Source organism: Nocardioides sp. NPDC051685, from assembly GCF_044453405.1.
Lineage (GTDB): Bacteria > Actinomycetota > Actinomycetes > Propionibacteriales > Nocardioidaceae > Nocardioides.
The window spans coordinates 21,734-78,559 of record NZ_JBITCR010000005.1 but is presented as its reverse complement, the minus strand read 5'-3'; the positions used below and the strand labels follow the sequence as shown (position 1 = coordinate 78,559).

General features: G+C 69.4%; 53 protein-coding genes (1 of these 53 running past the window's edge). 21 read left to right on the top strand and 32 right to left on the bottom strand.

Annotated elements, in window-relative coordinates; all coding sequences use genetic code 11:
• The 12 genes from ACIA03_RS15790 to ACIA03_RS15735 form a co-directional block, all read right to left on the bottom strand.
• On the bottom strand, window positions 1-593 hold the start of the coding sequence (locus tag ACIA03_RS15790) for a phosphoglycerate kinase (protein ID WP_396984043.1). Its footprint begins 631 nt before the window's first position; the window shows 593 of its 1,224 coding nt (coding positions 1-593); the start codon lies at window positions 591-593; the stop codon falls past the left edge of the window.
• A gap of 38 nt (window positions 594-631) precedes the next feature.
• Window positions 632-1,630 (bottom strand): type I glyceraldehyde-3-phosphate dehydrogenase, encoded by a 999-nt coding sequence (gap, locus tag ACIA03_RS15785; RefSeq protein ID WP_396984040.1) that lies wholly within the window; start codon window positions 1,628-1,630, stop codon window positions 632-634.
• Window positions 1,631-1,816: 186 nt separating this feature from the next.
• Window positions 1,817-2,803, bottom strand: coding sequence for a DNA-binding protein WhiA (gene whiA, locus ACIA03_RS15780; RefSeq protein WP_045547796.1), 987 nt, complete (start codon window positions 2,801-2,803; stop codon window positions 1,817-1,819).
• A gap of 60 nt (window positions 2,804-2,863) precedes the next feature.
• Entirely contained in the window at window positions 2,864-3,844 is a 981-nt protein-coding gene (gene yvcK / locus ACIA03_RS15775) for a uridine diphosphate-N-acetylglucosamine-binding protein YvcK (RefSeq protein WP_396984037.1), read from the bottom strand.
• Window positions 3,845-3,846: 2 nt separating this feature from the next.
• Window positions 3,847-4,713 carry an RNase adapter RapZ gene (gene rapZ / locus ACIA03_RS15770; protein WP_141792971.1) on the bottom strand — a complete coding sequence of 289 codons (867 nt, stop codon included), beginning with the start codon at window positions 4,711-4,713 and terminating at the stop codon, window positions 3,847-3,849.
• A 3-nt stretch (window positions 4,714-4,716) separates the two neighbouring features.
• Window positions 4,717-6,693, bottom strand: coding sequence for an excinuclease ABC subunit UvrC (uvrC, locus tag ACIA03_RS15765; RefSeq protein WP_396984034.1), 1,977 nt, complete (start codon window positions 6,691-6,693; stop codon window positions 4,717-4,719).
• Between the two features lie 79 nt (window positions 6,694-6,772).
• Complete coding sequence (locus ACIA03_RS15760; RefSeq protein ID WP_396984032.1) at window positions 6,773-7,747, bottom strand: BMP family protein; 975 nt, start codon at window positions 7,745-7,747, stop codon at window positions 6,773-6,775.
• Between the two features lie 26 nt (window positions 7,748-7,773).
• Window positions 7,774-8,946, bottom strand: a complete 1,173-nt coding sequence (locus ACIA03_RS15755; RefSeq protein ID WP_396984029.1) for an amidohydrolase — start codon at window positions 8,944-8,946, stop codon at window positions 7,774-7,776.
• Window positions 8,943-9,914, bottom strand: a complete 972-nt coding sequence (locus ACIA03_RS15750; RefSeq protein ID WP_396984027.1) for an ornithine cyclodeaminase family protein — start codon at window positions 9,912-9,914, stop codon at window positions 8,943-8,945. Before ACIA03_RS15750 ends, ACIA03_RS15755 begins: the two co-directional genes overlap by 4 nt.
• Complete coding sequence (locus tag ACIA03_RS15745; RefSeq protein WP_396984025.1) at window positions 9,914-10,834, bottom strand: ABC transporter permease; 921 nt, start codon at window positions 10,832-10,834, stop codon at window positions 9,914-9,916. Before ACIA03_RS15745 ends, ACIA03_RS15750 begins: the two co-directional genes overlap by 1 nt.
• The gene (locus ACIA03_RS15740; protein ID WP_396984023.1) at window positions 10,831-11,865 is read right to left on the bottom strand and encodes an ABC transporter permease; all 1,035 of its coding nucleotides are present in this window, start codon (window positions 11,863-11,865) and stop codon (window positions 10,831-10,833) included. The genes ACIA03_RS15745 and ACIA03_RS15740 overlap by 4 nt, the downstream gene beginning before the upstream one ends.
• 8 nt (window positions 11,866-11,873) lie before the next feature.
• Window positions 11,874-13,439: an ABC transporter ATP-binding protein gene (locus ACIA03_RS15735; protein ID WP_396984021.1), complete on the bottom strand. Its 1,566-nt coding sequence runs from the start codon at window positions 13,437-13,439 to the stop codon at window positions 11,874-11,876.
• Window positions 13,440-13,570: 131 nt separating this feature from the next.
• On the opposite strand from ACIA03_RS15735, the gene ACIA03_RS15730 reads away from it, so the two are divergent.
• Window positions 13,571-14,278 carry a GntR family transcriptional regulator gene (locus ACIA03_RS15730; RefSeq protein WP_396984018.1) on the top strand — a complete coding sequence of 236 codons (708 nt, stop codon included), beginning with the start codon at window positions 13,571-13,573 and terminating at the stop codon, window positions 14,276-14,278.
• A 107-nt stretch (window positions 14,279-14,385) separates the two neighbouring features.
• Here ACIA03_RS15730 and ACIA03_RS15725 read toward each other — a convergent pair whose 3' ends face one another.
• Window positions 14,386-18,312, bottom strand: coding sequence for a GH92 family glycosyl hydrolase (locus ACIA03_RS15725; RefSeq protein WP_396984016.1), 3,927 nt, complete (start codon window positions 18,310-18,312; stop codon window positions 14,386-14,388).
• Between the two features lie 237 nt (window positions 18,313-18,549).
• Between ACIA03_RS15725 and ACIA03_RS15720 the strand changes: the two genes are divergently transcribed.
• The 3 genes from ACIA03_RS15720 to ACIA03_RS15710 all read left to right on the top strand — a co-directional run bounded on the left by ACIA03_RS15720 (window position 18,550) and on the right by ACIA03_RS15710 (window position 22,093).
• On the top strand, window positions 18,550-19,602 hold the full coding sequence (locus ACIA03_RS15720) for a LacI family DNA-binding transcriptional regulator (protein WP_396984014.1): 1,053 nt from the start codon (window positions 18,550-18,552) through the stop codon (window positions 19,600-19,602).
• Between the two features lie 111 nt (window positions 19,603-19,713).
• Window positions 19,714-20,739, top strand: coding sequence for a hypothetical protein (locus ACIA03_RS15715; RefSeq protein WP_396984012.1), 1,026 nt, complete (start codon window positions 19,714-19,716; stop codon window positions 20,737-20,739).
• Window positions 20,740-20,809: 70 nt separating this feature from the next.
• Window positions 20,810-22,093, top strand: coding sequence for a pyridine nucleotide-disulfide oxidoreductase (locus ACIA03_RS15710; protein ID WP_396984010.1), 1,284 nt, complete (start codon window positions 20,810-20,812; stop codon window positions 22,091-22,093).
• A gap of 4 nt (window positions 22,094-22,097) precedes the next feature.
• Here ACIA03_RS15710 and ACIA03_RS15705 read toward each other — a convergent pair whose 3' ends face one another.
• Both ACIA03_RS15705 and uvrA read right to left on the bottom strand, forming a co-directional pair.
• On the bottom strand, window positions 22,098-22,538 hold the full coding sequence (locus ACIA03_RS15705) for a Rieske (2Fe-2S) protein (protein ID WP_396984008.1): 441 nt from the start codon (window positions 22,536-22,538) through the stop codon (window positions 22,098-22,100).
• Between the two features lie 74 nt (window positions 22,539-22,612).
• Window positions 22,613-25,567 (bottom strand): excinuclease ABC subunit UvrA, encoded by a 2,955-nt coding sequence (gene uvrA / locus ACIA03_RS15700; RefSeq protein ID WP_396984006.1) that lies wholly within the window; start codon window positions 25,565-25,567, stop codon window positions 22,613-22,615.
• Window positions 25,568-25,716: 149 nt separating this feature from the next.
• On the opposite strand from uvrA, the gene ACIA03_RS15695 reads away from it, so the two are divergent.
• Entirely contained in the window at window positions 25,717-26,400 is a 684-nt protein-coding gene (locus ACIA03_RS15695) for an MBL fold metallo-hydrolase (protein WP_396984004.1), read from the top strand.
• 24 nt (window positions 26,401-26,424) lie between these two features.
• On the opposite strand, the gene ACIA03_RS15690 is transcribed toward ACIA03_RS15695, so the two are convergent.
• Window positions 26,425-26,901, bottom strand: coding sequence for a hypothetical protein (locus ACIA03_RS15690; protein ID WP_396984002.1), 477 nt, complete (start codon window positions 26,899-26,901; stop codon window positions 26,425-26,427).
• 115 nt (window positions 26,902-27,016) lie between these two features.
• Here ACIA03_RS15690 and ACIA03_RS15685 point away from each other — a divergent pair, with 115 nt between their 5' ends.
• Window positions 27,017-27,415: a hypothetical protein gene (locus ACIA03_RS15685; protein ID WP_396984000.1), complete on the top strand. Its 399-nt coding sequence runs from the start codon at window positions 27,017-27,019 to the stop codon at window positions 27,413-27,415.
• Window positions 27,416-27,743: 328 nt separating this feature from the next.
• Window positions 27,744-28,064 (top strand): helix-turn-helix domain-containing protein, encoded by a 321-nt coding sequence (locus ACIA03_RS15680; RefSeq protein WP_396983998.1) that lies wholly within the window; start codon window positions 27,744-27,746, stop codon window positions 28,062-28,064.
• 3 nt (window positions 28,065-28,067) lie between these two features.
• On the opposite strand, the gene ACIA03_RS15675 is transcribed toward ACIA03_RS15680, so the two are convergent.
• Together ACIA03_RS15675 and ACIA03_RS15670 are read right to left on the bottom strand one after the other, a co-directional pair.
• On the bottom strand, window positions 28,068-28,673 hold the full coding sequence (locus ACIA03_RS15675) for a ClpP family protease (RefSeq protein ID WP_396983996.1): 606 nt from the start codon (window positions 28,671-28,673) through the stop codon (window positions 28,068-28,070).
• Window positions 28,670-29,350 carry a ClpP family protease gene (locus tag ACIA03_RS15670; RefSeq protein ID WP_396984899.1) on the bottom strand — a complete coding sequence of 227 codons (681 nt, stop codon included), beginning with the start codon at window positions 29,348-29,350 and terminating at the stop codon, window positions 28,670-28,672. Before ACIA03_RS15670 ends, ACIA03_RS15675 begins: the two co-directional genes overlap by 4 nt.
• Window positions 29,351-29,397: 47 nt before the next feature.
• Between ACIA03_RS15670 and ACIA03_RS15665 the strand changes: the two genes are divergently transcribed.
• Both ACIA03_RS15665 and ACIA03_RS15660 read left to right on the top strand, forming a co-directional pair.
• A complete protein-coding gene (locus ACIA03_RS15665) occupies window positions 29,398-30,348 on the top strand; it encodes a D-2-hydroxyacid dehydrogenase family protein (protein ID WP_396983993.1) in 951 nt (316 codons plus the stop codon).
• Entirely contained in the window at window positions 30,341-31,063 is a 723-nt protein-coding gene (locus ACIA03_RS15660; protein WP_396983991.1) for a transporter substrate-binding domain-containing protein, read from the top strand. Before ACIA03_RS15665 ends, ACIA03_RS15660 begins: the two co-directional genes overlap by 8 nt.
• Before the next feature lie 12 nt (window positions 31,064-31,075).
• Here ACIA03_RS15660 and ACIA03_RS15655 read toward each other — a convergent pair whose 3' ends face one another.
• Window positions 31,076-31,846, bottom strand: a complete 771-nt coding sequence (locus ACIA03_RS15655; protein ID WP_396983989.1) for a GNAT family N-acetyltransferase — start codon at window positions 31,844-31,846, stop codon at window positions 31,076-31,078.
• Between the two features lie 114 nt (window positions 31,847-31,960).
• Here ACIA03_RS15655 and ACIA03_RS15650 point away from each other — a divergent pair, with 114 nt between their 5' ends.
• From ACIA03_RS15650 to map, 3 genes are read left to right on the top strand one after another with little or no spacing between them, the layout of a single operon-like run.
• A complete protein-coding gene (locus ACIA03_RS15650; RefSeq protein ID WP_396983987.1) occupies window positions 31,961-32,404 on the top strand; it encodes a YciI family protein in 444 nt (147 codons plus the stop codon).
• Complete coding sequence (locus ACIA03_RS15645) at window positions 32,401-33,651, top strand: RNA polymerase sigma factor (protein WP_396983985.1); 1,251 nt, start codon at window positions 32,401-32,403, stop codon at window positions 33,649-33,651. The genes ACIA03_RS15650 and ACIA03_RS15645 overlap by 4 nt, the downstream gene beginning before the upstream one ends.
• Before the next feature lie 48 nt (window positions 33,652-33,699).
• Entirely contained in the window at window positions 33,700-34,473 is a 774-nt protein-coding gene (gene map, locus ACIA03_RS15640; protein WP_396984897.1) for a type I methionyl aminopeptidase, read from the top strand.
• A gap of 60 nt (window positions 34,474-34,533) precedes the next feature.
• Here the strand turns inward: map and ACIA03_RS15635 are convergent, their stop codons facing one another.
• The 6 genes from ACIA03_RS15635 to ACIA03_RS15610 all read right to left on the bottom strand — a co-directional run bounded on the left by ACIA03_RS15635 (window position 34,534) and on the right by ACIA03_RS15610 (window position 42,064).
• The gene (locus tag ACIA03_RS15635; RefSeq protein ID WP_396983983.1) at window positions 34,534-36,870 is read right to left on the bottom strand and encodes a M4 family metallopeptidase; all 2,337 of its coding nucleotides are present in this window, start codon (window positions 36,868-36,870) and stop codon (window positions 34,534-34,536) included.
• Between the two features lie 374 nt (window positions 36,871-37,244).
• Entirely contained in the window at window positions 37,245-37,529 is a 285-nt protein-coding gene (locus ACIA03_RS15630) for a DUF3263 domain-containing protein (RefSeq protein WP_045550855.1), read from the bottom strand.
• Window positions 37,530-37,744: 215 nt separating this feature from the next.
• Window positions 37,745-38,839 carry a potassium channel family protein gene (locus ACIA03_RS15625; RefSeq protein ID WP_396983980.1) on the bottom strand — a complete coding sequence of 365 codons (1,095 nt, stop codon included), beginning with the start codon at window positions 38,837-38,839 and terminating at the stop codon, window positions 37,745-37,747.
• A gap of 92 nt (window positions 38,840-38,931) precedes the next feature.
• Window positions 38,932-39,771 (bottom strand): carbohydrate ABC transporter permease, encoded by an 840-nt coding sequence (locus tag ACIA03_RS15620; protein ID WP_396983978.1) that lies wholly within the window; start codon window positions 39,769-39,771, stop codon window positions 38,932-38,934.
• Entirely contained in the window at window positions 39,771-40,766 is a 996-nt protein-coding gene (locus ACIA03_RS15615) for a carbohydrate ABC transporter permease (RefSeq protein ID WP_396983976.1), read from the bottom strand. Before ACIA03_RS15615 ends, ACIA03_RS15620 begins: the two co-directional genes overlap by 1 nt.
• The gene (locus ACIA03_RS15610) at window positions 40,763-42,064 is read right to left on the bottom strand and encodes an ABC transporter substrate-binding protein (RefSeq protein ID WP_396983974.1); all 1,302 of its coding nucleotides are present in this window, start codon (window positions 42,062-42,064) and stop codon (window positions 40,763-40,765) included. Before ACIA03_RS15610 ends, ACIA03_RS15615 begins: the two co-directional genes overlap by 4 nt.
• A 258-nt stretch (window positions 42,065-42,322) precedes the next feature.
• Here ACIA03_RS15610 and ACIA03_RS15605 point away from each other — a divergent pair, with 258 nt between their 5' ends.
• Window positions 42,323-42,631 (top strand): hypothetical protein, encoded by a 309-nt coding sequence (locus ACIA03_RS15605; RefSeq protein WP_396983972.1) that lies wholly within the window; start codon window positions 42,323-42,325, stop codon window positions 42,629-42,631.
• A gap of 57 nt (window positions 42,632-42,688) precedes the next feature.
• Here ACIA03_RS15605 and ACIA03_RS15600 read toward each other — a convergent pair whose 3' ends face one another.
• Complete coding sequence (locus ACIA03_RS15600; RefSeq protein WP_396983970.1) at window positions 42,689-44,041, bottom strand: cation:dicarboxylate symporter family transporter; 1,353 nt, start codon at window positions 44,039-44,041, stop codon at window positions 42,689-42,691.
• Window positions 44,042-44,183: 142 nt separating this feature from the next.
• On the opposite strand from ACIA03_RS15600, the gene ACIA03_RS15595 reads away from it, so the two are divergent.
• Both ACIA03_RS15595 and ACIA03_RS15590 read left to right on the top strand, forming a co-directional pair.
• A complete protein-coding gene (locus tag ACIA03_RS15595; protein ID WP_396983968.1) occupies window positions 44,184-45,788 on the top strand; it encodes an ATP-binding protein in 1,605 nt (534 codons plus the stop codon).
• A gap of 76 nt (window positions 45,789-45,864) precedes the next feature.
• Entirely contained in the window at window positions 45,865-46,557 is a 693-nt protein-coding gene (locus ACIA03_RS15590; protein WP_396983966.1) for a response regulator, read from the top strand.
• On the opposite strand, the gene ACIA03_RS15585 is transcribed toward ACIA03_RS15590, so the two are convergent.
• Window positions 46,554-47,912, bottom strand: coding sequence for a cation:dicarboxylate symporter family transporter (locus ACIA03_RS15585; protein WP_396983964.1), 1,359 nt, complete (start codon window positions 47,910-47,912; stop codon window positions 46,554-46,556). The two genes, ACIA03_RS15590 and ACIA03_RS15585, sit on opposite strands and share 4 nt — an antisense overlap.
• Before the next feature lie 157 nt (window positions 47,913-48,069).
• Here ACIA03_RS15585 and ACIA03_RS15580 point away from each other — a divergent pair, with 157 nt between their 5' ends.
• The gene (locus ACIA03_RS15580; protein ID WP_396983962.1) at window positions 48,070-48,810 is read left to right on the top strand and encodes a class I SAM-dependent DNA methyltransferase; all 741 of its coding nucleotides are present in this window, start codon (window positions 48,070-48,072) and stop codon (window positions 48,808-48,810) included.
• 85 nt (window positions 48,811-48,895) lie between these two features.
• The gene (locus tag ACIA03_RS15575) at window positions 48,896-49,438 is read left to right on the top strand and encodes a Uma2 family endonuclease (RefSeq protein WP_396983960.1); all 543 of its coding nucleotides are present in this window, start codon (window positions 48,896-48,898) and stop codon (window positions 49,436-49,438) included.
• 5 nt (window positions 49,439-49,443) lie between these two features.
• Here the strand turns inward: ACIA03_RS15575 and ACIA03_RS15570 are convergent, their stop codons facing one another.
• From ACIA03_RS15570 to ACIA03_RS15550, 5 genes are read right to left on the bottom strand one after another with little or no spacing between them, the layout of a single operon-like run.
• On the bottom strand, window positions 49,444-49,713 hold the full coding sequence (locus ACIA03_RS15570; RefSeq protein WP_396983958.1) for a hypothetical protein: 270 nt from the start codon (window positions 49,711-49,713) through the stop codon (window positions 49,444-49,446).
• Window positions 49,714-49,726: 13 nt separating this feature from the next.
• Complete coding sequence (locus tag ACIA03_RS15565) at window positions 49,727-50,026, bottom strand: hypothetical protein (protein ID WP_396983956.1); 300 nt, start codon at window positions 50,024-50,026, stop codon at window positions 49,727-49,729.
• Between the two features lie 10 nt (window positions 50,027-50,036).
• On the bottom strand, window positions 50,037-50,810 hold the full coding sequence (locus ACIA03_RS15560; protein ID WP_396983954.1) for a hypothetical protein: 774 nt from the start codon (window positions 50,808-50,810) through the stop codon (window positions 50,037-50,039).
• A 5-nt stretch (window positions 50,811-50,815) separates the two neighbouring features.
• Window positions 50,816-51,352 (bottom strand): GNAT family N-acetyltransferase, encoded by a 537-nt coding sequence (locus ACIA03_RS15555; protein WP_396983952.1) that lies wholly within the window; start codon window positions 51,350-51,352, stop codon window positions 50,816-50,818.
• 4 nt (window positions 51,353-51,356) lie between these two features.
• On the bottom strand, window positions 51,357-52,799 hold the full coding sequence (locus tag ACIA03_RS15550; protein WP_396983950.1) for a glycine hydroxymethyltransferase: 1,443 nt from the start codon (window positions 52,797-52,799) through the stop codon (window positions 51,357-51,359).
• Between the two features lie 465 nt (window positions 52,800-53,264).
• Between ACIA03_RS15550 and ACIA03_RS15545 the strand changes: the two genes are divergently transcribed.
• Genes ACIA03_RS15545 through ACIA03_RS15530 form a run of 4 tightly spaced genes read left to right on the top strand, consistent with a single transcriptional unit; the run spans window position 53,265 to window position 56,704 of the window.
• Window positions 53,265-54,989: a nitrite/sulfite reductase gene (locus ACIA03_RS15545; RefSeq protein WP_396983948.1), complete on the top strand. Its 1,725-nt coding sequence runs from the start codon at window positions 53,265-53,267 to the stop codon at window positions 54,987-54,989.
• Window positions 54,986-55,171: a hypothetical protein gene (locus tag ACIA03_RS15540; protein WP_141792940.1), complete on the top strand. Its 186-nt coding sequence runs from the start codon at window positions 54,986-54,988 to the stop codon at window positions 55,169-55,171. Before ACIA03_RS15545 ends, ACIA03_RS15540 begins: the two co-directional genes overlap by 4 nt.
• Window positions 55,168-55,911, top strand: coding sequence for a phosphoadenylyl-sulfate reductase (locus ACIA03_RS15535; protein WP_008357240.1), 744 nt, complete (start codon window positions 55,168-55,170; stop codon window positions 55,909-55,911). Before ACIA03_RS15540 ends, ACIA03_RS15535 begins: the two co-directional genes overlap by 4 nt.
• Window positions 55,912-55,960: 49 nt before the next feature.
• Window positions 55,961-56,704, top strand: coding sequence for a sirohydrochlorin chelatase (locus ACIA03_RS15530; RefSeq protein WP_396983945.1), 744 nt, complete (start codon window positions 55,961-55,963; stop codon window positions 56,702-56,704).
• Window positions 56,705-56,826 lie beyond the last annotated feature (122 nt).

Here is a 56,826-nt window from a genome sequence, read left to right as displayed (position 1 = left end):
ACGACCACGTAGGGACGCTCGGGGGTCTCGGTGAGCCGCTTGAGCACGTCGATCTCGGTGGCCACCAGGTCGCCCTGGGCGCTGGGGAGCAGCTTGGCGACGTCGTAGACCGAGGCCTGCTTGCGGTGGACCACGCCGAAGCCGTCGGAGACGAAGGCATCGGCCAGGGCGGCGAGCTCGGCGGCGAAGGCCGCCCGCTCGATGTCGTCCTTGCTGGTCTCACCGGCGTTGAAGCGTACGTTCTCCAGCAGGGCGACCTGGCCGTCGGCGAGTCCGCCGACGACCGAGCTGGCGGAGTCGCCGACGGTGTCGGTTGCGAAAGCGACCTCGGCACCGAGCAGCTCGCCGAGGCGGACCGCTACAGGCGCCAGCGAGTAGGCCGGGTCCGGCTCCCCCTTCGGCCGACCGAGGTGGGCGACCACCACGACCTTGGCGCCGGCGTCGGCCAGCGCCTTGATCGTGGGCACCGAGGCACGGATGCGACCGTCGTCGGTGATCGTGGTGCCTTCCAACGGGACATTGAGGTCGGAGCGCACGAGAACTCGCTTGCCCGCGACTCCCTGCTCGATGAGCTGCGTGAGATTCAGAGACATAACGGGCTAGACCCTAACCTGTGAGGCAGGTCGCTGGGTCACAGGCTCGCGCCAACGTACGCCACCAGGTCACCGAGCCGGTTGGAGTAGCCCCACTCGTTGTCGTACCACGCGGCGACCTTGACCTGGTTGCCGATCACCTTGGTCAGCGGAGCGTCGAAGATCGAGGACGCCGGGTTGGTGACGATGTCGGAGGAGACGATCGGGTCGGTCGAGTAGACGAGGTACTTCCCGTCGGCGGCCTTCTCCATGATCGAGTTGATCTCCTCGACCGAGGTCTCGCGCGAGGCCTCGAAGGAGAGGTCGACGATCGAGCCGGTCGGCACCGGCACCCGCAGGGCGTAGCCGTCGAGCTTGCCCTTCAGCTCCGGCAGCACCAGACCGATCGCCTTGGCGGCGCCGGTCGAGGTGGGCACCACGTTGAGGGCGGCCGCACGGGCGCGGCGCATGTCCTTGTGGATGTTGTCCTGGAGGTTCTGGTCGGCGGTGTAGGCGTGGACGGTCGTCATCAGGCCCTGGTTGATGCCGACGCCGTCGTTGAGCGCCTTCGCCAGCGGCGCCAGGCAGTTGGTCGTGCACGAGGCGTTGGAAATGACCGTGTGGGCCTCGGGGTCGTAGACCGACTCGTTGACGCCCATCACGATGGTGGCGTCCTCGTTCTTCGCCGGCGCGGAGATGATCACCTTCTTCGCCCCGCCGGAGTCGATGTGGGCGCGCGCCTTGGTGGCGTCGGTGAAGAACCCGGTCGACTCGATCACGACGTCGACGTCGAGTTCCTTCCACGGGATGTTGGCCGGGTCACGCTCGGCGTACGCCTTGATCTCCTTGCCGTCGACGACGATCGCGTCCTCGGTGGCCGACACCTCGGCGCCGAGCGGGCCGAGGATCGAGTCGAACTTCAGCAGCGTCGCGAGGGTGGCGTTGTCGCTGAGGTCGTTGACACCGACGATCTCGATGTCGAGGTCGGAGGCGCGCACCGCGCGGAAGAAGTTGCGGCCGATCCGGCCGAACCCGTTGATGCCTACTCGAACTGTCACGTGGACTCCTGGTTCGCGTCGAGAACTCTGTGTGCGGGATCACCCGCTGACGCCGACACTACCCAGCGCCTCTGAACCGTGGGAGAGTGGGTTGGATCGTTCCAAAAGACGGACGAGTAGCAAACGGCCCGGGCCCCTCGATCAGTCGAGGGGCCCGGGCCGGATTTCAGGTTGTGGATGCTGCTCTCAGGCGTCCTCGGCGAGCATCTCCGCGGTCAGCGACGCCTCCGTGTCGGGGATGCCGAGCTCCTCGGCCCGCTTGTCGGCCATGGCCAGCAGGCGGCGGATGCGGCCGGCGATCGCGTCCTTGGTCAGCACCGGGTCGTGGAGCTGTCCGAGCTCCTCGAGCGAGGCCTGCTTGTGCTCGAGACGGAGCTTGCCGGCCTGGCGCAGATGGTCGGGGATGTCCTCGCCGAGGATCTCCAAGGCGCGCTCGACGCGGGCGCCGGCGGCGACCGCGGCACGGGCCGAGCGGCGCAGGTTGGCGTCGTCGAAGTTGGCGAGCCGGTTGGCGGTGGCGCGGACCTCGCGGCGCATCCGGCGCTCCTCCCAGGCCATCAGCGACTCGTGGGCGCCCAGACGGGTCAGCAGCTGGCCGATCGCGTCGCCGTCACGGATGACGACACGGTCCACGCCGCGGACCTCGCGGGGCTTGGCGGAGATGCCGATCCGACGGGCGACACCGACGAGGGCGAGGGCCGACTCCGAGCCCGGGCAGGTCACCTCCATCGAGGAGGAGCGGCCCGGCTCGGTGAGCGAGCCGTGGGCCAGGAAGGCACCGCGCCAGGCGGCCACCGCGTCGCAGGCTCCGCCCGAGACGACGGCAGGCGGAAGACCCCGCACCGGCCGGCCACGCTGGTCGAGAAGGCCGGTCTGACGCGCCAGCGCCTCACCGTCCTTGACCACGCGCACGATGTAGCGGCTGCCCTTACGAAGCCCGCTCGCCTGGATGAGAGCCACCTCTGCCTCGTGACCGAAGACGTCGGCGATGTCTCGCTTCAATCTCCTGGCGGCCAGACCGGTGTCGAGCTCAGCCTCGACCACGATCCTGCCGGCCACGATGTGGATCCCCCCAGCGAACCTCAACGTCGAGGCAACCTCTGCCTTCCGGCAGCATGTCTTGGTGATCTGAGTGGAGGCCAGCTCGGCCTTCACCTGTCCCGTCATCGCCATGCCGGAGAGTCTTTCATTGATGTCAACGACCCTCTAATCGGTTCCACGCCGGGGCCCCGCTCACCCCGCGCCGATCACCCTCGCGTACGCAGCGGCCAGCCGCTCCGGGTCGTGGCGCGGGGTCCCGTCGCCGACGGCGACGTCGGCCACCTCGACCTGCGCACCGCACTTCTCGGCCACCCGCGACAGCTCGTCGAGGCCGTCGAGGGAGGAGTCGACGAGGACGGTGTGGATGCGGAGGTCGGGGGCGTGCTCGAGGAGGACCGAAAGATGCTCGGCGGGGCCGAAGCCGGTCGTCTCCCCCGGCTGCTCGCCGAGGTTGAGCACGACGACGATCTTCGCGGAGGTGGCGACCAGGGCCTCGCGCAGCGCGCGGACCATCAGGTGCGGCAGGACGGAGGTGAACCAGGAGCCGGGCCCCAGGAACACCCACTCCGCCTCGCGGATCGCCTCGACCGCGTCCGGCGCGGCCGGCGGGTTGTCGGGGATGAGCCGGATCGACTCGATCTTGCCCTCGGTGCTGGCGACCTCGACCTGGCCCTGCACCGAGGTGAGGGTTGCGGGAGACCCGGGCACCAGGCCGCGTACGTCGGCGACGATGTCCATCGGCACCAGCGCCATCGGCAGGACCCGGCCCTTGGCGCCCAACAGCCGGCCGACCCAGTCGAGCGCCTCGACGTGGTCACCGAGCTGCTCCCACAGGCCCACGATCAGCAGGTTGCCGAGGTTGTGGCCGCGCATCTCGCCCTCGCCGGCGAAGCGGTGCTGCAGCACCTGCGCCCAGGTGTCGTCCCAGCGGTCCGCGCCGCACAGGGCGGCCAGCGCCATCCGCAGGTCGCCGGGAGGCAGCACGCCGAACTCGCGGCGGAGCCGGCCGCTCGAGCCGCCGTTGTCGGCGACCGTCACGATCGCCGTGAGCTTGTCGACGGTCAAGTCGTCGACCAGCAGCCGCAGCGCGCTCAGCGACGCATGCAGTCCGTGCCCTCCCCCCAGGGCGACGACGGCCTGGGCATCTGCCCCGGGTCGGTCGGCCCCGGCCACTCTCACTCCCGCCCGAGGTCTCGGTGAATCGCCTTCGCGTCCAGGCCGGCATCTCGCAGCCGCCTGGAGATCTCCTCCGCCATCGCCACGCTGCGGTGCTTGCCACCCGTGCAACCGATCGCCACGCGCATGAACCTCTTTCCTTCGTGGAGGTAGCCCTTGGTCACTCCGATGAGCACCGGAACATACCCGCTCAGGAACTCCTCCGCACCAGGACGCGAGTAGACGTAGGCCGCGACGTCGGGGTTGTCACGTCCGTTGCCGTCCTTCAGCTCCGGCACCCAGTGAGGATTCGGCAGGAAGCGCATGTCGGCCATGAAGTCGGCGTCGACCGGGATCCCGTACTTGAACCCGAAGCTCACCACCGACACCTTCAGCGTCGTCCGCTCCGGGGTGCCGAACGCCTCGGCGATCCGCGCGGTGAGCTGGTGCACGTTGAGCTGGGTCGTGTCGATGACCAGGTCGGCGGCGCCGCGCAGGCTGGCCAGCACCACCCGCTCGCGCTCGAGGGCGTCCAGCAGCCGCTCGTTGCCGCGCTGCATCGGGTGGGGCCGCCGCGCGGCCTCCTGACGGCGCACCAATGTGTCGTCGGCGGCGTCGAGGAAGACCAGGGTCGTACGCCGCCCGGTGGCTCCCTTGGCCACGATCTCCTCGAGCTCGGCGAAGAACGACCCGGAACGTACGTCGGTCACGACCGCCACCGGCTGCTCCGGGCCCCGGGCCGCGTCGACCCGCTCGACCACCTGCGGGAGCAGGCTCGGCGGCAGGTTGTCGACGACGTAGTAGCCGAGGTCCTCCAGCTCCTTGGCGGCGGTGCTCCGCCCGGCACCGGTCATCCCGGTGATGACGACGACCTCCCCCTTGTGCATGACCTACTCCTCGATGATCTCGCCGGTGGTGACGTTGATGGCGCCAACCTTGCCATTCTTCGCCGTCTGCTCCACAGCGGTCTTGATCGCTGTCGCGGTGGCGGGGCCGATGCCGGGCACCTGGGCGATCTCCTCGACGGTCGCCGCGCGGAGCTTCTTGAGCGAGCCGAAATGCTTTATCAGGGTCTTGCGGCGCACCTCGCCCAGGCCGGGTACGTCATCGAGCAGGCTCTCCACCATGGACTTGCTGCGCCGGCCGCGGTGGTGGGTGATCGCGAACCGGTGCGCCTCGTCGCGGACCCGCTGCAGCAGGTAGAGCCCCTCGGAGCTGCGCGGCAGGATCACCGGGTCCTCCTCGTCGGGGACCCAGACCTCCTCCAGGCGCTTGGCCAGGCCGACGACCGGGATGTCGTCGATGCCGAGCTCGGCCAGGGCGCGCTGGGCGGCGGCCACCTGGGGCGCGCCGCCGTCGACGACGACCAGGCCCGGGGCGTAGGCGAACTTGCGGGGCCGGCCGGTCACCGGGTCGACCAGCATCGGACCGCTGGCCCCCTCGACCTCGGTCGAGACGATCGACGTCGACTGCTCGTCGAGAAGCCGCTTGAACCGCCGGGTGATCACCTCGTGCATCGCCTTGACGTCGTCGGAGCCGTCCTGGCCCTTGATGATGAACCGGCGGTATTCCGACTTGCGGGCCAGGCCGTCCTCGAAGACCACCATGCTGGCCACGATCTCGGTGCCCTGCAGATGGGAGATGTCGTAGCACTCGATCCGCAGCGGCACCTCGTCGAGCTCGAGCGCCTCCTGGATCTCCTCCAGCGCCCGGTTGCGGGTGGTCAGGTCGCTGGCCCGCTTGGTCTTGTGGAGCGCCAGGGCCTGCTTGGCGTTGTTGGCCACGGTCTCCTGGAGGGTCTTCTTGTCGCCACGCTGCGGGACCCGGATCCGCACCTTCGCCTTCCGCGCATCGGAGAGCAGCTCCTCGAAGGTCTCGTGGTCGGGCGGCAACGCCGGGACCAGGATCTCGCGCGGGATGGCCTCGGCGTCCTCGCCGGCGTAGAGCTGGAGCAGGAAGTGCTCGACCAGACCGGCGGTGTCGGCGTCGTCCATCCGGTCCGCGACCCAGCCGCGCTGACCCTTGATCCGGCCGCCGCGTACGTAGAAGATCTGCACGCCGACCTCGAGCGGATCCTCGGCGAGGGCGATCACGTCGGCGTCGGCGCCGTCGCCGAGCACCACCGCCTGCTTCTCCAGGGCGCGCTGCATCGCGGCGAGGTCGTCACGCAGCCGGGCGGCCTTCTCGAAGTCGAGCGCCTCGGAGGCGGCGTACATCTCCTTCTCGATCCGCTTCGTGAAGGTCGTGGTGTGGCCGGCCATGAAGTCGCAGAAGTCATCGACGATCTCCCGGTGCTCCTCGGCGGAGATGTTGCCGACGCAGGGGGCGGTGCACTTGTCGATGTAGCCGAGCAGGCAGGGGCGGCCGATCTGCTGGGAGCGCTTGAAGACGCCGTTGCTGCACGAGCGCATCGGGAAGACGCGCAGCAGGATGTCGACGGTCTCGCGGATCGCCCAGGCGTGGCCGTAGGGGCCGAAGTAGCGGGTGCCCTTGCGCTTGGCGCCGCGGCCGACCATGACCCGCGGGAACTCCTCGCCGACGGTGACCGCGAGCCACGGGTAGGACTTGTCGTCGCGGTACTTGACGTTGAACCGCGGGTCGAACTCCTTGATCCAGGTGTATTCGAGCTGGAGCGCCTCGATGTCGTTGTTGACCGTCGTCCACTCGACGCTGGCGGCGGTGGTGACCATCGTCGCCGTACGCGGGTGGAGGCTCGGGATCGGCTGGAAGTAGTTCGCGAGCCGTTGACGCAGGTTGATCGCCTTGCCGACATAGATCACCCGCCCCTTGGGATCGCGGAACCGGTAGACCCCGGGCTGGGTGGGGATGTCTCCAGCTCTGGGGCGATAGCTCTGCGGATCGGGCACGTTCCAACCCTAGTGGTGACCACGGACAGAACCGGTCGGACCGGGCGCCCGCGGTCACGGGCGCCCGAAGCCTGCCGGGTCAGGGCTGGATCGCACCAGAGGCGACATCGGCCTTGATCTTGTCGATCGCGGACACGACGGTGGCGGCGTCGGTGCAGACGACGATGTCGGTGGCGGCCTCGTCCTTGACACCGAAGGGCACCTGAGCAGCCTCGAAGGTGTCGTTCAGCATGGCATCGACGGCGTACTCGAGGGCGTAGCCGGTGTCCTCCTTGACGTAGCCGATGACCCCTTCCTCGCTGCCGCACTCCTTGGGCAGCGGGCCACCGACGATGCTGGCGCCTCTCTCGGCAGCGGCCTGCGCGAGGCCCTGGTGGCCGAGGTTGAGCTGCTGCCCGAGTACGTCGGCGCCGGCGGCGAAGTCGGCCAGGCCGGCCTGCTTGGCCTTCGCGACATCATTGAAGTCGCCGACGTACTGGGGCTCGAGCACCTCGATCGAGGGGACGGCCCTCGTGGCGCCGGCCTCGAACGCCTCCGCGGTCTGGACGATCGCGGGCAGCTCCAGACCGCCGACGAAGGCGACCTTCCCGGTCTTGCTGGACAGGGCGGCCAGCGCCCCGGCCAGGTAGCCGCCTTCGGCCTGCCGTGGGTCGTAGTAGGCGAGGTTGTCGAGCGGCTCCGCGTCGGCGGGGCCACCGATCTCGACGAACTTCACGTCGGGGAAGGTCGGTGCGACCTGACGTACGACGGCATCGGTCTGGCCACCGTAGGAGACGACGAGGTCGGAGCTGCTGGCCAGGCGGGTGAGGACCTGCTGGTAGTCGGTCTCAGGGACCTGCTCGGCCTTGCTCAGCTCGACCTGGTCGCCGAGCTCCTTCTCGATGCGCTGGTAGCCGCCGTACCCGGACTGCATGAACCCGTCGTCGGCGAGGTTGCCGGGGAACATGACCCCGACACGGAGCGCGTCGGTGGTGCCTGCCTGGCTCGAGCTGCAGGCGGTGGTGCTGATGGCGAGTCCGGCTGCGAGCAGCGCGGAGACGAGGACGGTACGCATGAGGGTTCTCCTTGGTGAAGGTGTGGTCAGAGGTCGGAGGTGAGGACGCCGTCGCGCGCCACGAGCACGCCACGCTTGAACACGAGGTGTCGGGAGGCGCGGGTGACGACCGCCTCCGCCTCGGAACGTGAGTCGAGTACGACGAGGTCGGCCACGTCGCCGACCTCGGTTCCGTGGTCGTCCACGCCCAGCACGGCCGCGCCGCCGGCGGTGGCGAGGAAGAGCGCGTGGGCGATGTCCGGGTCCGAGTCGAAGGCGTTGCGGTACGCCAGCTGGTGAGCGCGCTCGAGCAGGTCGCCGTTGCCCCATGGCGACCACAGGTCACGGATGCCGTCGCTGCCCAACCCGAGACGTACACCTGCCGACGCCAGCGCCCGTACGGGAGCGAGCGGGTCGTTGTGAGCGGCGCAGGTGGTCAAGGCGATGTCGGCGCTCGCCAGGCGGGCGATCTGCTCGATCTGCTCAGCGCCCGTGGCCTCGGCCAGGGCGTAGCAGTGGCTGACCGTGACTCGTCCCTGCAGCCCGGCCTGCAGCGTGCGCTCGATGATCATGTCGAGCTCGCGGCGGCCGAGCTCGTCGTGGTCGTGGAGATGGATGTCGACCGGCACGCCGTGGCGGACCGCCAGCTCGAAGACGGTCTCGAGGTGCCGGTCCGCGTCGCCGTCGACACCGACCGGGTCGATCCCGCCGACCACCTGCGCCAGCCCCTCGGAGAGCGCGATGTCGACGAGGGCGACGGTGCCCGGGTTCGAGAGCAGGCCGTACTGCGGGAACGCGACCTGCTCGACGTCGACCAGCCCGCCGAGCGAGGCGGTCGCCTCGGCGACGGCCTCGAACCCGTCGAGGCCGAACTCCGGCGAGACATCGGTGTGGGTGCGCACCCGGGTGGTGCCGGCGGCCACCATCGTCCGGAGCAGCTCGGTGATCCGAGGCGCCGACGGGACGCCCCAGCGGGAACGGCCCTCGCGGGTGTAGGCGATCTTCTCCGCGAGGTCGCTCCCGGCGGTGTTGGGAACCCACGGTCCCGACCAGAGGGTCTTGTCGAGATGACAGTGGGCATCGACGAAGCCGGGTACGACGACGCGACCGTCGAGGTCGATCTCGGCCCGGCACGGATGGGCCTCGACGATCCGGCCGCCCGCGAGGTGCAGATCGCGCAGCTCACCGGCGATCCGGGCGTTGCGAAGACGGATGCTCATCGGCCGAGCTCCACCTCGAGACCGATCCCCTCCGCGCGTGCCCGGTCGATGAGCAGGCGTACTCCGGCGAGGTCCTGCAGGCCCACCCCGACGGAGTTGAAGAGGGTGATCTCGTCGTCGCTGCTGCGTCCGGGCGTCGTCCCGGCGAGCACGGAGCCCAGCTCGTCAGCGACATGGGCGCGGTCGACCGCGCTCTCGGCGAGCGGGATCATCACGTCGCCGGAGTCGTGCCAGGAGGTGGCGCGGGTGTCGACCACGACCCGTGCCCGTCGGATCCCGGCGGTGTCGATCTCGCGGTGGTCGGGTCGTGGCGGGGCGCCGACGGCGTTGATGTGCTGGCCCGGGCGGAACCAGTCACCGCGGATGTAGGCCTCGCGCGCCGGCGTGAGGGTGCACACCACGTCGGCCGCGGCAACGACCGCCTCCGCGGTCGGCATCACCTCGGCGTCGTAGGCCGCGGCCAGCGATCGGGCCCTCGCGCCGGTTCGGCTCCACACGACGATCCGGTCGAAGTCGTGGACGTGGCGCAGTGCCTCGACATGGGCGCGGGCGAGCTCACCGGCACCGACCAGACCGAGCACCCGACCGTCAGGGCGGGCCAGGGCGGCGGTGGCGACCGCGGACGCGGCGGCGGTGCGTACCCGGGTCAGGACCGCGCCGTCGACCAGCGCCTCGGGGGTGCCGTCGTCGGCCGAGACCGCGAGCACGACCGAACGCTGGGTGGGCAGGTTCCGGGCACGGTTGCCGGGCAGGTCGGCGAGGAGCTTGACGGTCGCGAGCCGGTCCGGCTCCGAGACTGCGGCCATACCGATGAAGGCGCCGTCGCCGCCCGGCCGCCGCATCGACGGCGCCACCGGGACGACCGCACGCTCGCTCGCCAGGGCGATGTGCGCGCTGCGTACGGCTTCGATGATCGAGGGGTGGTCGATCAGCTTCTCGACGTCGCTGCGGGTGAGGATGAGCGTCATCAGGCACGCGCCTCTCGGGTGAAGGGGGTGGCCAGGGAGGCTGGTGACCGGCTGGTCCCGGCCAGACCGCTGACGGCGAGCAGCGCAAGCAGGTACGGGAGCATGAAGAGCACGGCGGTCGGGAGGTGGATGCCGAGGGCCGGTGCCGCGAACTGGAGCGCCTGGGCGATCCCGAAGAAGAGGCAGGCCAGTGCCGTGGGCCAGGCTCGCCACCGGCCCGCGATCACCGCGACGACCGCCAGGTAGCCGGCGCCGGCCGTGATGTTGTCGGTGAAGGCGTGGATGTCGGCCAGGACCAGCTGAGCGCCGGCGAGCCCGGACATGAAGCCGGTCAGGATGACGGCTCCGAAGCGGGTCGCCCTGACGCCGAGTCCCGCGCGGTCGGCCGAGACGGCGTCCTCACCGATCGCCATGAGCGCGAGGCCGAGCCCGGTTCGGCGCCCGAACAGATAGGCCAGTACGCCCGCGAGCAGGAGTCCGGCAAAGGCGAGTCCACTCTGCTCGAAGAGCGCCGGACCGAGGACCGGGATGCTGCTCAACCCGGGAACTGCGACCTCGCCGAAGCCCGGGACACCGCGACCCTGTGAGAACACCAGCCGCGCCGCGTACGTGGTCAGGCCGAGAGCGAGCGCGTTGATCGCGATGCCGGTGACGAGCTGGTCCGCTCGCAGGTTCACGCTCAGGACGCCCTGCAGGACGGCGACCAGCACGGCGGCCACCAGGGCGCAGACGACCCCGACCACCGGATCGCCGCTCTGGGCGGCGCCGACGGCGCCGGCGAACGCACCGGTGAGCATCATCCCTTCGACGCTGAGGTTGAGGACGCCGGCTCGCTGGCTGATCAGCTCCCCCGTCGAGGCGACCAGGAGCGGGACCGCCAGCCGGACACCGCCGTCGAGGAGCTCGGGAAAGGCACTCATGCTGTCGCTCGCTTCCGCAGGATCGCCGCACCCGCGACGACGAGGATCAGGACGCTCTGGAAGATCTGGACCGACGACGCCGGGACTCCGGCGGCGACCTGGAGGTTGATCCCTCCCGAGGCGAGGAACCCGAAGGCGATCGCGACGGCGGCCACGGCGACGACCGATCGGCCTGCCAGCAGGCCCACCACGAGCCCGGCGAACCCGAAGCCCGCGGTGAAGCCCTCCTTGAGCACGAACGGCACCGTGCCGACCAGGGTGGCGCCGGCCAGTCCGGCAAGTCCGCCGGCGACGCACAGGCTGCTGATCTGCAGCCTCACCACAGGGACGCCGAGGCGGTGCGAGGCGGGTGTGGACTCGCCTACGGCGATGAGCCGCGTCCCGGTCGGCGTCATGCTGAGCACGACCCATGTCACTGCCAGGACGAGTGCGGCGATGAGGATCGCGGCGGTGGCCTGGGCTTCGACCGGCCCGACCAGGGGCAGCCGCGCCGAGGTCGCCAGCGGCGAGGACTGCGGGAGCGTGTCGGCCGAGGTGACCGGCTGCCGCAGCAATGCCTCTTCGTGGACGCAGAGCGTGACCAGGCCGAGTCCGACGAAGTTCATCAACAGGGTGGTGATCACCTCGTTGGTGCCACGTACCGCTCGCAACCAGGCGGGCATCAGCGCCCAGAGCGCACCGCCGGCGAACCCGGCAACGAGTGCGAGACCGACGCCGAGCACCGCAGGAAGGTTCTCCGGGACAGTCGTTCCGACGACGGTGGCCGAGATCCCGCCTGCTGCCAGCTGCCCTTCGCCGCCGACGTTGACCAGCCCTGCCCGGTACGCGACGGTGAACCCGGCCGCGACCAGCATCAGCACCGCCGCGATGTTCAACGCGTTGCCGATGGCGTACGGGGAGCCGACCATGCCGTCCCACAGCACGGCCGTCCCGTCCAGCACGGGCGTGCCGCTGCCGGCGATCAGGGCCGCGGCGACCGCTCCCGCGGCTGTGGCCGCGAGCAGCCAGGCGAGGGCCGGCGATGTGGTCAACCGGGCGATCATGCGGCTGCTCCGACCATCAGGTTGCCGATGTCGGTGCGTGCCGTGGGCGAGGCCGGGTGTACGGGGCCGACCAAACGGCCTCGGAACGCGACGAGGATCCGGTCGCACAGGGCGAGCAGCTCGGGAAGCTCGCTGGAGACGACCAGCACCGCGGCGCCGTTCGCCGCGGCTTCTCTGATCTGGCCCAGCACCGCGTCGACGGCTCCCACGTCGAGACCGCGGGTCGGTTGGGCGGCCACCAGGAACCGCAGCGGATCGAGCCCGAGCTCACGCGCCAGCACGACCTTCTGCTGGTTGCCTCCCGACAGCGTGCTCATCGCTGCCTCAGGACCGGCGGCACGGATCCCGTGCGCGGCGATCACATCACTCGCCGCGCGGTGCTGCGCGGCGCGGCGGAGCAGGCCTCGTGCGGTGAAGTCACCCAGCCGACCGAGAAAGAGGTTCTCCGCCACCGACATCGCCGGGATGCATCCCTCGAGATGGCGGTCCTCGGGGATCACCCCGACGCCGGCCGCCGTACGAGCCGCGGGCGGCTGGTCGAGCAGATCCACCCCGCCGACCGTGAAGCGACCGGTCGCAGATCGCGCTCCGCTCAGGGCTGCGACGAGCTCGCTCTGCCCGTTGCCCTCGACTCCGGCGATCCCGACGATCTCCCCGGCGTTCAGGTCGAGATCCACTCCCTCGACGACGGTCGCGCCGACACCGGCCGGGACGTGGAGGTTCTCGATTCTCACGCTCGGCTCTTGACGGAGGGCTCGCACCTGCTCGACACGGGCGACCGGATCGGGCTCGTCCGCCCTGGCCGGCACGTCCAGGGCCGCGCCGGCCAGGGTGCCGAGATCTGCGATCGGGCGACCGATCATCATCGAGACCAACCGTTCGCGGCCGAGCTCTGCGATCGCCCCGGAACCGGCGACACTGCCGCCGCGCAGCACGGTGGCGTTGTCGCCGACCGCCTCGATCTCGGCGAGCTTGTGTGTCACCAGGACGACCGCGCGGTCGTCCGCCGCGATCCGGCGGACGGTGGACAGCAGCGCCTGGAGCTCGTCGGGGCCCAGCACGGCTGTCGGCTCGTCGAGGATCACCAGCCGCGGTTCGCGCAGCAGCGCCTTGACGATCTCCACCGCCTGTCGCTCGCCGACGGTGAGATCCGAAGGGAGCGCATCGAGGTCGACGGCCAGGCCGTAGTCGGCCTCGATCCGGGCGACCCCGGCCGCCAGCTCACGGTGCGGCAGGCGCAGACGCCGTCCCGCACCAAGAAGAAGGTTCTCGGCAACCGTGAGTGTGGGGACGAGGCTGAAGTGCTGGTGGACCATCGCCACTCCCGCTCGCAGCGCGTCGGAGGGTCGTCGGGGGTCGTAGCTCTCGCCGAACAGCCGCATCTCTCCACGGTCGGCACGGGTCGAGCCGTAGACCAGGTTGCAGAGGGTGGACTTCCCCGCCCCGTTCTCTCCGAGGATGCAGTGCACCTCACCGGCCTGCACGGCCACGTCGACATCGACGAGCGCGTGGAGGGATCCGAAGCGCTTCGCGATGCCTTTGAGCTCAAGGGCTGGGGTCATGTCTCCTCCGTTTTCGGTATACCACTAACCCAACCGCGCTCACATTTCCGTTTCATGCCAGCGAAGTATCAGTGTCGAAAACGGGGTCGCGCGATCGCCCTCGGGCGGCCGTCCTGGAGTAGGCTTCAGGCGTGAGCAAAGGCGAATCACTGCGCGACTACGCCCGAAATGCCATCCGCGAGCGGATCATGACCGTCGATCTCAAGCCTGGCCAGCGCCTGGTCGAGCGCGAGCTTGCAGCCGAGCTCGCCGTTTCGCGTATACCACTAAGGGAAGCGCTCCGGATGCTCGCGGCCGAAGGACTGGTCCTCCTGATCCCCGGCAAGGGAGCCCTCGTGGCCCCGTTCGGTCCCGAGGACGTCACCCACCTCTTCGACGTACGCGAGGTGCTCGAGTCCCTCGCCGCCCAGCTCGCCGCCAGCCGCGCCACTGCGGAGAGCATCAAACCGCTCAACGACTGCCTCGACCAGTCGCGCGCAGCGATCGCCGCCGGAGACACCCAGGGCATCGCCGCCGCCAACGCCGGCTTCCACGCCGAGGTCGTCGCCCTGGCCGGCAACCCGCTGCTCAGCTCGATCATGGGGCCGCTCGCTTCGCGCGTCGAGTGGCTCTTCCGGCTCACCGCATCCCGCGACCCACACGTCCAGTGCGCTGAGCACGAGGCGATCTTCAACCTGATCGCCTCCGGCAACGCATCCGCTGCCGCTGCCAGCGCCTTCGCCCACATCTCCTCCGGCCGCTCCGAGTCCGTCGCCCTCGCCGCCGAGTGGTCCCACGAGTCCGTCGATCCCGAGAAGGTCGCCCGCAGCCGCCGAAGGCGCCGCACCGCAACCGAGTGACATCCCTTGCCGGCGAGCCGGGGAAGGCGCGCCCGCGCACGAACGGCGCCCGGCCGGGGACAGAAGACCCCGGCCGGGCGCCGTCGCTGCGTAGACCTCGACCGAGGTCAGCCGAGCAGCTCCACCTCCGAGAGCGTGATCGGCTCGCCGGAGGTCCCGGTGAACTCGATCCGGATCCGGCTGAACCTCGACGCCGACTCGAGCTTGAACGGGCGGGTGGCCTGCTGCCAGTCGAACCTTTCACCCGAGCGCCGGTCGAGGACCTTCCAGTCGGTGCCGTCGTTGGATCCCTTGACGACCCAGCCGCTCGGGGAGCGGCCGTCGGCGCCGTTGGTGAGGGTGTAGAAGGAGATCGGCACCTTGGACCCGGAGAACCGGTACTCCACCCAGCCGTCGCCGGCCACGGTCGTCTGCGTCCCGGAGTCGTTGTCGACCAGCGTCTCGCCGTCGCTGCCGCTGACCGAGACCGTGCCCTTGCCGGCTCCGGACCTGTCGGCGATCGGCGTCGCCGGCTCCGAGCCGGTGGTCAGCGACGGCGGGACGGCGCTCGGCGAGGTGCCCCAGCGCGAGGGCCGCGAGCCCATGTCGAACTCGATGGTGCCGCCGTCGGCGAGCTCCTTGTGGGAGACGTACGTCTTGTCCCAGGTCCTGCCGTCGATGGTGACGCCCTGGACGTAGATGTTCTCGGTGCTGTTCTTCGGCGCCTTGATCACCAGGTCCTTGCCGCCCTCGAGGTGGAGGGTTGCCTTGGTGAACAGCGGCGAGCCGAGCACGAGGTTCTCGCTGCCCATCTGGAGCGGGTAGAGGCCGAGAGAGGCGAAGAGATACCAGGCCGAGGTCTCACCGTTGTCCTCGTCGCCGGCATAGCCCTGCCCGATCTCCGAGCCGGTGTACATCCGGCGCAGGGTCTCGCGGACGACCTCCTGGGTCTTCCACGGCTGGCCGGTGTAGCTGTACATCCACGGGATGTGGTGGCTGACCTGGTTGGAGAAGCCCCACTGCCCCATGCGTACGTCCCGGGCCTCGCGCATCTCGTGGATGATGCCGCCGTAGGAGCCGGGGTGTTCGGCCGTCTCCGGCGTGGAGAAGAAGGTGTCCAGCTTCTTCGCGAGCTCGCCGCGACCGCCGTAGAGGTTGGCCAGGCCCTGGCCGTCCTGCGGGGTGTGGAAGGCGAAGTTCCAGCCGTTGGTCTCGGTGTAGTCGTGGTCGCTGCCCCACACCAGCGGGTTGTAGTCCGCGGGTGACTTCTTGAAGGTGCCGTCGGCGTTGCGGCCCTGGAAGAAGCCGACCTTCGTGTCGAAGGTGTTGACGTAGTTGCGCGCCCGGTTGAGGAAGTACTCCGACTCCTCCCGCAGCCGCTTCCGCTCGGCCGGCGAGATCCCGTCGCGCGCGGCGAGCTTCGCGGCCATGTTCCCGATGCCGTAGTCGTTGATGTAGCCCTCCAGCGCCCAGGAGACGCCCTCCCCCACGGTCGACGGCGTGTAGCCGAGGAACACCGACGTCTGCATGCCCTTGCGCCCGACGTTGGAGTTGGTCGCGGTGCCCGGCGGGCGGACGGTGGCGTTCTTCACGGCGGCCGCGTAGGCGACCTCGGCGTCGATGCCCTTGACCCCCTTGACGTACGCGTCGGCGAAGGAGACGTCCGAGCTGGTCCCGGTCATCAGGTTGGCATAGCCCGGCGAGGACCAGCGCGAGATCCAGCCGTTGTCCTTGTACTGCTGCACGAAGCCGTTGACCATCTCGGCCGCCTGGCTCGGCTCGAACAGGGAGTAGGCGGCCCAGGTGGTGCGGTAGGTGTCCCAGAAGCCGTTGTTCACATAGACCTTGCCGTCGACGACGTCCGCCCCGGTGTGGGTCGGCGTGGTGCCCGGCGGGTTGGCGTCGTCGGAGGTCGACTGCACGGCGTGCTTCCAGACCGGCTCGTCCGCGGTGCCGGTGTTCTCGTGGCCCGAGTTGGGGTAGAGGAACAGCCGGGCGAGGTTGGAGTAGACGGTGGTCTTCTGGTCCTTGGTCGCGCCCTGGATGTCGAGGACGTCGAGCTTGTCCTGCCACAGCGCCTTGGCCTTCTCCTTGACGGTCTCGAAGTCGGCGTCGGCGACCTCGAGCTCCAGGTTGCGCTTCGCCTGGTCGATGCCGATCAGGCTCGTGGCGATGCGCATCGTCACGGTCCGGTCCGCACCGGCGTCGAACTCGAGATGGCCCTGTACGTTCGGGCGCTCGCCGGTGGCGTACTTGCCGCCGCCGGTGACCGGCTGGTCGAAGGTCGCGTAGACGTACATCCGGGTGGCGCCGTTGGACAGGCCGCTGCGGGTGTCGGTGAAGCCCTGCAGGGTTCCCGCGGCCGGGTCGAGGCTCAGGCCGCCGTCGTTGTTGACGTTGTCGAAGACCAGGCTCGCATCGTCCCCGGGATAGGTGAACCGGAACACGGCCGCGTGGTCGGTCGGTGCGATCTCGGCGCTCTGGCCGTTGTCGAAGCCGACCTTGTAGTAGTAGGGCCGGGCGACCTCGTTGGCGTGCTCGAAGGTGAGCTCGCGCGCGTTGCGGCCCGGGTCCGGGACGCCCTCGGCCGCCGACGGCATCACCTGGAAGGTCTGCCGGTCACCCATCCACGGGCTGGTCTCGTGGCTCAGCGTCAGCGCCTGCAGGCTGGTCCGGTTCTGGGCGTCGTTGTCCTGGTGGTAGCGGTAGAACCACGACAGCGAGCCGGCGTTGGTCATCGGCGCCCAGAAGTTGAACCCGTGCGGGACCGCGGTGGCCGGGATGTTGTTGCCCCGCGAGAAGCTGCCGCTGGACTGGGTGCCACGGGTGGTGACGGCGTAGTCGACGCGGCTGGTGAGCTGCGGTTCCTCCGGGGAGGCGGTGATCGCGATGTCGTCGTACCAGCCACGGAACTTCGTCGGTCCGCTCGGCGCATCGACGGCTACCAGGATGCGGTCGATCGTCCTGCCCGCCGCGACCTCGCCGATGACGGAGGTCTTCTTGTTCCACTGGTTGGTGTAGAGCGACTTCGACTCACCCTGACCCTTCGGCGACAGTATGTAGCCCTGCGCGTCCAGCGCGCCCAGCTCGGAGAGCAGCGTGCCGTCGGTGAAGGCCAGGTCGACGGCGGTGTAGGTGCTCGGGTAGCTCAGGTCGCCCTCGATGAACTCAGGGAAGACCAGGTAGGACAGCTCGGTCTCCTTGCCGACCGGGATGTCGACGTCGAAGACGCGGTTGTAGGAATGACCCTTGTCGCCGGTGATCTTGCCCGCGTACTCGAAGGCGTGGGTTCCGGTGAAGCCGACCTTCGACTTCGCGGCGTACGCCGAGGCGGGGCCGTCGTCGGGATGGCTGGTCATGTTCTCCAGCGGCGGCGGGGGCTCGGAGCCGTCGGAGAGCTGCCACTCGGCGAGCTGGATGATGCCGCCGCTCTGGTTGGCGGAGATGTCGATGCGGTAGTGGGAGTAGGCCTGCGGCGAGGTGATCTCGAACTCGCGGGTCTGGAAGCGCTCCTCCCAGGACTGGCCGGTGCGGGTGTCGACGGTCGTCCAGCTCTGGCCGTCGGTGGAGCCCTGGATCACCCAGTCCTTCGGGTCACGCTCGGCGGCATCGTTGGCCGAGGTGAGGGCGTACCTGACGACGCTGATGGGCTGGTCGAGCTGGATCTGCACCCAGCCGGTGGTGTCGAAGGTGAGCCACTTGGTGTTGATGTCGCCGTCGACGAGCTCAGCCGCGCCCTCACCTGAGCCGGCGTTCTCCCCGCTGGCGGTCACTCCGGTGATGTGCCCGGAGATGTCGCCGGGGATGCCGAAGTGGTCGGGCCCGGTGACGCCGGCGGAGCGAGGCTCGCCGTTCTCATCGGTGTCGACGAGGTCCGCCCAGCTGGGCTGGGGGTCGTCCTCCTCGAAGGAGGTTGCCCAGTCTCCGCCTTCCGCGGCCCGCTGCGGGTCTGCGGTGTCGGACTTCGGAGCCGACGGCTCGGGGGCGTCCGGGTCGGCGAGCGCGGGTGCCGTGCCGCTCATCGTGACGATCAGGGTCGCCGTCGCGGCGATCATCGTGGCCAGGCGGGCCCGGCCTCTCGTTCTGTGTAGTGCGTCCCAACGGTGCATCGGTGTGATCTCCTTCACATGGGGGCCATCCCAGATGGAACCGTGAGATGACAACGTTGTCAACGAGGTTTGGGGAGGATTTACGCTTGGCACGCCCGGGACGTCGGATGTTCTTGGGGGTCACCGGGAAACTCGTGAGACATCGTTGTCGCGCTCGGTTCACCTTCTGTCTACGCTGAGCACGTGGCCTCACCCCCGTCCGACCAGACCCGCCAGCCGCGCCGCCCGACCATGAAGGACGTCGCGGCGTCGGCCGGGGTGAGCCTGAAGACCGTGTCGCGGGTGGTCAACGGCGAATCGAACGTCAACGACGAGCTGCGCTCGGCGGTGCTGGAGTCGATCGCCGAGCTCGGGTTCCGGCGCAACGCCAGTGCTCGTGACCTGCGGCAGGGACGGTCCGGCACCGTCGGGCTGCTGCTCGAGGACGTCGCCGACCCGTTCTACTCGATCCTGTCCCGCGCGGTCGAGGAGGTCGCCAGGGAGCACGGCACGATGGTCTTCGCCGGCTCCTCGGCCGAGGACCCGGACCGGGAGCGCGACCTCGCCCTCGCGTTCTGCGAGCGACGCGTCGACGGCCTGATCGTCGTGCCGGCCGGAGCCAGTCACTCCTATCTCCTCCCGGAGATGCGGGCCGGCATCCCGGTCGTCTTCGTCGACCGCCCGCCCGGCGACATCGAGGCCGACATGATCCTCACCGACAACCGCGGCGGCAGCCGGCGCGGGGTGGAGCATCTGCTCTCCCACGGTCATCGCCGCATCGGCTTCATCGGCGACGCGCCGGAGATCTACACCGCCGGCGAGCGCCTACGCGGCTATCGCGAGGCGCTGGAGTCCGCCCAGATCCCCTTCTCCGACGACCTCGTCACGCAAGCACGGCCGTCACCCGCGTCGACCGCCGCCGCACTGGACCTTCTTCTCGACGGACCGTCCCCGGCGACCGCACTGCTGTGCGGCAACAGCCGCACCACCGTCAGTGTGCTCCGCGAGCTCGCCCGGCGCTCGACGCGACTGGCGCTCGTCGGCTTCGACGACGTCGAGCTCGGCGACCTCCTCCAACCGGGGCTCACCGTCGTCGCCCAGGATCCCGGCGCGATGGGCGCGGCCGCCGCGCGGCTGCTCTTCCAGCGCATCGCCGGCGACAACGCCGGCCCGACCCAGACGGTCACCATCGGCACCAGGCTGATCCCCCGCGGCTCCGGTGAGCTGCGCCCGACGGAGAACCCGTCGACGGGCTGAATTGGCCTTGACGCCGAAAACTCGGCGCTCATAGGTTCTCGATGAACACCGACCCTTGCCCGGGTTGTCCGACGTTCGCGCTTGTCCTGGTCTCGATGAGGAGTGGCACCGATGAACATGGTCTCGGGAAGGCACCGGCTGCTGGTGGTCGTCGCCTTTGTCGCAACATTCGCAGGTTCCCTGATCCTGGTGGCGCCCGCCGCCGAAGCCGTCACGTTCGCGCCCCGGGTGATCACCGGGATCCCAGCGGCTCCCAAGGAAGGGGAGACGGTCTACCAGAAGGTGGTCAAGCTGGAGACCGTCACCGCCCAGGTGACCGCAGGCAGGACCGCCTACCTCTACTCCAGGCTGGATGCGTACGACTCCGCACACGTCAACCTGGTGGACAACGAGGTCATCTGCTCGGGCGCGGGCTCCGGCAGCGCCGTGATGGGCGAGAACATCGACCCTCCGACGGGGCGCGAGGACCGGCAGTCCATCTCGATCGTCACCCGGCTGCTGGTCGAGGCGACCACCAGCGGCACGATGACCTGCAGCATCTATCTGAGGACCATCTCGCTGACGTACAACGTGTCCTCGATGACGGTGGGTGGCGAGCTGAGGTTCGCCGGGACGGACATCAAGGAGGATGTGTCCGGCCAGCCGATCCAGGTCGCTCAACCGGCCGGGTCGCCGACGACACTGGAGGCCGGGAAGCCGCTCTACATCTCCACCCTGGACCGTACGCTGCCGACCGACTACACCGAGGTCGCTGTCATCGCCGACACGGAGTTCCAGTCGTGCTGGCCTGACGACGCGGACGGCGACGGTAACGCCGACTGCGGTTCCTCGGACACCTCGACGGCCCGGTTCACCCTGTATGTACGCCTGATGAACGGGAGCACCACCTGTGCGTCGGCCCCGGTAGCGCGGACCGATGTGACGGTGAACGACCAGACGCACCACAAGGCCATCCCGCTCTACACCAAGGTGAGCCGGGTGCCGGGGTGCGACCGGTTGTACGCCTACGTCAAGGCCGAGTATCTGTCCGGCCACACCGGCGGCATCCAGGGGACGGCGACCAACCTCACCGACGAGACGCCGCCCGACCCCAAGCACAGCTCGTGGATGACCCATGCCTTCGCGGTGCCCAGCTGAGATCCACAGTCTGGGTGAAATCGAGCCGCGTCGGCCTGGGTTTTAAAGTCTAGTGGTCTAGTATGGTTATGTGCCGTGTCGTGACCGCTATGGATACTCGCTGACCACCAGCGACGAGGCTGCCCTGGCCTACTCCCAGGGGCTGCTCGACGTGCTTCGTCTGCGCGACGGCGCGCTCGCATCGTTCGCGGCCTCGATCGTCCTCGACCCGACGTTCGCGCTCGGGCATGCCGCACTGGCGCTGCTCGGCCACGAGATGTGTGCTCCCGTCGATGTCGCCGCACGCCTTCAGCAGGCCCAGCTGCACGCCCGGCGCGCGACCGAGCGGGAGCGTAGCCACGTCCACGCAGTCGCGGCCCACGTCGGTGGCAACCCGCGGCCGCTGATCGACCACCTGGCGGCGTTCCCACGGGACGCGCTGCTGCTCTCGACCGCGGTGCCGACCATCGCCTTCGCCGGGGCCACCGAGGTGCCCGAGGAGGCGTGGGCGATCGTGGAGCGCGCGGCTCCCGCCTACGGTGACGACTGGTGGTTCGCGGGCCTGCTCGCCTTCGTACGCCAGGAGCAGCGCCGCTTCGACGACGCGATGTCGCTCTCCTGTGCCTCGCTGGCGGTGGAGCCCGGGGCCGGCCACTCCGCCCACGCCCGCGCACACGCGCACTACGAGACCGGCGACCACGAGGCCGGCCTCGCGTGGATGTCGTCGTGGGTGCTCGGCGACGGCGCCCAGATCGACTCGCTCTCCCACTTCTCCTGGCACGCCGCGCTCCACGAGCTCTCCTTGGGCGACCTGGAGGCCGTACGCCGCCGCTACGAGACCCAGCTCCAGCCCGGCCACGCGCTGGGCTGCCGGGCGCTTGTCGACTCCGGCTCGCTGCTGTTCCGCTGGGCGCTCACGCCGGGCGCACGGGACGTCCCCGACATCTCCGAGGTCGTACGCGTCACCGGCCGCGAGACGATGACCCGGCCCGCCACCCCGTTCCTGGCCATGCACACCGCGGTCACGCACCTGGCCACCGGCGATGCCGGCGCGCTCGACGAGCTGAGGTCGTGGGCCGCCGGGCACGCGCACCCGACCATGGCCACCGTCGTCTCTCCGCTCGCCGAGGCGCTGGGCCAGATGGCTCGCAACGAGAACTCGGCCGCCGCCGACCGGCTCGCCGTGCTCGCGCCGTCGATCCGCCGCTTGGGCGGTTCCGACGCACAACGGGAGATCATCGAGGAAGCCCGCATCGCCGCGCTGCTCCGCGCCGACCGCTGGGACGAGGCCCGGGTGCTGCTCGATGCCCGCCTCGGCCGTCGTCGCTCACCGCGCGACGAGCTGTGGCGCGCACAGGCACTCGCGCGGACCTGAGCCCTCAGCTGGGGACGATCTCGTCGCCGGTCACCTTGAAGGCGACCTCCTTGAGCGGCTTCTGGGCGGGACCCTGGGAGACCGAGCCGTCCTCGATCGAGAAGCGGCTGCCGTGACAGGGGCAGTCGATGGTGCCGTTGGCGACCTTCGCGACCGTGCAACCCTGATGGGTGCAGACTGCGGAGAAGACCTTGAAGGTGCCCTCGGTCGGCTGGGTGGCGACCAGGTTGCGATCGGCGACGATCACTCCCCCGCCGACCGGGACGTCGCTGGTCGCGACCAACGCGCCACCGCCGCCCGAGCCCGACCCGGCGTCGCCCGACCCGTCACCGGAGCTGTCCGTGCCGGTGTCGCCGCCGCCACAGGCGGTCAGAAGGGGCAGACCGACCGCGGTCACCGCGGTGCCGGTGACGACGTTGCGCCGGGTGATGCGAGATTCGCTCATGGCGCCCAGAATAGGCACGTCAACAAGGCAAGTAACTCGCCGAGCGTAAACTTCAGGCAAATCTCGATCTCGAGTCAGGACGCGCTGACCTTCTTCCGCATTGCCGGCTTCTTCTTGGCCGCGGTCTTCTTCGCCGGCTCCGCCTTCGCCTTCACCGGCTTGGCCGGCGGCTGCTCGGCGGCCCTGCCGTCGAGCAGCGTGGCGAGGAAGCCACCGGTGTGGCTGCCAGGGGTCGCAGCGACCGCCTCCGGGGTGCCTTCGGCGATCACGGTGCCACCGCGGTTGCCGCCCTCCGGACCCATGTCGATGATCCAGTCGGCGGTCTTGATGACGTCGAGGTTGTGCTCGATCACCAGCACCGTGTTGCCCTTGTCGACCAGTGAGGAGAGCACGCCGATGAGCTTGCGGATGTCCTCGAAGTGGAGACCGGTGGTGGGCTCGTCGAGGACGTAGAGCGTCTTGCCGGTCGAGCGCTTCTGCAGCTCGGCGGAGAGCTTGACGCGCTGCGCCTCACCGCCCGACAGGGTGGTCGCGGGCTGCCCCAGCCGCACGTAGCCCAGGCCGACCTCCACCAGGGTCTTCATGTGGCGCGCGATCGCGGGAACGGCGGCGAAGAACTCGACCGCCTCCTCGATCGGCATGTCGAGCACCTCGGCGATCGACTTGCCCTTGTAGTGCACCTCGAGCGTCTCACGGTTGTAACGCGCCCCGTGGCAGACCTCGCACGGGACGTAGACGTCGGGCAGGAAGTTCATCTCGATCTTGATCGTGCCGTCACCCGAGCAGGCCTCGCAGCGTCCACCCTTGACGTTGAACGAGAACCGGCCCTGCAGGTAGCCCCGCATCTTGGCCTCCGGGGTGGAGGCGAAGAGCTTGCGGATGTGGTCGAAGACGCCGGTGTAGGTGGCCGGGTTGGACCGCGGCGTACGCCCGATCGGGGACTGGTCGACGTGGATCACCTTGTCGACGTTGTCCAGGCCGGAGATCTTGGTGTGCCGGCCCGGAACCGTGCGGGCACGGTAGAACTCCTTGGCCAGGGCGGTGTAGAGGATGTCGTTGACGAGCGTCGACTTGCCCGAGCCGGAGACGCCGGTGACCGCGAGGAAGAGCCCCAGCGGGAAGGTGACGTCGATGTCCTTGAGGTTGTTCTCCCGGGCCCCGTGGACGGTCAGCTCGCGGCCGGCGGTGCGGGGGCGGCGTACGGCCGGGACGGCGATCTCGCGACGGCCGGCCAGGTACTGACCGGTCAGGGACTGCTCGTTGGCGAGCAGCTCCTTCACCGTGCCGGAGTGGATCACCTGGCCACCGTGCTCACCGGCACCGGGGCCGATGTCGACGACCCAGTCGGCGACCTTGATGGTGTCCTCGTCGTGCTCGACGACGATCAGGGTGTTGCCGAGCCGCTTGAGCCGCTCGAGGGTCTCGATCAGCCGGTGGTTGTCGCGCTGGTGGAGGCCGATGGAGGGCTCGTCCAGCACGTAGAGGACGCCGACCAGGCCGGACCCGATCTGGGTGGCCAGCCGGATCCGCTGGGCCTCGCCACCGGAGAGCGAACCCGAGGGCCGCTCCAGCGACAGGTAGTCCAGCCCCACGTCGAGGAGGAAGCGCAGCCGCGCCTGGATCTCCTTGAGAACCTGCTCGGCGATCTGCCGCTCGCGACCGGTGAGCTCGACCTGGTCGAGCCACTCGGCGGCCTCGTTGATCGGCAGCGCGCACAGCTCGGCGATGTTGAGACCGCCCTCGCTGCGCTCTCCCAGCGTCACCGAGGTCGAGACGGGCTTGAGCCGGGTGCCCCGGCAGGTCGGGCACGGCACCTGGCGCATGTAGCCCTCGAAGCGCTCCCTGGTGGTGTCGGACTCGGCCTCCTTGTGGCGCCGCTCGACCCAGCGGCGTACGCCCTCGAACTCGGCGTCGTAGGAACGGCGGCGGCCGTAGCGGTTGACCGAGACCACGTGCACCTTGCGTCCGTGACCGTCGAGGATCGCCTTCTGGCCGGCGGCCGGGATGTCGTCCCACGGGGTGTCCAGATCGAAGCCGAGCTCACCACCGAGCGCCTCCAGCAGACGCAGGAAGTATTCGGCGACGTGGGCCTGGGACCAGGGCTGCAGCGCGCCCTCGGCGAGGGTCGCGCCCGGGTTGGGGACGACCAGCTCGGGGTCGACCTCCATCCGGGTGCCGAGCCCGGTGCAGGCCGGGCATGCACCGAAGGGCGAGTTGAACGAGAACGACCGCGGCTCGAGCTCGTCGGTGTCGAGCAGGTGGTCGTTGGGGCACGACATCCGCTCGGAGAACTTCATCTGCTCGCCAGTGTCGACGAAGTCGAAGACGACCAGGCCGCCGGCCAGCTCCAGCGCGGTCTCGACCGAGTCGGTCAGCCGTCGCTTGGACGACTCCTTGACCTGGAGTCGGTCGATGACCACCTCGATGGTGTGCTTCTTCTGCTTCTCCAGCTTGGGCGGCGCGTCGAGCTGGTGGATCTCGCCGTCGACGCGCACCCGGGAGTAGCCCTGCTGCTGCAGCTGGCTGAAGAGCTCGACGTACTCCCCCTTGCGCGCCCGGATCACCGGGCTGAGCACCTGGAAGCGGCGCCCCTCCTCCAGGGTGAGCACGTGGTCGACGATCTGCTGCGGCGTCTGCCGCTCGATCGGCGCTCCGCAGGTCGGGCAGTGCGGACGGCCCGCGCGCGCGTAGAGCAGACGCAGGTAGTCGTAGACCTCGGTGATGGTGCCGACCGTCGAGCGCGGGTTCTTCGAGGTCGACTTCTGGTCGATCGACACCGCCGGGGAGAGCCCCTCGATGAAGTCGACGTCGGGCTTGTCCATCTGACCCAGGAACTGGCGGGCGTACGCCGACAGCGACTCGACATAGCGGCGCTGGCCCTCCGCGAAGATGGTGTCGAACGCGAGGCTCGACTTCCCGCTTCCGGACAGGCCGGTGAACACGATCATCGAGTCCCGAGGAAGGTCGAGGGAGACATCCTTCAGGTTGTGCTCCCGGGCTCCCCGGATGATCAGCTGCTGCTCCGCCACGTTCTTTCCTCGTCCAGTGCTATCGCATCGCGCTACCGCGTCGAACAGATGTTCGCATCATACGACGCTGGGAAGACTCCCAGACGGCACCCTCTCACGGAGCACCGACATTTTACTTCTGACCGTGTCCGACGTGCTTGCATAGGCGCATGAGCGATGCCCCTACCACTTATACAGGCGCGGTGAAACCGGGCGGCCCGGCCGACGTGCGTGAGCTCGGCGGACTGACCCTCACCAAGGTCGCCGTCGACGCGAAGATGTCCAACAACTGCTACCTGCTGCGCTGTCGATCCACCGGCGAGCAGCTGCTCATCGACGCCGCCGCCGAACCCGAGACCCTGCTCCCCCTCGTCGGCGAGAACCTGGCCACCGTCATCACCACCCACCAGCACTGGGACCACCACCGGGCCCTGGCGGACGTCACCGCCGCGACCGGCGCCACCGCTCTCGCAGGAGAGCCCGATGCCGACGCGATCACGGAGGCCACCGGCGTACCGGTCTCTCGCAGGCTCTCCCACGGCGACACCGTCACCGTCGGCGACTGCACCCTCGAAGTGATCGCACTGCGCGGACACACCCCCGGGTCGGTGGCACTCCTCTACCGCGACCCGGAGGGCACGCCTCACCTGTGGACCGGTGACAGCCTCTTCCCGGGCGGCGTCGGAAACACCCAGCAGGACCCCGTACGTTTCACCCGGCTGCTCGACGACGTCGAGGAGCGCATCTTCGCGACCCTCCCCGACGAGACCTGGTTCTACCCGGGCCACGGCGACGACTCCACCCTCGGCGCCGAGCGCCCTCATCTCGCCGAGTGGCGCGAGCGGGGATGGTGAGCGCTGCACCAGCCGGAGGGGTGGCTACGGCTCCGTGGTCGGGGTCGCGGTCTCGGTAGGTGTCGGGTCGGAGGTCGGATCAGTGGACGCGGTCGGATCGGTGGACGGCACCGGCTCGGACGTACCCGTGGGTTCGGAGGTGGGCGTCGGGCCGGCGCTCTCGGCAGGCTCGTCCGGCTCGCGGGTCGCCCTCGGTCCACCCGGTGACGCGGTCTCGGTCGGGCCGGGCTCCCGCGGGCCGTCCGTCTCCCCGTGACCAGCCGCCGGACCACCCTGACCGGTCGACGAGCCCGTGTCGGGCCTCTCGGAGAACCTGGCGGCAGGCAACGAGGGCAACGGATCCACGTCGGGATAGGCGTTGCCGACGTCCTCGTAGCCGGTCACCGGGTCCCGGTCGGGACCCTCGGCCTCGGCCAGACCGGCGAGAAGGACGATCACCCCGAGGCCGGTCATGACCGCGCCGGTCAGGATGCCTGCCACGGCGACCTGCTTGCTCTGCAACTCGACTCCCTGTAACCGCCCCGCGCCTGGTGTGGCGCACAGCGTAGGGCAGCCGGTCGCCGAGCGTTACCCACCCCGGGGCATCGGCGACAGGCGCGTGAATCAGTTGGTGGGCGTGTCCGAGGGGTCCGGCGACGTGGTGTCCGACTCGCTGGGCGACTCACTGGGGTCGCTGGGCGACTCGCTGGGGTCGCTGGGGCTCTCGCTCGGCGACTGGCTGGGCTCGCTCGGCGACTCACCGGGGTCGCTCGGCGACTCGGTCGGCCTGCTCGTCGGCCGCGGCTCCGACGGCACCTGCGTGGGCCGCGCCGGGACCGGGGAGGTCGAGCCCTCGTCTGCCGACTCCTCGACCGAGCGCGGGCTCGCCGGGACCGATTCGGCGACCTCAGGAGCCTCGCTCCCGGGACTCTGGCTGGACGGTTCGCTCTTCGACGGCTTGGAGGACGACTTCTCCAGCGGTGCCACCGGCGAGACCGGCGAGATCAGGCTGACTCCCGATTCGTCCGTGGCATAGCTCTGGCCGGGCTCGTCCGCCCCGGCGTTGCCGACGATCAGGCCGCCGATCCCAATGCTTGTCATGGCCAGTCCAGTTGCCATTCCGGCCAAGGCGATCTGCTTGCGATGCAACACGATTCCCCCGTGATACCAACGACTCGACAAGTTCTCTGGTCGTGCACAGTAGACCTACAAAGATCGAAACTGTGCGACCACTATCGGGGTGTCGCGGCTCCCTGGCAAGTCCCTGTCATCTATCGTTCGACCGATATAACCCCTGGTAGGGGGCGTGTTCGCCCGGCGCGAACGGCCCACTCGGGCTTCGCGCGCAGCGCTAGGGTGTTGCCATGGGCGAAGTGATCAGGTTTCCCGGCCATCCGTTGCCGGGCGAGGACAAGCCGGCGCCGCTGTGGCGTGAGGCCGCAGGCCAGGTGATCCGCGAGGAGCGGTCCCGACAGGAGCGCACGCTGGCCGATGTCGCCGGCGATGCCGGTGTCTCGACGCAGTATCTCTCCGAGATCGAGCGCGGCCGCAAGGAGCCCAGCTCCGAGGTGCTCGAGGCCGTCGGGGGTGCGCTGGGCCTCGGCCTCGTCGACCTGACCGAGCGGGTCACCCGCACGCTCCGCGCGGGCACCCGCCACACCGGCCCGATGGCTCTCGCCGCCTGATCCTCAGACCGAGGTGAGCTTGCGGCTCTCCAGCACAGCGTCCGCCAGCCCGTACGCCACCGCCTCCTCGGCCCCGAGGACGAGGTCGCGCTCGGTGTCGGCGTGGATCTCCTCGGCACTCCGCCCGGTGTGTCGCCCCAGCAGCGTGTCCATCTCGGCCCGCAGCCGGCCGATCTCCTTCGCCGCGACCTGCAGGTCGGTGACATCGCCCCGCTGACCGTCCTGGCCCGGCTGCTGCAGCACGACCCGCGCGTGCGGGAGGACCGTACGCCGCCCCGGGTCCCCCGCGGCCAGCAGCACCGCGGCCGAACCCGCCGCCTGGCCCACGCAGGTGGTCGCGACCGGAGACCGCAGGAACTGCATCGTGTCGTAGATGCCGAACATCGCGGTCGGGTCGCCACCCGGCGAGTTGAGATAGAGCTCGATCTGCGTGTCCGGCGCGTCCGACTCCAGGTGGATGAGCTGCGCGATCACCACATTGGCGACACCGTCGTCGATCGGCGTACCGAGATAGACGATCCGGTCGGAGAGCAGACGGCTGTAGACATCGAGGGCCCGCTCACCGCGCGGGGTCTTCTCGACGACCGAGGGGATCGTGTACGAGCTCATCGAGCACCCCCGGCGGCAAGGCCGAAGGCGGCGCTGCGCTGCTGGACCGGCGTCACCGACTGCACGTCGTTGAGCACCTCGTCGACGAAGCCGTAGTCGCGGGCCTCCTCGGCGGTGAACCACCGGTCGCGCAGCGAGTCCTGGTCGATCTGCTCGACGCTCTGGCCGGTGTGGGCGGCGGTGATCTCGAGCATCTGCTGGGTCATCCGCGCCAGCCGCGCGGCCTGCACCTCGATGTCCGCCGCCGACCCACCGATCCCGGCCGACCCCTTGTGCAGCAGCACCTCGGTGTGGGGCAGCACGTAGCGCTTCCCCGGAGTGCCCGCGGTGAGCAGGAACTGCCCCATGCTGGCCGCCATCCCCATGCCGAGCGTGGAGACGTCGTTGGGGATCAGGTGCATCACGTCGTAGATCGCCATCCCGGCGGTCACCGAGCCGCCGGGCGAGTTGATGTAGAGGGAGATGTCGCGGTGCGGGTCCTCGGCGGAGAGGAGCAGGAGCTGCGCGCAGATCCGGTTGGCGATCGCGTCGTCGACCTCCTGGCCGAGCACGATGATCCGTTGGTTCTGCAGCCGCGCGGTCAGCTGCTCGTCGAGCGGCCCGGCGCTGATGGGTGTCTGGGTCATGTCTTCGACTCTGAAGGACTCCCCCGCCACGTACCAGCGAATCCGCCGCAGGCAGATCTGCCCACAGCAGAACGCCGGCGACCCGATAGGTTGCGATCGTGCGCTGCGTGATTCTCGACGACTACCAGGACGTGGCCAAGAGGTACGCCGCGTGGGACTCGCTCGACGGTCTCGAGGTCACGTCGCTGACCGAGCACCTCGGGCCGGACGCCCTGGTCCGGGCGCTCGACGGGGCCGAGATCGTGGTGGCGATGCGGGAGCGTACGCCGTTCTCGGCCGTCCTCCTGGAGCGGCTGCCGGCGCTGAAGCTGCTGGTCACGACCGGGATGCGCAACGCCTCGATCGACCTCGCGGCAGCGGCCCGGCTGGGGATCACGGTGTGCGGCACCCCGTCGAGCCCGCATCCTCCGGTGGAGCTGACCTGGGCGCTCATCCATGCGCTGACCCGGCACATCGTCCTCGAGGCGACCGGCCACGGCTGGCAGCGCACCGTCGGCGGCGACCTCCACGGCCGCACGCTCGGCCTCCTCGGGCTCGGCAAGATCGGCACCCGGGTCGCCGCCGTGGGCCAGGCGTTCGGGATGGACGTGATCGCCTGGAGCCCGCACCTCACCACGGAGCGCGCCGAGCCGCTCGGGGTGCGGGCCGTCGAGAAGCACACGCTCTTCGAGACCAGCGACATCGTCTCGCTCCACCTCGTCCTCGCCGAGACCACCCGCCACATCGTCGGCGACGGCGAGCTCGCCCGGATGAAGCCGACGGCCCACCTGGTCAACACCTCGCGCGCCGGCCTGGTCAACACCAAGGCGCTGGTCGCCCACCTCGGCTCCGGCACGATCGCCGGCGCCGGTCTGGATGTCTTCGACGTCGAGCCGCTCCCCTCCGACGATGTGCTGCGGCATCTTCCGAACGTGGTCGCGACCCCGCACCTCGGCTACGTCACCGAGGGCAACTACCGCCGCTTCTACGGTGGCGCCGTCGAGGACATCGCGGCCTGGCTGGCCGGCGACCCGATCCGCACCCTCCTGCCGAAGGACCGCGATGCCTGACCCGAACCGCGACGCCGCCGCCGACCTGGCGCCCACCGGGACCCTGCGCGCCTCGATCAACCTCGGCAACCCGGTCCTCGCCCAGGGCACCGCCGAGGCACCGAGCGGGGTCACCGTGGACATCGCGCGGGAGCTGGCGAGCCGGCTCGGCGTACCGGTCTCGTTCCTGTGCTTCGACGCCGCCCGCAAGTCTTTCGAGGCGCTGCGGACCGGGTCGGCCGACGTCGCCTTTCTCGCGGTCGAGCCGGCCCGGGCGGCCGAGGTCGAGTTCACCGCGCCGTACGTCCTCATCGAGGGCGTGTACGCGGTGGCCGCCGGCTCCCCGATCCGGACCGCTGACGACGTGGACCGTGCCGGCGTCCGGGTCGGGGTGAAGGAGGGCTCGGCCTACGACCTCTTCCTGACCCGCACCCTGGAGCACGCCGAGGTCGTCCGCGGCACCGACGGGATCGACGCCTTTCGCGACCTCGGGCTCGACGTCGCGGCGGGCATCCGGCAGCCCCTCACCCGCCACGTCACCGCCGACCCGGGCCTGCGGCTGGTCGAGCCCCGCTTCATGCAGATCCGCCAGGCCGTGGCGATCGCACGTCACCACCGCCCCGCGACCGCGAGCTTCGTGCACGAGCTGGTCGAGGACCTGAAGGCGAACGGTCGGATCGCCGAGTCGCTGGCCCGGTCGGGCCAGGACGCGTCGGTCCCTCCGCCGGAGTGCTGACGAGGTCGACGGTCAGCTCGGGCGGCGGACGTAGGGCGTGGTGGTGCCGACCTTCACCAGGCCGGAGCGTTCGAGGATCGGCCGGGAGAACTCGGTCGAGTCGCTGTGGATGTAGCGCTTGCCGAGCGCGATGGCGGTGCGGGCGCGGGCGGCGGTCAGGGCACGGTAGATGCCGCGGCCGCGCCACTCCTCCAGCGTCGCGCCACCCCAGATGCCGGCGAACTCCGTGTCCGGGACCGGGTCGATCCGGCCGGCGCTGACGATCTCGCCGTCCGCCTCGGCGACCCACATCTCGCACTCCCCCGCCGCGATCCGACGCACCATCTGGTCCAACCGCCCCTCGGAGGTCGGTGACCCGAAGACGCCGTCCTGCATGACGCCGGCGGCGCGTACGTCCTCCGCGCTCGTGATCGCGCGCAGCCGGATGTCCTCGGGCAGCGGGACGTCCACCGCGAGCAGGTGGGCCTCACCGATCATGATCGACTCGGGGTCCTCGGGCTCGAAACCGTGCCGGACCAGGGTCTCGTGCAGCCCTGGAGCGACATCGTGGCCGCGGGTCTTCCACTCGACCTCCTCGATCGCCGGGTCGGCGTCGAAGTGCGCCGCCGCGGCGGCGACCAGCGCCTCGATCCCATCCTCGTCGGCGCCGCCCAGGTCGCGGTAGGAGATGAAGCCGCGACCCCCGTCGAAGGTGATCAGGCGCAGCGGCCCGTGGCGGGTGACCGTCACCGCCCCGGGAGTCTCGGCATCGGTTCGCAACTGCTCGTCATAGGCCTTCAGCACGGCGAGAAACCTACGCCGAAAATATTCGCCGAAGCATGTAGTTATCCGTCGGCCGGCTCCGTTCCCCTCGTGAATGGCGCTCACAAGGAGCGCCCGAAGTGGAAGGGTGAGGACATGCCTCGCTACCTGATGATCCTCGACTACCAAGGCGGCACCGACGAGACTCCCGGTGGGATGGCCGGCTGGAAGCAGGAGGAGGTGCAGGGCCACATGAGCTACTACGAAGCGCTCAACAAGGCCCTGACCGAGTCCGGCGAGCTGGTGCACGTCGAGGCGCTGACGCCTCCCGACCAGGCGTTCGTGGTGACCTCGGACGGCATCGACAAGACCGTCACCGATGGGCCGTTCCAGGAGTTCAAGGAGTGGGTCGCCGGCTACATGATCATCGACGCCGAGACCGAGGAACGCGCCCTGGAGATCGCCGGGCTCTACTCCGCAGCCCCCGGCCCCGGCGGGCGAGCGATCGAGCAGCCGATCCAGGTGCGCCGGATGTACCACGGTTCCGACAACTCGTCGCTCGACGACACCATCGCCTTCGGTGAGGCGAGCATCGAGTGACCGAGGCGATTCCGCATGACCTGCTGCGTGACCTCACGCCGCAGGTCGTCGCCGTCGTCACCCGGCGCTGCGGCGACTTCTACGCGGCCGAGGACGCCGTGCAGGAGGCGCTGGTCGAGGCCGTACGCAGCTGGCCGGAACGAGGCGTTCCGGACCAGCCCCGCGGCTGGCTGATCACGACGGCGATGCACCGGCTCGTCGACGCCAAGCGCAGCGAGTCGCGACGTCGGGAGCGCGAACGGGCCGACCATCTCGCCGAGCCCGAGAGGCAGGAGACGTCGGCGGTCGACGACTCCCTGGACGTACTCCTGCTGTGCTGCCATCCCAGCCTCACCCCGGCCTCGGCGGTGGCCCTGACCCTGCGGGCGGTCGGCGGGCTCACCACCCGGGAGATCGCGCACGCCTACCTCGTCCCGGAGAAGACGATGGCGCAGCGGATCTCCCGGGCGAAGGCGACGATCAAAGGGCGATCGCTCGGGATCGACGGGACCGCGGACCTCGCCGCGCGGATCCCGGCGATGCTGAAGGTGCTCTACCTGCTCTTCAACGAGGGGTACGTCGCGACCGAGGGCGACCACCTGCAGCGGGTCGACCTGTGCGCCGAGGCGATCCGCCTGACCCGGCTGGCCCGCACCGCGCTCGCCCGTGTGACGGGGACCGGCCACGGCGAGCTCGGTGGGCTGCTGGCGCTGATGCTGCTGCTGGACGCCCGCAGGCCCGCCCGGGTCGATGCCCACGGCGCGGTGGTGCCGCTGGCCGACCAGGACCGGAGCCGGTGGCGGCCCGAGGCCACCCGCGAGGGGGTCGCGCTGGTGGATGCGGTCATCGGCAGCGGCCGCCCCGGCACCTACCAGATCCAGGCGGCGATCGCCGCGCTCCACAATCGCGCACCGTCCGCGGAGGAGACCGACTGGCTGCAGATCACCGCGCTCTACGGGCTCCTGGAGAAGGTCGCCCCCGGGCCGATCGTGACGCTCAACAAGGTTGTCGCGGTCGGGTACGCCGACGGCCCGGGCCCCGCGCTCGCGCTGCTCGACGAGCTCCTGCGCGGTTGCGCCGAGAACGGGTCCGGCGGCTTCGTCGACCATCCGCGGGTGCCCGCCGTGCGCGCTCATCTGCTGGAGCTCGCCGGCGACCTGGACGGCGCTGCCGCTGCGTACGATCTGGCCTCGGTGCGGGCAACGAACCTCGCCGAGCGCCGTTTCCTGACATCGAAGGCGGCCGCGCTGCGCGACGCTCGCTGCTGACGCACTGCTGAGTTCTACTGAGAACCGTTCTCAGGATACGCTGTGCCTGTGATCGAACTGCGCACGCCGACCCAGATCGAGCAGATGAAGCCCGCCGGCCGATTCGTGGCCGATGTCCTGACCGCACTCCGCGAGCACGCCGCGGTGGGTGTGAACCTGCTCGAGCTCGACGAGCTGGCGCACAAGATGATCAAGGACCGCGGCGCGGAGTCGTGCTACATCGACTACCACCCGAGCTTCGGCGCGATGCCGTTCGGCAAGGTGCTGTGCACCTCGGTCAACGACGGCGTGCTGCACGGCCTCCCCTACGACTACAAGCTGGCCGACGGCGACCTGCTCAGCGTCGACTTCGCCGCCAGCGTCGACGGCTGGGTCTCCGACTCGGCCCTCTCCGTCGTCGTCGGCACGCCCCGCCAGGAGGACCTCGACCTGATCGAGACCACCACCGAGGCGCTCGCCGCGGGCATCGACGCCGCCCGCGTCGGCAACAAGGTCGGCGACATCTCCCACGCGATCGCCAGCGTCGCGCGCGCGAAGGGCCTCAAGATCAACACCCAGTTCGGCGGCCACGGCGTCGGCCGCACGATGCACGGCGACCCGCACATCGCCAACGACGGTCGCCCCGGCCGCGGCTTCAAGCTGCAGCCCGGCCTCGTCATCGCGATCGAGCCGTGGTTCCTGCACACCACCGACGAGATCTTCACCGACCCCGACGGCTGGACCCTGCGCAGCGCCGACGGCTCCCGCGGTGCCCACATGGAGCACACCGTCGCGATCACCGAGGACGGGCCTCTCATCCTCACCGCGCGCGACAGCGACTGACGTACGAAGCACGGCGCCCCCGCTCCCACGACGGGAGCAGGGGCGCCGTGCTTTTCTCGCCTACGACAGGTTCACCGCCGTGTCATCGATCAGGAAGCTCGTCGCGAGTGAGGAGTCCTCCGTACCGGTGAAGGTGAGGGTGACCGTCGAACCAGCCTGGCCGCTGAGGCTGACCGACTTCTGGACGTAGCCAGAACCCTTGTTCAGGTTGGAGTAGGTCGCCAGGGTGGTCGACCCGGCCTTGACCGTCAGCTTGTCGTACGCCGAGGTCGTGGTCGTCTCATCGGAGTCGACGTAGAGCCAGAACGTCAGCGTGGCCGCACACCCCGACGGGATGGTGACCGACTGCGACAGCGTGTCGGTGTGGGTGCTGCCGTAGCCGTTCAGCCAGGCCTTGTACGAACCCGAGTGCGCCGGGGCGCTGGTCGAGCTGTCGATCACGCCCGAGGAGGCGGTCCAGCCGGTCGCGCCGGACTCGAAGCCCGGGTTGGTCAGCTTCTGGCCCGAGCAGGTGCCGCCACCGGTGCCGGAGATCGTGAAGGTGAACTGCGTCGAGCCGCTCGCACCGGTGGAGTCCGTCGCGGTGACCGTCGGCGTGTAGGTGCCGGCCGTGGTCGGCGTACCCGAGACGGTGCCCGACGAGGAGATCGAGACGCCGGCCGGCAGGCCGGTGGCCGTGAAGGTGTAGGGCGAGGTGCCGCCGGAGGCCGAGACCGCGAAGGACGAGATCGCGGTGCCGACCGTGCCCGTCTTGGAGCCCGGCGAGGTCACCGTGACCGAGCCGGTGCCGCCACCGGGCGTGCAGGTCGGGTCCCCGGTCTGGGCCGGGACCGAGACGGCGTTCCAGGCGGCCTTGACCGCGTTGAACTCGGTGCAGGTCGAGGTGCCGTACAGGTTCTTGGCCGCGGTGAGCGTCCAGGTGCGGTACTTCAGGTACGACGACGACGAGGTCTTCAGCAGCATGGCGTTGTACATGATCTTCATCGCCTTCTGGATCCCGACACCGGTGACGGTGGACGAGTTGCAGGTCGGCGAGGTCGGCTGGCCGTTGGTCGGGTTGGACCCCTCGGCGAGCAGGTAGAACCAGTGGTTGCCCGGTCCGGCCGCGGCGTGGACCTCGTCGTTCGGCGTCGAGGACGAGTAGCAGTTGTCGTCACCGACGAGCGAGGGGTTGTACATGTTGCGGATCGGCCCGGCGCCCACCAGGTCGACCTCCTCACCGACGGTGTAGTCGGGGGTGTCGTTGGCGGTCTGGTTGTCGTACCACTCGGTCGCCGCACCGAAGGTGTCCGCGACGAACTCCTGGGTGTTGCCACCCGAGATCCCGCCGGGGGTGTGGTCGTCGATGCCATGGCCGAACTCGTGCGCGACGACGTCGAGCGATCCGATCCAGCGTGACCCGGACTGCGAGTGGCCGATCTGCACCTGGGTGCCGTCGTAGTAGGCGTTCACGTCGGCCAGACCGACCCGGATCGGGACCCAGCCACCCGAGCCGTCCATGCCCGAGCGACCCAGCCACGAGGTGAGCATGCCCTTCTCCTGCTGCGCACCGTAGAACGCGTCGACACAACCGGTCTCCCGGTTGGTCGGGTCGCCGTTGCCCCAGGAGTCGTCGGTGCCCGTGTAGGTCACGTTGCCGGAGGAATTCTGGCACTTGAGCGTCGTGGCGGAGGGGTCGATCAGCGAGTAGGTGGAGCCGGAGAGCTGCGTTGAGATCGACACGGTCCCGGAGTAGCCCGAGCTGCCGGTGCCCTCCACGACGTGCTCCTTGGTGGAGAGCACCTTGCCGGTGGCGGCGTCGACGAAGACCGAGAGCCGCGAGGGCGCGCCCTCACGGGTGCCGGTCACGATCGTCTCGTACGCCAGGTCCGACCCGGCCTCGCCCTGGACGATGACCAGCTCGGTGGACTCGACGGCCGGCCTGGTCACCTTGCCCTTGGCGATCTTCTCTGCCCTCGCCTCGGTGATCGAGGGCTTCGTGGTGGACACCTTGACCGGCGCCTCCTGGGCGACCGAGGTCCCCAGCAGGTTGCCCTCGGCGTCGGCGGCGACGACGAAGTCACCGCCGACGACACGCAGACCCTGGTGGGTGCGGTCGTAGGAGACGTACTGCAGTCCGGAGGACTGGTACGTCCCGAGCCTGACTGCCTCGTCCTTGGCGCCGAGCTTCAGCGCCGCCGGGTCGGCGGCGACGAAGGCCGCGGCCGACCTCTCCGCCTTGCTCCTGGCCTGCTTGCCGCTGACGACCGTGCGGCCGCCGTCGGTCTCCTGCGAGGTCACGGTGCCCTTGCCGGGCTTGGGGTCGGTGGCCGCCTGCACGCCTGTGGGCATGCTGATGGCGGCCGCCGCCGCGATGAGGGCCATGGTCAGGCCCTGCGCTACGCGTCTGTTGTTCACGCAGACTCTCCTTGAGCCGGCCCCGCCGAAGCGGAGCAGCCGATGTTGACTCATGGGACAGTGGCGATCGGGCGCGGAGCCGGTCAATCAGGTTAATGCTTCATAACCATGCAGTGCATCGAGTCGCATTTACGACAACATATGGATACCCATGGGTACATATCGGATGCGTCAGTTTTCGCACGAGAGGCCGGAGGCGTTCGCCTGCCACGGCGGGCCGAGATGTGACCCGAAATAGAAGTCAGCCGCTGGCGTCTCGGGTCACCAGCGGCTGACAAGATGAACACTAGCCGACGACACCAAGAACGTGCAAGCACTTGCAATGCAGAAGATTGCAGATGATTCGATCGGGCTACTCGGCCTACCCGAACGGGCTAGGAGCGCGGGTTCTTCGAGCGCTGCGTACGCCGTGCGTCGCGCTGTCGCCGCAGCCGGCGCACCAGGACGCCGTCGTAGGCGAGCGCCTCGGGCTTGTCGATCAGATCGTTGACGGCACGGTGGTAGTCGGCAGCGCTCATCCCCAGCTGCTCCCGGACCGCCTCGTCGCGACCCGTGCCGGCCGACCACCAGGAGCGCTCGAAGTCGAGCAGTCGCTTCTCGTTCTCGGACAGGCCCGGCTGCTCATCGGCAGACCCGGGGCTGTGGGGCGCCTCGGTCATGCCTCCATCATCCCAGGCGCGACACCCACCGCCGAAACCGCCACGCGCCACCGCCTCGGACTATCCGGCATAGCCCATCCGGGTCATCTTCATAGAAGTGCAGAACGACTCTTTGAAGCACGCCGGATCGTCGGCTAATGTTTTCCATGTCAGCCGCTGGTGACCCGAGACGCCAGCGGCTGACTTCTTTGTTTTGACGGGTCTTTTGGCGGGCTCTACGCCTCGGCTGTGTCCTCGCCGTGCGTCCCCGGACGTGGCGCCCAAGGCAACTCCTTCGCGGCCCGCACGACGACCAGCCGGTCCCCGCGCGACAGGGTTCCGACGACCGGGTCGAAGTAGCGGAACACCTTCTCGTCGCGTACGACCGCGATCACCTGGTCGGCCAGCTGCTGCGGCTGCTTCCCGACCTCGTTGACCAGGAGGTCACGCTCGGCGACCTCGAGCCCGATGCCGGAGTTGAGCAGGTCCTCCATGACCGAGCCCAGGGTCGGCGAGATGGTGGACAGGCCCATCAGCCGCCCGACCGCGTCGGCGGAGGTGATCACCGAGTTGGCGCCGGACTGCTTCATCAGCGGTGCGTTCTCGCGCTCCCGTGCCGCTGCGACGATCCACGCCTCGGGGTTGATCTGGCGCACCGTCAGGATCGTGAGCACGTTGGAGTCGTCACGGTTGGTGGTGATGATGACCTGCTCGGCGTCCTTGACGCCCGCCCGCATCAGCACCTCGCGCCGGGTCGCGTCGCCGGTGACCACCGCGATCCCGTCGGAGTGGGCGTCGGAGCGCGCCACCGGGTCCGGGTCGACGACGACGAACTCCTCGGGGTCGGCACCGTTGCTGAGCAGCGTCTCCACGGCGCTGCGCCCCTTGGTGCCGTAGCCCACGACGACGATGTGCTGGGACATCTTCTTCCTCCAGCGAGCGACTCGGATGAGGTCACGGCCCTGCCTGGTGAGGACCTCGAGAGTGGTGCCGATCAGCAGGACCAGGAACGCGATGCGGGCCGGCGTGATGATGAACGCGTTGATCATCCGCGCATGGTCGGCGACCGGCGCGATGTCGCCGTAGCCGGTCGTGCTCAGCGTGACCGTCGTGTAGTAGAGCGCGTCCATCAGGCTGATCTGGCCCGTGGGATCGTTGTTGTCGGCGTAGGCGTCGCGGTCGAGATAGACCAGGAGCACCGTGCCGACCAGGATCCCCAGGGCGGCCAGCAACCGGCGCCCGAGCTGCCACCACGGCGACCGCACCGTCTCGGGAAGAGCGACCTGCTCGACCCCGGCCCACCTCGGGGCGTACGCGCTTGTCTCGGTCACGTCCCGACCTTATAGCCCAGCCTCCGTCGACCCTCATACGACGCGGCGGGCACCATGCCCGAAGGCATGGCACCCGCCGCGTACGGGGGATCTCAGCCCTTGACGGACCCGGCTGTGAGCCCACGGACGAAGTAACGCTGCAACGAGAAGAACACGAGCAGCGGCACCGTCATGGTGATGAACGCACCGGCGGTGAGCAGGTGCCACTCCTGACCCTTGTCACCGATCAGGTCGCGCAACGTGATCGTGACGACCTCGTTGTCACCGGCCCCGAGGAAGATGAGCGCGACGAGGAGGTCGTTCCAGACCCAGAGGAACTGGAAGATCCCGAACGCGGCCAGTGCGGGCACCGACATCGGCACGATCAGCCTCCAGAAGGTCTGGAAGTGGGACGCGCCGTCGATCTCGGCCGACTCGATGATCTCGTGCGGCAGGCTCGACATGTAGTTGCGCAGGATGTAGACCGCTAGCGGCATCCCGAACCCGGTGTGGGCGAGCCACACCGCGAGGAAGGTGCCGTTGAGCTCGTAGTCGGTGAACAGGTTGAGCAGCGGCACGAACGCCACCTGCAGCGGGATCACCAACAGCCCCACGATCAGCATGAACAGCACGTTGCGTCCCGGGAACCGCATGAACGTGAACGCGTACGCAGCGAACGCGGCGATCATGATCGGCAGCACCGTCGCGGGGACGGAGACGACGATCGAGTTCACGAAGGCGTTCGCCATCCCGCTCTCGAGGACCTGTCTGTAGCTGTCGAAGGTCCATTGGGAGAACGGGTCGGTGATGACCGTCCACCAGCCCGACGTCTTGACGTCGGCCTCGTCGCGGAACGAGGAGACCAGCAGCCCGAGGGTCGGGATGAACCAGAGGACGCACAGCAGCGTGATGGCGACGCGGACAGCGAGGCTGCCCAGGGTGAACTGCCTCATCAGCGTGCCTCCTGCTTCTTGAACTGGCGCATCTGGTAGATCATCACCGGGATCACCGCGATCATCAGGACCACCACGACCGCCGCTGCCCGGCCGGCGTCACCGAACTCGAAGAGCTCCACGAAGAAGGTGTTGGCCAGCACCGAGGTGCCGGACCGGCCACCTGTCATCACGTAGACGATGTCGAAGACCTTCAGGACCAGGATGAGGATGGTCACGAAGACCACGATCACCGTCGGCCAGATCTGCGGCACGACGACCTTGAAGAAGATCTGGACCTCGCTGGCCCCGTCGATGCGGGCCGCCTCGACGGTGTCGTCGGGGACGCCCTTGATCGCCGAGGAGAGCAGCACCATCGCGAACCCGGCCTGCAGCCACACCATGATGATGATCAGCAGCAGGTCGTTGAGGTTGCCGGTCTGGATGCGGAGCCAGGCGACCGGCTCGAAACCCAGACTGGTCGAGATGGCCGAGAGGAGCCCGATCTGCTTGTCCCCCTGCGCGAACCTGGTCGCGTAGACGAAGCCCCAGATCGTGCTCGCCCCGACGAAGCTGATCGCCATCGGCATGAAGATCACCGACTTCGCGATCCGCTCCGGCAGCGCCTTGAGCCGGTCGGCCAGCACCGCCACGAGCAGCCCGACGATGACGCTCCCGGCCGGGACGATGAGGATCCAGAGCAGGTTGTTCAACAACGTGCCGAGGAACTCTTCGTCCTGGAACAGGGACGTGTAGTTCTCGAAACCCACCCAGTTGATGCTGTTGGCATCGGCAAAGCTGTAGATCACCGTCAGCACGGCCGGGTAGATCAGGAAGACGGCGACCACCAAGATGGCCGGGCCGATGAAGATGTACGGCTTGATCCGCCTGTCCCACTTGCCGGGGAGAAGCCCCACCAGGAAGTTCAGCACCCAGTAGAGCGCGGCGGTGCCGCCGACCCCCAGGACGATCGCGACCAGGCCGTTGACGATCTTCAGGAACGGATCATCGCTCATCCTCGCCAGCTCTTTTCGATCGCGTCGGCAGCTTCCTGAGCGCTCTTCTCACCCCCGACGTAGGCGTTCATCTCGCTCCAGAAGGTGCCGGCACCGACCTGCGCGGGCATCAGGTCCGAACCGTCGAAGCGGAAGGTGTCCGCGTCCTGCAGCAGGGTCGCGATCTCTCCGGTCATCGGGTCGGAGTAGTTGGAGTTGTCGAACTCGACGCTCGGCGAGAGCCAGCCACCGGACTGGGCCCACTCGGCACCGAAGTCGGGCTTGGCGAAGAACTCCATCAGCTTCACCACGTCGGTGTCGTTGGTGAAGGCTGTCGCCATGTCACCGGCACCGAGCACCGGCGTGCCCTCGTAGCCGCCCTCCATGTCGCCCGGGAGCGCGAAGACGTTGACGTTGGCGGCCAGGTCCTTCTGGACGTTCTTCGGGAAGAACGTGGTGATGAAGTTCGCCTGGCGGTGCATCTCGCAGCCCGGCGGGTTGCTGAACAGCGGCAGCGGCGAGTCACCGAAGGGCTCGCTCAGGGTGCCGTCGGCCCCGCCGCGTACGTTCTTCGGCTTGTTGATGATGTCGCCCATGGTCTCGATCGCCTTGACGACCGCCGGGTCGTTGAAGGGCACCTCGTGGGAGGTCCACTTGTCGTAGAACTCCGGACCCTCCTGGCGCAGGATGATCTCCTCGACCCAGTCGGTGAACACCCAGCCGGTGTCGGCACCTGCCTCGGCGCCGAGGCACCACGGGGTCTGGCCCTTGGCGATGATCTGGTCCTGGAGGTCCATCAGCTCGCCCCAGGTCGTGGGCGTCTTGTAGCCGGACTGCTCGAAGTTCTTCGGGGTCCAGACCAGGGACTTCATCGAGACCCGGATCGGGACGCCGTAGGTCTTGTCGTCGATCTCGACCGAGTCCATCAGACCCGGGATCATCGTGTCGTCCAGGTCGCCGACGTCGATGAGGTCGTCGAGCGGAAGCGTGTCACCCGACTCGGTCAGGTCGCCGACCAGACCGGGCTGTGGGAAGAGCGCGATGTCGGGCGCGTCGCCGCCCTTGACCTTGGTGCGGATCTCGGTGGTGAAGTCCGTCGACGGCGTGTAAGTCACCTTGATCCCGGTCTCGTCGGTGAACGTCTTGAGGGCCGCGTTCAGACCGACCGCCTCACCCTCAGGGATCGCGCCAAGGATCTGCAGGCTGCCGTCGCCCTTCTCAGTCTTCCCCGCGTCCTCGTCGCCTCCGCCGCCGGGAACACCACACCCGGTCACGGCGAGCAGACCTGCGGCTACTGCTCCGATTTGCCACTTGCGCACGTGCATTGGAATTGCACCCTCCATCGTCGTTTGATCCGCGGAGTCGTGCCACGCAGGCCGCGTCGGGTCCACGAGGCAGCGCCTCGTTATGTGATCTCCCTAACATTAGTCCTCAGGGTCGATCAATGTCCCGGACAAATTGTCGAACATTCAGCCGAGAACGCGCAGGACCATACCTGTCAGACGCTCAGGCACCGTGGAGACCCGCCAGCGCGGAGTGGCTCCGGGCAGCCGAGGTAGGCCAGAATCAGCGCCCAAATGAACTATCCGCAACCTCCTCGCGACCCGCTGGCCATGGCCGGCCGGTTGGCCGCTGCCATCTGCTCGATCCTCTTCTGGCTGATCGGAGCGATCGCCCTCGTCGCCGCCGTCGTCGGCGTCTTCCGGACCTTCGGCGGTGACGTCTCCTGGCGCATGGTCGGGATCTGGGCGGTCGCCGGTCTCGGCTGCTTCGCCTTCTCGTGGATCGTCGCCGCGCTCGGCCGGATCGGGCTCGACGACGAGCCGATCGGGTCGTGGCGCGTCGCGCCGTTCGAGCTGGCGCGGATCCTCTACCGCAACCGATGACGGAACAGGCCGTACGCAGCACCTCGGTGCGCTGCGTACGGCCTGGTGTCGTCGGTTCTAGACGAGGGCCTTCTCGCCCTCAGCCGCGGACGGCGTGGCGGCGTGGTCGTCGACCATGGTGGCCTCGTCGAACGGGTCCTGACCAGCCAGGACACGGTCGAGCTGGCGGTGGTCGATGGTCTTGGTCCAGTGGCCGACCAGGACGGTCGCGACCGAGTTGCCGGCGAAGTTGGTCAGCGCACGGGCCTCGGACATGAACCGGTCGATCCCGACGATCAGACCGACACCGTCGACCAGCTCCGGACGGTGGGACTGGAGCCCACCGGCCAGGGTCGCCAGGCCGGCGCCGGTCACGCCGGCAGCACCCTTGGACGCGACCATCATGAACAGCAGCAGACCGATCTGCTCGGCGATGCTCAGCGGGTCACCCATCGCGTCGGCGATGAAGATCGAGGCCATGGTCAGGTAGATGGCAGTGCCGTCGAGGTTGAACGAGTAGCCCGTGGGCACGACCACGCCGACGGTCGCCTTCTCGACACCGGCGTGCTCCATCTTGGCGATCAGGCGCGGGAGTGCGGACTCCGAGGAGCTGGTGGAGAGGATGAGCAGGAACTCGCGGCCGAGGTACTTGAGCAGCTTGAACAGGTTGACCCCGGTGGCCAGCTTGAGGATCACGCCCAGGATCACGAAGACGAAGATCGCGCAGGTGATGTAGAAGGCGATCATGATCACCGCGAGGCTCTTCAGCGCGTCGACACCGGTCTCGCCCACCACGCCGGCGATGGCGCCGAAGGCGCCGACCGGGGCGGCCCACATGATCATCGCGAGCACGCGGAAGATGAGCTTCTGGATCCAGGTGATGGCGTTGAGGATCGGCTTGCCCGACTCCCCCATCCGCTGCAGCGCGAACCCGACCAGCAGGGCGACGAGCAGCGTCTGCAGCACGATGCCGGAGGTCAGCGAGGAGAAGAGCGAGGTCGGGATGATGCTGAGCAGGAAGTCGGTCGTGCTCGCGTGACCGCCGGCGGCGGCGTCCTGACCGGCCTGGGACGCGTCCGAGCTGAGCTGGAGACCAGTGCCCGGGTCGATGATGTTGCCGACGATCACGCCGATCGCGAGAGCGACCGTGGACATCACGATGAAGTAGATCAGCGCCAGGCCGCCGACCTTGCCGACCTTGGCCGCGTTCGCGACCGAGCCGACGCCGATGACCAGGGTGCAGAAGATGATCGGCTGGATCATCATCTTGATCAGGTTCACGAACGCGGTCCCGATCGGCTTCAGCTCCACCGCGAACGACGGGGCGGCCAACCCGACCAGGATGCCGAGCAGCACCGCGGCGATCACCGCGATGTAGAGATAGTGTGTGCGGTCCTTCTTGGGTCTTGTCTCAGTGGTGGTCGTACTCATCGTTCCTCCTGGTCCGGTGTGTCCTGCCCTCCGGGGCAACTCGGGCAACTCTCCGGGAGAACGTGACGACCGTCACTGTTGTGTTCGTTGTGTTCGTGGCCGCCGTCACAGCCACGTCGGCTGGGTGAGCCAGAATGAGGGGGTGTCCCGTCTCCGCCTGCTCCGCCCCCGCACTCTGCGCGATCGCCCGGTGGCACAGCAGGTCCTGCTCCTCCAGTTCGGCACGGTGCTGTTGCTCGTCCTGACCGGGATCCTGATGGCGTCCTACGACGCCCGACGCGACTCCTACAGCCGGGCCACCCAACGCGCGGTGGCCGTCGCCCAGACCGTCGCGGACTCGCCCAGCGTCCGCGCGGCGCTGCGCGGCGACGACCCGACGACGACCCTTCAGCCCTGGACCACGGAGGTCCGACGCGACACCGACACCGACTTCGTCGTGGTGATGGGGCTGGACCGCACCCGCTACACGCACACCGACCCGAGCCAGATCGGCAAGAAGTTCGTCGGTGACCTCGGCGGCGCCCCCGAGGGCGAGGCCTTCACCCAGCAGTACACCGGCACGCTCGGCCCGTCGGTCCGCGCCGTGGTGCCGGTCGAGGACGGCGACGAGGTCGTCGCACTGGTCTCGGTCGGGATCACGGTCAGCGACATCAACCGTGGGCTCAAGCGCGACGTCACGATCGTGGTGCTGTGCGGAGGGCTGGTGCTGATCGCCGGCCTGACCGGCGCCTGGCTGCTGAGCCGGCGGCTGCACCGGCTCACCCATGGCCTGGGCGAGCGCGAGCTGGCCCGGATGTACGAGTACTACTCCGCCGTCCTCCACTCGGTCCGCGAAGGCCTGCTGCTGCTCGACGGCGAGGGACGCGTGCAGCTGGTCAACGACGAGGCGCTCCGGCTGCTGGCGCTGCCCGGCGACGTGGTCGGCACCCGGATCGAGGACCTCGACCTGGCGCCCGGGCTGGTCGCCGCCGCCCGTGGCCGCACCGCCGAGTCCGACGACCTCTACCTCGCCGGCGAGCGGATCCTCGTGGTCTCCTCGGCACCGGCCCTGTGGGACGGCCGCGAGGTCGGCGCCGTGGTGACCCTGCGCGACCACACCGAGCTGCGCTCGGTGACCGGTGAGCTCGAGGTCGTACGCCGCCTCACCGAGTCGCTCCGGTCGCAGAACCACGAGGCGGCCAACCGGCTGCACACGGTGGTGTCGCTCATCGAGATGGGCCGATCGTCGGAGGCGGTGGAGTTCGCGACCGAGGAGCTGCAGGTCGCCCAGCTCCTCACCGACCAGGTCGTCGGCGCGGTCGAGGACCCCGTCGTCGCCGCGCTCCTGCTCGGCAAGTCGGCCGAGGCGGCCGAGCAGGGCGTCGAGCTCCGTATCGTCGGCGAGCTGCCGCCGGGCACGGGCATCCCGCCCCGCGACCTGGTGACGGTGCTGGGCAACCTGGTCGACAACGCCTTCGACGCCGTCTCCGGCCTCGAGTCCCGACAGGTCGAGGTCCACCTCACCGGTGACCCGGTCGCCCTGACGATCCGCGTGGGCGACAGTGGCCCCGGTCTCGACGACGCCGCCTCGGCGCGCGTCCTCGACCGCGGCTGGACGACGAAGGCCGAGCCCGGCACGGGGCGTGGCCTGGGCCTCGCCCTGGTCGGGCAGGTCGCGCGACGTCACGGCGGGGCGGTCGTCGTCGGCCGTTCGCACCTCGGCGGTGCCGAGTTCACGGTCACCTTGGCGACGGAGGGGATGGCATGAGCGAGCGCCAGCGAGCGACCACAAGCCTCAGGCCGCCGCTTCCGTATCCTGGCGCTTGCGCTACGGAGGCGGCGGCATGAGTGTGCGGGTGCTGGTCGTGGAGGACGAGGCGCTCGCTGCCGAGGCCCATGCGGCGTACGTCGGGCGGGTCTCGGGCTTCGAGCTCGCCGGGATCGCGCGGTCGGCGCGGGAGGCGGTCCGGGCGCTCGACGCCGCCCGCGACGCCGGTGCTCCGGTCGACCTGATCCTGCTCGACATGAACCTGCCCGACGGGCACGGGCTCGGGCTGCTCAGCAGGCTGCGTTCCGCCGGGCACCTGTGCGACGTGATCGCGGTGACGGCGGCGCGGGACACGAAGGTGGTGCGGCAGGCCGTCGTGCAGGGGGTCGTGCTCTACCTACTCAAGCCGTTCACGTTCGCGACGTTCCGCGCCAAGCTCGAGCAGTACGCCGACTACCGGTCCCGGCTCGACGCGGCCCCCGAGGAGGTCGTCCAGGACGAGGTCGACCAGCTCCTGGGGTCGCTGCGGCCCACCGGGCGCACGCCGCTGCCGAAGGGGATGAGCGCGGAGACGCTGCGGGCCGTGACGGCCGTGCTGCGCGAGGCCGAGGGCGACCTGTCGGCGAGCGAGGTCGCCGCGGCCGTCGGTGCGTCGCGGGTGACCGCGCGCCGCTATCTCGAGCATCTCGCCGACACGGGCCAGGCCGCGCGCGGGGTCCGGTACGGTCCCAGCGGCGGCCGGCCCGAGGTCGGCTACTACTGGGTCTAGACCGGAGTCTTCTCGCCTTCCGCCGGAGGCGGCGAGGCGGCGTGGTCGTCGATCATGCGGGTCTCGTCGAACGGGTCCTGACCAGCCAGGACACGGTCGAGCTGGTCGCGGTCGATGGTCTTGGTCCAGTGGCCCACCAGCACCGTGGCGACCGAGTTGCCGGCGAAGTTGGTCAGCGCACGGGCCTCGGACATGAACCGGTCGATCCCGACGATCAGACCGACCCCGTCGACCAGCTCCGGACGGTGGGACTGGAGCCCACCGGCCAGCGTGGCGAGACCGGCGCCGGTGACCCCCGCGGCACCCTTGGAGGCGATCATCATGAACAGCAGCAGGCTGATCTGCTCGCCGATGCTCAGCGGGTCACCCATCGCGTCGGCGATGAAGATCGAGGCCATCGTCAGGTAGATCGCGGTCCCGTCCAGGTTGAACGAGTAGCCGGTCGGGACGACCACGCCGACCGTCGCCTGCTCCACGCCGGCGTGCTCCATCTTGGCGATCAGGCGCGGCAGCGCCGACTCGCTCGAGGACGTGGAGAGGATGAGCAGGAACTCGCGCGCCAGATAGCGCAGCAGCTTGAACAGGTTGACGCCCGTGGCCAGCTTCAGCATCACGCCCAGGATCACGAAAACGAAGATCGCGCAGGTGATGTAGAAGGCGACCATGATCACCGCCAGGCTCTTCAGCGCATCGACACCGGTCTCCCCCACCACGGCTGCGATGGCACCGAAGGCACCGACCGGGGCGGCCCACATGATCATCGCCAGCACCCGGAAGACCAGCTTCTGCATCCAGACGATCACGTTGAGGATCGGTTTGCCCGACTCCCCCATCCGCTGCAGCGCGAACCCGACCAGTAGGGCGACCAGGAGCGTCTGCAGCACCACGCCGGAGGTCAGTGCCGAGAAGAGCGAGGTCGGGATGATGCCGAGCAGGAAGTCGGTCGTGCTCGCGTGCCCCTCGGCGGCGGCGTCCTGACCCGCCGAGGAGGCGGCCGAGTCGAGGTGGAGACCCGTGCCCGGGTCGATGATGTTGCCGACGATCACACCGATCGCCAGTGCGACGGTCGACATCACGATGAAGTAGACCAGCGCCAGGCCACCCACCTTGCCGACCTTGGCCGCGTTCGCGACCGAGCCGACGCCGATGACCAGGGTGCAGAAGATGATCGGCTGGATCATCATCTTGATCAGGTTCACGAACGCGGTCCCGATCGGCTTCAGCTCGACCGCGAACGACGGGGCGATCAGACCGACGAGGATGCCGAGGACCACCGCGGCGATCACCGCGAGGTAGAGGTAGTGGGTCCGGTCCTTCTTCGGTGGTGGTGCGGGGCTGGCGGCTGTTTCTGCCATCTTCGGGCTCCTCGAGACATGGGAGAGTGATGTAGGTCACTATCCCGCCTCCCCGGATTCCCGGCCAGCGTCCCACGCCCGCATCCGTCGATCGGCGGGCGGCATGCCCGCTAAATGGTTCGCGCGTAGGGTCCGACGCCGGGCAGAGTCGATACCCATGACGAGCAGCGATCTGTGGACCCGGGAGACGGCCGAGCGCTACGACGACCCGGACGACTGGGTCAACTCGCCCGAGGTGACCGGGCCGGTGGCCCGCTTCCTCGCCGAGGTCGCCGACGGCGGCCCGGCGCTAGAGCTCGCCATCGGGACGGGTCGGATCGGCGTACCGCTGTGGGAGCAGGGGGTGCCGATCAGCGGCATCGAGCTCTCCCAGCCGATGGTCGACGTCCTGCGGCGCAAGGTCACCGCGGAGGAGATCCCGGTGGTGGTCGGCGACATGGCCTCCGCCGAGGCGCCGGGGGTGGGGACGTACTCGTTGGTCTATCTGGTCTACAACACGGTCTCCAACCTGCTGACCCAGGACGAACAGGTCGCCTGCTTCGCCAACGCCGCTCGTCATCTGGCCCCGGGCGGGCGGTTCGTCATCGAGCTGTGGGTGCCGGAGCTGCGCCTCCTCCCGCCCACCGCGGTCGCGGCGACGTTCGACGTCTCGGACCGTCACGTCGGTCTGGACACCATCGACATCGCCACGCAGCTGCTGACCTCTCATCACTTCACCAAGGACGGCGACACCTACCGGCGCGGCGAGTCGAACCACCGCTACATCTGGCCGTCGGAGTGTGACCTGATGGCGCGCTTGGCCGGAATGACCCTGGAGGTGCGCTACAGCGGCTGGGACCGGTCACCGTTCACCAGCGACTCGCTCAGTCATGTCTCGGTCTGGCGCAAGCCGGCATAGTCCTGGACCTGTTCCCGTGGATCGGCGAGACTGGAGACGGACGACGAATCCACCTATCCACATCACCACCAGAAGGGAGCGTGTGATGAGCATCGTCAGCCATTCTGACGACCTCACCCGCGTGCCGATGTCGTGGGACGAGTATCTCGCCCTCGAGGACACCCCGGGTGAGTACTACGGAGGATCTCTCGTCACCATGGCACCGCCAGGACGCAAACACCAGCGCATCATGTTCGAGCTCCAGACGCTGATCCGCCATCACCTCGCTCCGGGCACCGATGTGACCCAAGCATGGGGGTGGTCGCCGAACGACGTGCGTGAGGAGCTCATCCCCGACCTCATGGTCCATGTCCAGACCGACGAGGAACGGACGTTGACCAGCACACCGCACCTGGTCGTCGAGATCCTCTCCAGCAACCGTCGCGACGACCTCGTCGGCAAGCTCAACCGCTACGCTCAGTGGGGTGCTCCGGCGTACTGGATCATCGACCCTCGTGACCACGTCATCCTCACCCATCGCCTCGAGGACGGCTACTTCGTGGAGACCGGCCGATACACGGACGGGCCAGCGATGCTGACCTACGGCGACGTCAAGGTCCCGGTCGACGTCGACGCTCTCCTCGGCTGATCGCGTCACCTGTCACGCTGGAACTTCCAGGCGAGCCGAATCGCTGACGTCACGGCCTCTGCCGGGGCGCGGTCGAGGTAGGCCTCGATCTTGTGGTGCGCCTCCAGCCTCGGCGGGATGCCGAACGCGTCCGGCCAGCGGTCGGTCAGCTCCTCGCGGCGCTCGATCGGCACCCGGACGAGCAGGGTCGTCGGGTCGACGAGCCGGGCGACCAGGCGGTCGTGGACGTACCAGCCGCGCGGTTTGTGGCGGCAGCCGTCCAGGGTCGCCGCCACGTAGGCGTCGACCTCAGTGGGCCTGATGCTCCGGAGCGTACGCCGCCTGCCAGCGCTGCGCGGCGACCTTCGCCGCGTCGCTGATCAGCCCGGTGAGCTCGGGCCGGTCGGGAACGGCGAAGGAGGTGTAGGCGCCGCGGCCACCGTCGACCGGTCGGCCGTAGGCCTTGGCCGCGAGCCGGCCGTCGGGCAGCAGGCGCACGTTGAGGGTGGTGAGCCGGAAGGTCACCCCCCGCCTGCTGTCGGTCCACTGCAGCTCATCCGGGATGGCCACGTTGATCGCCAGGGCACTGACCTCGACCTCGTCCGTCACGGGACCGATTCTAGGTGTCTGGCCAGAGCCCGATGTCGGCGGCGAAGCGGGCGGTGATCTGCTCGATCACGCCGTGCTCTTCGAGCAGTCTCGCGGTCTCCGCCTCGGCGGCCCCGCGGCTGTCGCACAGTGTCTCGAGCCGCCCCAGATCCGGCGCGAGGGACGGCTCGATCTCGCTCCACCGGGCGGCGGCCGCCGCCCGGTCGGTGGTCCAGGTGGCGTCGTGGACGCTGACCAGACCGGCCACGGCGAGGAGGGACTTGCGGGCGATCCGACGCGACAGCTCGCCCGCGTCGCCGCGACCGAGGGCGTCACGCCACCTGTGCAGGAGGCGTTGGATGTCGCCGTTGAAGCCGCGGGCGGCACGCGCGTCCGCCGCGAAGTCCGGCAGGCCGGCACGCGGATCCGGACCGGCGAGATGGGCACAGTAGTGGCGCAGGAAGACCCGGTTCCCGTACGCCTCGTCGCCCTCGCCGAGGTAGTCGCTCGAGGATGCCGCAGCGATCTCGACGCCACGGCAGACCTCGGCGAACGCCGCCGACGCCTCGGCGCCGAGGGCGGAGGCCTCCGCGCCCGGGAGACCGATCGTCAGCAGGTCGACGTCGGAAGTGGGCACCCTGGCCGTGCCGTTGGCGACCGAGCCGTAGACGTGGACCGACACCTCGGGCGGGATCCGCCCGAGGACGTACGCAACGACCGGCTCGAACACGGACGGCACCCGGTCGCGGCGCGCGCCGGTGCGGATCAGACCGTCGGGAGTCACGCCCTCGCGCGGGTCGGCCACGGCGATCAGATGAGGCGCAGGGCCATCTTCGACTCGGTGCGCGGGTCGCCCTCGGGGAAGGGCTGGGTCTCGCCGGTGAGCTCGAAGCCGAGGCGTTGGTAGAGGCGGCGCCCGGACTCGTTGCCGTCGACGACCCACAGGGTCAGCACGGAGGCGCCATCACGACGCGCCCAGCCGGCGACGGCCTGGATGAGGCCCTCGGCCAGCCCGTGACCGCGCGCCTCAGGAGCGAGCCACATGTTGATCAGGTGGTGCTCGTCGTCATGGATGATCCCGGCGGCGAGCCCGGAGGGCTTCTCGCCGAGCCAGGCGATGTAGGCCGCGCCGGACGCTGCCCACAGCCGCCACCGCTCGTCGGGCCAGGTCACCACCTCGTCGTAGGACGCCCAGAACGCGCGCGGGGTGTCCTGCAGAGCAGCGAGACGCACCTTCTTGAGCGCCGGCCACTCGTCCTCGACGACGACACGCACCTGCGCCGTCGGGACCACCTTCTCAGGGGCCCCGACGCCGGGGATCGAGCTGGGTCGCTTCGGAGCAGCCACGGGCTCAGGCGAGGTCGAGACCGGGATACAGCGGGAACTTCGCGAGCAGCTCCGCCGCGGCGGCCTTGGTGTTGTCGGCGACGCCGTCCTCGATGGCGTAGGAGGCCTTGGACGGACCGCCGGCCTTCGTGGTGCCGGGGGTGGTCTTCGCGAGCACGTCGACGATGAGCTCGGCGACGCGGTCGAACTCGTCGGCACCGAAGCCGCGGGTGGTCAGGGCCGGGGTGCCGAGGCGGATGCCCGAGGTGTACCAGGCGCCGTTCGGGTCGGCCGGGACCGAGTTGCGGTTGGTGACCACGCCGGAGTCGAGCAGCGCCGACTCGGCCTGGCGGCCGGTGAGGCCGAAGCTGGTCACGTCCAGCAGGACGAGGTGGTTGTCGGTGCCGCCGGTGACGAGCTTGGCGCCGCGCTTGAGGAAGCCCTCGGCGAGCGACTTGGCGTTGTCGGCGACCTGCTGGGCGTAGGTCTGGAAGCTCTCCTGCTTCGCCTCGGCGAAGGCGACGGCCTTGGCGGCCATGACGTGGCTCAGCGGGCCGCCGAGGACCATCGGGCAGCCGCGGTCGACGCTCGGGGCGTACTCCTCGGTGGCCAGGATGAAGCCGCCGCGCGGGCCGCGCAGGGACTTGTGGGAGGTGCTCGTCACGACGTGGGCGTAGGGGACCGGGTTCTCCTCGCCCTGGAACACCTTGCCGGCGACGAGGCCGGCGAAGTGGGCCATGTCGACCATCAGGGTGGCGCCGACCTCGTCGGCGATCTCGCGCATCTTGGCGAAGTTCACCCGGCGCGGGTAGGCGGAGTAGCCGGCCACGATGATGAGCGGCTGGAACTCCTTGGCCTTGGCGCGCAGCGAGTCGTAGTCGAGCAGCCCGGTCTCCGGGTCGGTGCCGTACTGGTTCTGGTGGAACATCTTGCCCGAGATGTTGGGGCGGAAGCCGTGGGTGAGGTGGCCACCGGCGTCGAGCGACATGCCCAGCAGGCGCTGGTTGCCGAGCTCGGCGCGCAGGGTCTCCCAGTCGGCCTCGGAGAGCTCGTTCATGTTCTTGACGGCCATCTTCTCCAGCCACGGGCCCTCGACCCGGTGGGCGAGGATGGCCCAGTAGGCCGTCAGGTTGGCGTCGATGCCCGAGTGGGGCTGCACGTAGGCGTACTCGGCGCCGAAGAGGTCCTTGGCGTGCTCGGCGGCGATCGACTCGACCGTGTCGACGTTCTGGCAGCCGGCGTAGAAGCGGTGGCCGACGGTGCCCTCGGCGTACTTGTCGGAGAACCAGGTGCCCATCGTCATCAGCGTGGCGGGGCTCGCGTAGTTCTCGCTCGCGATCAGCTTGAGGCTGGCTCGCTGGTCGGCGAGCTCCTGCTTGGTCGCCTCGGCGATGCGGGGCTCCACGGAGGCGATGACCTCGAGGGCTTGGTTGTAGGCAGAACTCGTCAAGGCGGACAGATCGCTCATGGACCACAGACTAGTCAGCCGCGCGGACGAGAGCAGCATCGTGGTCGCCCGTTGCGCTGCGTACGTCCTCTATCACCGCCCGCGGGAATGACTGACCGCTCAGCCCGGTTGGGAGAATGTGACCAGATGGTGACCTCGGCCACATCGCCCGCGTGACCGAGCGCGATTGTCTCGCATAACGGACTGATGTCTCATATATCGGGATTCCAGATTGCGTGGAGAGCGTCCGCTCCCTGAGACTCCTTGACATGGTCACTGCTGCAACACATGCGCACCTCGTGGTTCGACGCCACGTGGACTATTGCCGCATCCGCAGCTCGATCTGTTGGCGCCACTGACGCCCAGCGCTCCGCATCCCACCGCGTCGAGCCGCTGGCCCGCCGCCCGACAGACATCCCGGGCGCCCGCCGCGAGCACGTCCCTGCTCCGCCGTGCGTCCACGACCGACGCAAAGGTTTCTCTGACATGAGCGACAACCGGTTTCAGGCCAAGCGCGCCACCCGGACCGAGATCCCCCGACCCAAGAAGGGCGAGGGTCAGTGGGCCCTCGGCTACACCGAGCCGCTGAACAAGAACGAGGAGTCGAAGAAGAACGACGACCCGCTCAACGTTCGCGACCGGATCCTCTACACCTACTCCAAGCGCGGGTTCGACTCGATCGACCCGGCCGACATGCGCGGCCGCTTCCGGTGGTTCGGTCTCTACACCCAGCGCAAGCCCGGGATCGACGGCGGCAAGACCGCCATCCTCGAGGAAGAGGAGCTCGACGACCGCTACTTCATGATGCGGGTCCGCTCCGACGGCAAGCTCCTCTCCCCCGCCGCGGTGCGCACGCTGGGTCAGATCGGCGTCGACTTCGCGCGCGACACCGCCGACATCACCGACCGGGAGAACATCCAGTACCACTGGATCGAGATCGAGAACGTCCCGGAGATCTGGTCCCGTCTGGAGGAGGTCGGGCTGCACTCGACCGAGGCCTGCGGCGACTCGCCCCGTCCGTTCCTCGGCTCACCGGTCGCCGGTGTCGCCGCCGACGAGATCATCGACGGCACCTCGGCGCTGCGCGAGATCGAGTCCCGCTACCTGGGCGACCCCGCCTTCTCGAACTTCCCGCGCAAGTTCAAGACCGCGCTGACCGGCCACCCCTCCCACGACGTCGCGCCGGAGATCAACGACATCGCGTTCGTCGGCACCGTCCACCCCGAGCACGGACCCGGCTTCGACGTCTGGGTCGGCGGCGGTCTGTCCACCAACCCGCGCCTGGCCGAGAAGCTCGGCGTGTGGGTGCCGCTCGACGAGGTCGCCGACGTGTGGGCCGGCGTCGCCGGCATCTTCCGCGACTATGGATACCGCCGGCTGCGCTCGCGGGCGCGGCTGAAGTTCCTGGTCGCCGACTGGGGCAAGGAGAAGTTCCGCGAGGTCCTCGAGAACGAGTACCTCGACCGTCAGCTCGTCTCCAACCCCTCCCCCGAGTCGCCGCTGGGTCACCGCGACCACGTCGGCATCCACGACCAGAAGGACGGCAAGAAGTACGTCGGGGTGGCGCCGATCGCCGGCCGCATCTCCGGCACCCACCTGGTCGAGCTCGCCGGCGTCCTGGAGAAGTTCGGCGTCGAGGGTGCTCGGCTCACGCCGTACCAGAAGATCGTGCTCATCGGCGTCGACCCGGAGGTCGTCGAGGACCTGGTCACCGAGCTGGACGCCATCGGCTTCTCGGCCCGGCCCTCCAACTGGCGCCAGAACACGATGGCCTGCACCGGCATCGAGTTCTGCAAGCTCGCGATCGTGGACACCAAGGACCGCGCCCGCGACCTGATCGCCTCGCTCGAGTCGCGCTTCCCCGAGCTCGACGCCTCGATCACCGTCAACGTCAACGGCTGCCCCAACGCCTGCGCCCGGACCCAGGTCGCCGACATCGGGCTCAAGGGCCAGCTGGTCCTGGACGACGAGGGCAACCAGGTCGAGGGCTTCCAGGTGCACCTGGGCGGCGCGACCGGGCTGACCGCCAACTTCGGCCGCAAGCTGCGGGCCCACAAGGTCACCTCGGCCGGGCTCGACGACTACATCTCCGCGCTGGTGGTCAACTACCTGGCCGACCGGACCGAGGGCGAGACGTTCTCGGCCTGGACCCTCCGGGCCGACGAGGTGCTGCTGCGCGGCGAGAAGACCCTGAGCGAGGTGCCTGCATGAGCGAGCGCGCCGGAACCCCGTTCCACTGCCCGTTCTGCGGGGAGACCGACCTGTGGCCGCACGAGGCCGCGCACGGTTCCTGGGAGTGCCGCGCCTGCCTGCGGGCCTTCCAGCTGAAGTCATTGGGCCAGATCGCTCGACCGGAAATCTCTCGGAACGTCACGAAGGAGGCGCACGCATGAGCGTCAGCACAGCAGCCGCCCGGGCCAACCGCGCGGTCGACACCGAGGGGCGTACGCCCGAGGAGCTGCGCGAGATCGTCTCCCACTGGGGAGCCGAGCTCGAGCTCGCCCCGGCCGAGACGATCATCGAGTGGGCCGCCGCCACCTTCGGCGAGCGGTTCGCGATCACGTCCTCGATGGGGGACGCGGTCCTCGCGCATCTCGCCTCCAAGGTCGTGCCCGGGATCGACGTGGTCTTCCTCGACACCGGCTACCACTTCATCGAGACGATCGGCACCCGCGACGCCGTCGCGGCGACGATGCCGGTCAACCTGCTGACGATCACGCCTGTGCAGAGCGTCGCCGAGCAGGACGCGGAGTACGGCAAGGACCTCTACCGGACCGACCCGGACCTGTGCTGCGCGCTGCGCAAGGTCAAGCCCCTGGCCGACTCGCTCGCCTCCTACGACGCCTGGGCCACCGGCCTGCGCCGCGCGGAGACGAAGAACCGGGTCATCGCCCCGGTCATCGGCTGGGACGCCAAACGCCAGAAGGTCAAGGTCTCGCCGATGGCCCGATGGTCCGACGAGCAGGTCGAGCGATATATCGAGGACAACGGAGTGCTCGTGAACCCGCTCGTCTACGACGGGTATCCCTCGATCGGCTGCGCGCCGTGCACCCGCCGGGTAGCCCCCGGCGAGGACCCGCGCAGCGGGCGATGGGCCGGCACCGGCAAGACCGAGTGCGGCATCCACGCCTGACCCCTCCACAGACTTTCTCGACTCCCTGCAACACCGAAGGATGAAGACAATGGCAGCTCCCGCTCTGGTAGCCCTGGCTCACGGCAGCCGCGATCCGCAGTCCGCCGCGACCATCAACGCCCTCGTGGCCGAGGTACGCGCCCTGCGCCCCGACCTCCGCATCGAAGCCGCCTTCCTCGACCACTCCCGGCCGCGTTTCCAGGCCGTCATCGACAAGCTCGTCAAGGCGGGCCACGACGAGATCGTCGTCGTGCCGCTCCTGCTGACCGAGGCGTTCCACGCCCGCGTCGACGTACCCTCGGTCATCGCCGAGGCCACCGCCCGCCACTCCGGCCTGCGCATCCACACCAGCGAGATCCTCGGCCTCGAGAGCGTCTTCCTGCAGGTGCTCGACGAGCGCCTGCGGGCGTCCCTGAAGGCGGCGCGGGTCCGCGAGCTCGACGCGCTCGTCCTGGCCGCCGCCGGCTCCTCGGACTCGCTGGCCAACCAGTCCGTGGCCCGGCTGGCCCGGATCTGGGGTGCCCACCACAAGCTGCCGGTCGTGGCTGCGTACGCCTCGGCCGCTCCGCCGGCCACCGGCGAGGCCGTCCGTGCCTTCCGCGCCGAGGGCCGCCGCCACATCGCCGTCGGCATGCTCTTCCTGGCTCCCGGTCAGCTGCCCGACCGCGCCAAGGAGCTCGCCCTCGAGGCCGGCGCCGTCGCGGTCAGCGACCCCATGGGCGCCCACCCCGAGGTCGCCCGCACCATCCTGGCCCGTTACGCCGTCGGTGCCGTCGAGCTCGTCCCGGTCTGACCTGCCGAGACGTCACTCCCGTCGGGGGGGGGGGGGGGGGGGGGGGGCCCCGCCCCCCCGGCCCCGCCCCCCCCCCCCCCCCCCCGGGGGGGGCCCGGGGGCGGGGGGGGGGGGGGGGGGGA

What these genes read in the sequence shown, in the direction of transcription:
- whiA (WP_045547796.1), bottom strand. Translation starts at nt 2,803, where the DNA reads ATGGCGATGACGGGACAGGTGAAGGCCGAGCTGGCCTCCACTCAGATC.
- ACIA03_RS15675 (WP_396983996.1), bottom strand. Translation starts at nt 28,673, where the DNA reads ATGAGCTCGTACACGATCCCCTCGGTCGTCGAGAAGACCCCGCGCGGT.
- ACIA03_RS15615 (WP_396983976.1), bottom strand. Translation starts at nt 40,766, where the DNA reads ATGAGCGATGATCCGTTCCTGAAGATCGTCAACGGCCTGGTCGCGATC.
- ACIA03_RS15545 (WP_396983948.1), top strand. Translation starts at nt 53,265, where the DNA reads ATGAGCGACAACCGGTTTCAGGCCAAGCGCGCCACCCGGACCGAGATC.
- ACIA03_RS15620 (WP_396983978.1), bottom strand. Translation starts at nt 39,771, where the DNA reads ATGAGGCAGTTCACCCTGGGCAGCCTCGCTGTCCGCGTCGCCATCACG.
- ACIA03_RS15530 (WP_396983945.1), top strand. Translation starts at nt 55,961, where the DNA reads ATGGCAGCTCCCGCTCTGGTAGCCCTGGCTCACGGCAGCCGCGATCCG.
- ACIA03_RS15695 (WP_396984004.1), top strand. Translation starts at nt 25,717, where the DNA reads ATGAGCGATGCCCCTACCACTTATACAGGCGCGGTGAAACCGGGCGGC.
- ACIA03_RS15585 (WP_396983964.1), bottom strand. Translation starts at nt 47,912, where the DNA reads ATGGCAGAAACAGCCGCCAGCCCCGCACCACCACCGAAGAAGGACCGG.
- ACIA03_RS15575 (WP_396983960.1), top strand. Translation starts at nt 48,896, where the DNA reads ATGAGCATCGTCAGCCATTCTGACGACCTCACCCGCGTGCCGATGTCG.
- ACIA03_RS15540 (WP_141792940.1), top strand. Translation starts at nt 54,986, where the DNA reads ATGAGCGAGCGCGCCGGAACCCCGTTCCACTGCCCGTTCTGCGGGGAG.
- ACIA03_RS15680 (WP_396983998.1), top strand. Translation starts at nt 27,744, where the DNA reads ATGGGCGAAGTGATCAGGTTTCCCGGCCATCCGTTGCCGGGCGAGGAC.
- ACIA03_RS15630 (WP_045550855.1), bottom strand. Translation starts at nt 37,529, where the DNA reads ATGACCGAGGCGCCCCACAGCCCCGGGTCTGCCGATGAGCAGCCGGGC.
- ACIA03_RS15580 (WP_396983962.1), top strand. Translation starts at nt 48,070, where the DNA reads ATGACGAGCAGCGATCTGTGGACCCGGGAGACGGCCGAGCGCTACGAC.
- ACIA03_RS15745 (WP_396984025.1), bottom strand. Translation starts at nt 10,834, where the DNA reads ATGAGTGCCTTTCCCGAGCTCCTCGACGGCGGTGTCCGGCTGGCGGTC.
- ACIA03_RS15725 (WP_396984016.1), bottom strand. Translation starts at nt 18,312, where the DNA reads ATGATCGCCGCGACGGCGACCCTGATCGTCACGATGAGCGGCACGGCA.
- ACIA03_RS15605 (WP_396983972.1), top strand. Translation starts at nt 42,323, where the DNA reads ATGAACTATCCGCAACCTCCTCGCGACCCGCTGGCCATGGCCGGCCGG.
- rapZ (WP_141792971.1), bottom strand. Translation starts at nt 4,713, where the DNA reads ATGCACAAGGGGGAGGTCGTCGTCATCACCGGGATGACCGGTGCCGGG.
- ACIA03_RS15550 (WP_396983950.1), bottom strand. Translation starts at nt 52,799, where the DNA reads ATGAGCGATCTGTCCGCCTTGACGAGTTCTGCCTACAACCAAGCCCTC.
- ACIA03_RS15735 (WP_396984021.1), bottom strand. Translation starts at nt 13,439, where the DNA reads ATGACCCCAGCCCTTGAGCTCAAAGGCATCGCGAAGCGCTTCGGATCC.
- ACIA03_RS15750 (WP_396984027.1), bottom strand. Translation starts at nt 9,914, where the DNA reads ATGACGCTCATCCTCACCCGCAGCGACGTCGAGAAGCTGATCGACCAC.
- ACIA03_RS15650 (WP_396983987.1), top strand. Translation starts at nt 31,961, where the DNA reads ATGCCTCGCTACCTGATGATCCTCGACTACCAAGGCGGCACCGACGAG.
- ACIA03_RS15535 (WP_008357240.1), top strand. Translation starts at nt 55,168, where the DNA reads ATGAGCGTCAGCACAGCAGCCGCCCGGGCCAACCGCGCGGTCGACACC.
- ACIA03_RS15760 (WP_396984032.1), bottom strand. Translation starts at nt 7,747, where the DNA reads ATGCGTACCGTCCTCGTCTCCGCGCTGCTCGCAGCCGGACTCGCCATC.
- ACIA03_RS15755 (WP_396984029.1), bottom strand. Translation starts at nt 8,946, where the DNA reads ATGAGCATCCGTCTTCGCAACGCCCGGATCGCCGGTGAGCTGCGCGAT.
- ACIA03_RS15590 (WP_396983966.1), top strand. Translation starts at nt 45,865, where the DNA reads ATGAGTGTGCGGGTGCTGGTCGTGGAGGACGAGGCGCTCGCTGCCGAG.
- ACIA03_RS15705 (WP_396984008.1), bottom strand. Translation starts at nt 22,538, where the DNA reads ATGAGCGAATCTCGCATCACCCGGCGCAACGTCGTCACCGGCACCGCG.
- ACIA03_RS15600 (WP_396983970.1), bottom strand. Translation starts at nt 44,041, where the DNA reads ATGAGTACGACCACCACTGAGACAAGACCCAAGAAGGACCGCACACAC.
- ACIA03_RS15715 (WP_396984012.1), top strand. Translation starts at nt 19,714, where the DNA reads ATGAACATGGTCTCGGGAAGGCACCGGCTGCTGGTGGTCGTCGCCTTT.
- ACIA03_RS15660 (WP_396983991.1), top strand. Translation starts at nt 30,341, where the DNA reads ATGCCTGACCCGAACCGCGACGCCGCCGCCGACCTGGCGCCCACCGGG.